General features: G+C 62.9%; 52 protein-coding genes, 2 tRNA genes and 2 pseudogenes (2 of these 56 only partly in view). 25 read left to right on the top strand and 31 right to left on the bottom strand.

Translation table 11 applies throughout. From position 1 onward, the window contains the following. From ACXR2W_RS00800 to ACXR2W_RS00785, 4 genes are all read left to right on the top strand, one after another. Positions 1-609 carry the 3' end of an SHOCT domain-containing protein gene (locus tag ACXR2W_RS00800; protein WP_458815321.1) on the top strand. 609 nt of this gene lie to the left of the window's left edge, so 609 of the gene's 1,218 nt are visible here — the last part of the coding sequence; its start codon lies off the left edge, out of view; its stop codon occupies positions 607-609. 53 nt (positions 610-662) lie between these two features. Then, positions 663-2,069: a TFIIB-type zinc ribbon-containing protein gene (locus ACXR2W_RS00795; RefSeq protein WP_458815319.1), complete on the top strand. Its 1,407-nt coding sequence runs from the start codon at positions 663-665 to the stop codon at positions 2,067-2,069. Between the two features lie 25 nt (positions 2,070-2,094). After that, positions 2,095-2,406 (top strand): hypothetical protein, encoded by a 312-nt coding sequence (locus tag ACXR2W_RS00790; protein ID WP_458815317.1) that lies wholly within the window; start codon positions 2,095-2,097, stop codon positions 2,404-2,406. A gap of 106 nt (positions 2,407-2,512) precedes the next feature. Next, positions 2,513-2,585: transfer RNA gene (locus ACXR2W_RS00785), tRNA-Ala, on the top strand. A 778-nt stretch (positions 2,586-3,363) separates the two neighbouring features. Here ACXR2W_RS00785 and ACXR2W_RS00780 read toward each other — a convergent pair. Then, a pseudogene (locus ACXR2W_RS00780) lies at positions 3,364-3,606 on the bottom strand (recombinase family protein); the annotation flags it as partial. A gap of 229 nt (positions 3,607-3,835) precedes the next feature. Here ACXR2W_RS00780 and ACXR2W_RS00775 point away from each other — a divergent pair. The 9 genes from ACXR2W_RS00775 to ACXR2W_RS00735 all read left to right on the top strand — a co-directional run bounded on the left by ACXR2W_RS00775 (position 3,836) and on the right by ACXR2W_RS00735 (position 8,155). Beyond that, positions 3,836-4,345: an Asp23/Gls24 family envelope stress response protein gene (locus tag ACXR2W_RS00775; protein ID WP_458815315.1), complete on the top strand. Its 510-nt coding sequence runs from the start codon at positions 3,836-3,838 to the stop codon at positions 4,343-4,345. Further along, the gene (locus tag ACXR2W_RS00770; protein WP_458815313.1) at positions 4,342-4,533 is read left to right on the top strand and encodes a DUF2273 domain-containing protein; all 192 of its coding nucleotides are present in this window, start codon (positions 4,342-4,344) and stop codon (positions 4,531-4,533) included. Before ACXR2W_RS00775 ends, ACXR2W_RS00770 begins: the two co-directional genes overlap by 4 nt. Further along, entirely contained in the window at positions 4,530-4,919 is a 390-nt protein-coding gene (locus ACXR2W_RS00765) for an NTP pyrophosphohydrolase (RefSeq protein ID WP_458815311.1), read from the top strand. Before ACXR2W_RS00770 ends, ACXR2W_RS00765 begins: the two co-directional genes overlap by 4 nt. Positions 4,920-4,976: 57 nt before the next feature. Then, positions 4,977-5,507 carry a DUF6286 domain-containing protein gene (locus ACXR2W_RS00760; protein ID WP_458815309.1) on the top strand — a complete coding sequence of 177 codons (531 nt, stop codon included), beginning with the start codon at positions 4,977-4,979 and terminating at the stop codon, positions 5,505-5,507. After that, positions 5,500-6,117 carry a hypothetical protein gene (locus tag ACXR2W_RS00755; RefSeq protein WP_458815307.1) on the top strand — a complete coding sequence of 206 codons (618 nt, stop codon included), beginning with the start codon at positions 5,500-5,502 and terminating at the stop codon, positions 6,115-6,117. The genes ACXR2W_RS00760 and ACXR2W_RS00755 overlap by 8 nt, the downstream gene beginning before the upstream one ends. A 35-nt stretch (positions 6,118-6,152) precedes the next feature. After that, positions 6,153-6,368 carry a hypothetical protein gene (locus ACXR2W_RS00750; protein WP_458815305.1) on the top strand — a complete coding sequence of 72 codons (216 nt, stop codon included), beginning with the start codon at positions 6,153-6,155 and terminating at the stop codon, positions 6,366-6,368. Positions 6,369-6,605: 237 nt separating this feature from the next. Beyond that, entirely contained in the window at positions 6,606-6,782 is a 177-nt protein-coding gene (locus ACXR2W_RS00745) for a CsbD family protein (protein WP_458815303.1), read from the top strand. A 192-nt stretch (positions 6,783-6,974) separates the two neighbouring features. Next, positions 6,975-7,538: an RNA polymerase sigma factor gene (locus ACXR2W_RS00740; RefSeq protein ID WP_458815301.1), complete on the top strand. Its 564-nt coding sequence runs from the start codon at positions 6,975-6,977 to the stop codon at positions 7,536-7,538. Continuing rightward, the gene (locus ACXR2W_RS00735) at positions 7,535-8,155 is read left to right on the top strand and encodes an Asp23/Gls24 family envelope stress response protein (RefSeq protein ID WP_458815299.1); all 621 of its coding nucleotides are present in this window, start codon (positions 7,535-7,537) and stop codon (positions 8,153-8,155) included. The genes ACXR2W_RS00740 and ACXR2W_RS00735 overlap by 4 nt, the downstream gene beginning before the upstream one ends. 423 nt (positions 8,156-8,578) lie before the next feature. On the opposite strand, the gene ACXR2W_RS00730 is transcribed toward ACXR2W_RS00735, so the two are convergent. After that, a complete protein-coding gene (locus ACXR2W_RS00730; protein ID WP_458815297.1) occupies positions 8,579-9,070 on the bottom strand; it encodes a DUF6328 family protein in 492 nt (163 codons plus the stop codon). A gap of 192 nt (positions 9,071-9,262) precedes the next feature. Beyond that, the gene (locus ACXR2W_RS00725) at positions 9,263-9,424 is read right to left on the bottom strand and encodes a hypothetical protein (protein WP_458815295.1); all 162 of its coding nucleotides are present in this window, start codon (positions 9,422-9,424) and stop codon (positions 9,263-9,265) included. A gap of 388 nt (positions 9,425-9,812) precedes the next feature. On the opposite strand from ACXR2W_RS00725, the gene ACXR2W_RS00720 reads away from it, so the two are divergent. Both ACXR2W_RS00720 and ACXR2W_RS00715 read left to right on the top strand, forming a co-directional pair. After that, on the top strand, positions 9,813-10,493 hold the full coding sequence (locus ACXR2W_RS00720) for a response regulator transcription factor (RefSeq protein ID WP_458815293.1): 681 nt from the start codon (positions 9,813-9,815) through the stop codon (positions 10,491-10,493). 230 nt (positions 10,494-10,723) lie between these two features. Then, complete coding sequence (locus ACXR2W_RS00715) at positions 10,724-10,933, top strand: hypothetical protein (RefSeq protein WP_458815291.1); 210 nt, start codon at positions 10,724-10,726, stop codon at positions 10,931-10,933. Positions 10,934-11,269: 336 nt separating this feature from the next. On the opposite strand, the pseudogene ACXR2W_RS00710 reads toward ACXR2W_RS00715, so the two are convergent. From ACXR2W_RS00710 to ACXR2W_RS00700, 3 genes and pseudogenes are all read right to left on the bottom strand, one after another. Further along, a pseudogene (locus tag ACXR2W_RS00710) lies at positions 11,270-11,449 on the bottom strand (type VI secretion protein); the annotation flags it as partial. 97 nt (positions 11,450-11,546) lie between these two features. After that, positions 11,547-12,245 carry a response regulator transcription factor gene (locus tag ACXR2W_RS00705; RefSeq protein WP_458815289.1) on the bottom strand — a complete coding sequence of 233 codons (699 nt, stop codon included), beginning with the start codon at positions 12,243-12,245 and terminating at the stop codon, positions 11,547-11,549. Beyond that, a complete protein-coding gene (locus ACXR2W_RS00700; RefSeq protein WP_458815288.1) occupies positions 12,242-13,573 on the bottom strand; it encodes a sensor histidine kinase in 1,332 nt (443 codons plus the stop codon). Before ACXR2W_RS00700 ends, ACXR2W_RS00705 begins: the two co-directional genes overlap by 4 nt. A 145-nt stretch (positions 13,574-13,718) precedes the next feature. Here ACXR2W_RS00700 and ACXR2W_RS00695 point away from each other — a divergent pair, with 145 nt between their 5' ends. From ACXR2W_RS00695 to ACXR2W_RS00675, 5 genes are all read left to right on the top strand, one after another. Continuing rightward, complete coding sequence (locus ACXR2W_RS00695) at positions 13,719-14,402, top strand: hypothetical protein (protein ID WP_458815287.1); 684 nt, start codon at positions 13,719-13,721, stop codon at positions 14,400-14,402. A 47-nt stretch (positions 14,403-14,449) separates the two neighbouring features. After that, complete coding sequence (locus ACXR2W_RS00690) at positions 14,450-14,950, top strand: DNA glycosylase family protein (protein WP_458815285.1); 501 nt, start codon at positions 14,450-14,452, stop codon at positions 14,948-14,950. A 934-nt stretch (positions 14,951-15,884) separates the two neighbouring features. Then, the gene (locus tag ACXR2W_RS00685; RefSeq protein WP_458815283.1) at positions 15,885-17,366 is read left to right on the top strand and encodes a DUF3375 domain-containing protein; all 1,482 of its coding nucleotides are present in this window, start codon (positions 15,885-15,887) and stop codon (positions 17,364-17,366) included. Beyond that, positions 17,359-18,060 carry a DUF4194 domain-containing protein gene (locus tag ACXR2W_RS00680; RefSeq protein ID WP_458815281.1) on the top strand — a complete coding sequence of 234 codons (702 nt, stop codon included), beginning with the start codon at positions 17,359-17,361 and terminating at the stop codon, positions 18,058-18,060. The genes ACXR2W_RS00685 and ACXR2W_RS00680 overlap by 8 nt, the downstream gene beginning before the upstream one ends. Before the next feature lie 2 nt (positions 18,061-18,062). Beyond that, the gene (locus ACXR2W_RS00675; RefSeq protein WP_458815384.1) at positions 18,063-21,413 is read left to right on the top strand and encodes an ATP-binding protein; all 3,351 of its coding nucleotides are present in this window, start codon (positions 18,063-18,065) and stop codon (positions 21,411-21,413) included. A 60-nt stretch (positions 21,414-21,473) separates the two neighbouring features. Here the strand turns inward: ACXR2W_RS00675 and rsfS are convergent, their stop codons facing one another. The 10 genes from rsfS to ACXR2W_RS00625 form a co-directional block, all read right to left on the bottom strand. Continuing rightward, positions 21,474-21,869 carry a ribosome silencing factor gene (rsfS, locus tag ACXR2W_RS00670; protein ID WP_458815279.1) on the bottom strand — a complete coding sequence of 132 codons (396 nt, stop codon included), beginning with the start codon at positions 21,867-21,869 and terminating at the stop codon, positions 21,474-21,476. 21 nt (positions 21,870-21,890) lie between these two features. Then, positions 21,891-23,363 (bottom strand): hypothetical protein, encoded by a 1,473-nt coding sequence (locus ACXR2W_RS00665; protein WP_458815277.1) that lies wholly within the window; start codon positions 23,361-23,363, stop codon positions 21,891-21,893. Then, positions 23,356-23,958 carry a nicotinate-nucleotide adenylyltransferase gene (gene nadD / locus ACXR2W_RS00660; protein WP_458815275.1) on the bottom strand — a complete coding sequence of 201 codons (603 nt, stop codon included), beginning with the start codon at positions 23,956-23,958 and terminating at the stop codon, positions 23,356-23,358. Before nadD ends, ACXR2W_RS00665 begins: the two co-directional genes overlap by 8 nt. Before the next feature lie 16 nt (positions 23,959-23,974). Next, entirely contained in the window at positions 23,975-24,124 is a 150-nt protein-coding gene (locus ACXR2W_RS00655; protein ID WP_458815273.1) for a hypothetical protein, read from the bottom strand. 123 nt (positions 24,125-24,247) lie between these two features. Then, positions 24,248-25,540 (bottom strand): glutamate-5-semialdehyde dehydrogenase, encoded by a 1,293-nt coding sequence (locus tag ACXR2W_RS00650; protein ID WP_458815271.1) that lies wholly within the window; start codon positions 25,538-25,540, stop codon positions 24,248-24,250. Between the two features lie 59 nt (positions 25,541-25,599). After that, positions 25,600-26,394: a glutamate 5-kinase gene (gene proB, locus ACXR2W_RS00645; protein ID WP_458815269.1), complete on the bottom strand. Its 795-nt coding sequence runs from the start codon at positions 26,392-26,394 to the stop codon at positions 25,600-25,602. Further along, entirely contained in the window at positions 26,391-27,899 is a 1,509-nt protein-coding gene (gene obgE / locus ACXR2W_RS00640) for a GTPase ObgE (protein WP_458815267.1), read from the bottom strand. The genes proB and obgE overlap by 4 nt, the downstream gene beginning before the upstream one ends. Positions 27,900-27,970: 71 nt before the next feature. Continuing rightward, entirely contained in the window at positions 27,971-28,225 is a 255-nt protein-coding gene (gene rpmA / locus ACXR2W_RS00635; RefSeq protein ID WP_017794367.1) for a 50S ribosomal protein L27, read from the bottom strand. A 35-nt stretch (positions 28,226-28,260) separates the two neighbouring features. Then, positions 28,261-28,569 carry a 50S ribosomal protein L21 gene (rplU, locus tag ACXR2W_RS00630; protein ID WP_458815265.1) on the bottom strand — a complete coding sequence of 103 codons (309 nt, stop codon included), beginning with the start codon at positions 28,567-28,569 and terminating at the stop codon, positions 28,261-28,263. Positions 28,570-28,712: 143 nt separating this feature from the next. Beyond that, positions 28,713-31,409 carry an Rne/Rng family ribonuclease gene (locus ACXR2W_RS00625; RefSeq protein ID WP_458815263.1) on the bottom strand — a complete coding sequence of 899 codons (2,697 nt, stop codon included), beginning with the start codon at positions 31,407-31,409 and terminating at the stop codon, positions 28,713-28,715. A gap of 300 nt (positions 31,410-31,709) precedes the next feature. Between ACXR2W_RS00625 and ACXR2W_RS00620 the strand changes: the two genes are divergently transcribed. Beyond that, on the top strand, positions 31,710-32,345 hold the full coding sequence (locus ACXR2W_RS00620; protein WP_458815261.1) for a vitamin K epoxide reductase family protein: 636 nt from the start codon (positions 31,710-31,712) through the stop codon (positions 32,343-32,345). 12 nt (positions 32,346-32,357) lie between these two features. On the opposite strand, the gene coaE is transcribed toward ACXR2W_RS00620, so the two are convergent. The 3 genes from coaE to polA all read right to left on the bottom strand — a co-directional run bounded on the left by coaE (position 32,358) and on the right by polA (position 37,330). Beyond that, the gene (coaE, locus tag ACXR2W_RS00615) at positions 32,358-32,981 is read right to left on the bottom strand and encodes a dephospho-CoA kinase (RefSeq protein ID WP_458815259.1); all 624 of its coding nucleotides are present in this window, start codon (positions 32,979-32,981) and stop codon (positions 32,358-32,360) included. A gap of 101 nt (positions 32,982-33,082) precedes the next feature. Then, the gene (rpsA, locus tag ACXR2W_RS00610) at positions 33,083-34,528 is read right to left on the bottom strand and encodes a 30S ribosomal protein S1 (protein WP_458815257.1); all 1,446 of its coding nucleotides are present in this window, start codon (positions 34,526-34,528) and stop codon (positions 33,083-33,085) included. Between the two features lie 180 nt (positions 34,529-34,708). Beyond that, the gene (polA, locus tag ACXR2W_RS00605; protein ID WP_458815382.1) at positions 34,709-37,330 is read right to left on the bottom strand and encodes a DNA polymerase I; all 2,622 of its coding nucleotides are present in this window, start codon (positions 37,328-37,330) and stop codon (positions 34,709-34,711) included. Between the two features lie 94 nt (positions 37,331-37,424). Between polA and ACXR2W_RS00600 the strand changes: the two genes are divergently transcribed. Then, a complete protein-coding gene (locus ACXR2W_RS00600; RefSeq protein WP_458815255.1) occupies positions 37,425-37,880 on the top strand; it encodes a hotdog fold thioesterase in 456 nt (151 codons plus the stop codon). Between the two features lie 87 nt (positions 37,881-37,967). Here the strand turns inward: ACXR2W_RS00600 and ACXR2W_RS00595 are convergent, their stop codons facing one another. Both ACXR2W_RS00595 and ACXR2W_RS00590 read right to left on the bottom strand, forming a co-directional pair. Then, positions 37,968-38,579 carry an ANTAR domain-containing response regulator gene (locus ACXR2W_RS00595; RefSeq protein ID WP_458816581.1) on the bottom strand — a complete coding sequence of 204 codons (612 nt, stop codon included), beginning with the start codon at positions 38,577-38,579 and terminating at the stop codon, positions 37,968-37,970. A gap of 69 nt (positions 38,580-38,648) precedes the next feature. Then, positions 38,649-39,731 carry an acyltransferase family protein gene (locus ACXR2W_RS00590; protein ID WP_458816578.1) on the bottom strand — a complete coding sequence of 361 codons (1,083 nt, stop codon included), beginning with the start codon at positions 39,729-39,731 and terminating at the stop codon, positions 38,649-38,651. A gap of 185 nt (positions 39,732-39,916) precedes the next feature. On the opposite strand from ACXR2W_RS00590, the gene ACXR2W_RS00585 reads away from it, so the two are divergent. Next, a tRNA-Leu gene (locus ACXR2W_RS00585) sits at positions 39,917-40,001 on the top strand. 155 nt (positions 40,002-40,156) lie between these two features. On the opposite strand, the gene gatB is transcribed toward ACXR2W_RS00585, so the two are convergent. The 9 genes from gatB to ACXR2W_RS00540 form a co-directional block, all read right to left on the bottom strand. Beyond that, entirely contained in the window at positions 40,157-41,671 is a 1,515-nt protein-coding gene (gene gatB / locus ACXR2W_RS00580) for an Asp-tRNA(Asn)/Glu-tRNA(Gln) amidotransferase subunit GatB (protein WP_458816576.1), read from the bottom strand. Beyond that, positions 41,671-43,206: an Asp-tRNA(Asn)/Glu-tRNA(Gln) amidotransferase subunit GatA gene (gatA, locus tag ACXR2W_RS00575; RefSeq protein WP_458816574.1), complete on the bottom strand. Its 1,536-nt coding sequence runs from the start codon at positions 43,204-43,206 to the stop codon at positions 41,671-41,673. Before gatA ends, gatB begins: the two co-directional genes overlap by 1 nt. An 8-nt stretch (positions 43,207-43,214) precedes the next feature. Then, positions 43,215-43,538, bottom strand: a complete 324-nt coding sequence (gene gatC / locus ACXR2W_RS00570) for an Asp-tRNA(Asn)/Glu-tRNA(Gln) amidotransferase subunit GatC (protein WP_458816572.1) — start codon at positions 43,536-43,538, stop codon at positions 43,215-43,217. Between the two features lie 60 nt (positions 43,539-43,598). Continuing rightward, positions 43,599-44,225, bottom strand: a complete 627-nt coding sequence (locus tag ACXR2W_RS00565) for a DNA-3-methyladenine glycosylase I (RefSeq protein ID WP_458816570.1) — start codon at positions 44,223-44,225, stop codon at positions 43,599-43,601. A gap of 97 nt (positions 44,226-44,322) precedes the next feature. Continuing rightward, entirely contained in the window at positions 44,323-46,692 is a 2,370-nt protein-coding gene (gene ligA / locus ACXR2W_RS00560) for an NAD-dependent DNA ligase LigA (RefSeq protein ID WP_458816568.1), read from the bottom strand. A 9-nt stretch (positions 46,693-46,701) separates the two neighbouring features. Then, positions 46,702-47,937, bottom strand: a complete 1,236-nt coding sequence (gene mnmA, locus ACXR2W_RS00555) for a tRNA 2-thiouridine(34) synthase MnmA (RefSeq protein WP_458816566.1) — start codon at positions 47,935-47,937, stop codon at positions 46,702-46,704. Between the two features lie 115 nt (positions 47,938-48,052). Beyond that, a complete protein-coding gene (locus tag ACXR2W_RS00550) occupies positions 48,053-49,237 on the bottom strand; it encodes a cysteine desulfurase family protein (protein ID WP_458816564.1) in 1,185 nt (394 codons plus the stop codon). Then, on the bottom strand, positions 49,238-50,254 hold the full coding sequence (locus tag ACXR2W_RS00545) for a tetratricopeptide repeat protein (RefSeq protein WP_458816562.1): 1,017 nt from the start codon (positions 50,252-50,254) through the stop codon (positions 49,238-49,240). A 24-nt stretch (positions 50,255-50,278) separates the two neighbouring features. Further along, complete coding sequence (locus ACXR2W_RS00540) at positions 50,279-52,150, bottom strand: DUF8094 domain-containing protein (RefSeq protein WP_458816560.1); 1,872 nt, start codon at positions 52,148-52,150, stop codon at positions 50,279-50,281. 229 nt (positions 52,151-52,379) lie between these two features. Between ACXR2W_RS00540 and ACXR2W_RS00535 the strand changes: the two genes are divergently transcribed. Both ACXR2W_RS00535 and ACXR2W_RS00530 read left to right on the top strand, forming a co-directional pair. Then, entirely contained in the window at positions 52,380-55,580 is a 3,201-nt protein-coding gene (locus tag ACXR2W_RS00535) for a hypothetical protein (protein ID WP_458816558.1), read from the top strand. 3 nt (positions 55,581-55,583) lie between these two features. Further along, positions 55,584-56,108, top strand: coding sequence for a ribonuclease H family protein (locus tag ACXR2W_RS00530; protein WP_458816556.1), 525 nt, complete (start codon positions 55,584-55,586; stop codon positions 56,106-56,108). Positions 56,109-56,714: 606 nt separating this feature from the next. Here the strand turns inward: ACXR2W_RS00530 and ACXR2W_RS00525 are convergent. Next, positions 56,715-57,082, bottom strand: partial view of an HNH endonuclease signature motif containing protein gene (locus tag ACXR2W_RS00525; RefSeq protein ID WP_489948818.1) — the final stretch only. Its footprint extends 1,534 nt past the window's final position; 368 of the gene's 1,902 nt are visible here — the last part of the coding sequence; its start codon lies off the right edge, out of view; it ends in the stop codon at positions 56,715-56,717.

Below are 57,082 nucleotides of genomic sequence, written 5' to 3'. Positions count from 1 at the left end.
AACGATGCCGCCGCGCAGCTGTTCAACGAGGTCGTGTCTTCGCTCGCTCCCGCGTTCTCGACGTACACGAACGACCCTGCCAAGGGCAATCGTATGGCCCGCATTCAGAGCGACTCGCTCGGTTTCGCGCAGTCGCTGTCTGCGGCGGTCGAGGCGGGGTACCAGTGGCGCAGCGCACGCGGGCTCGAGATCGTCAGCGTCGCAATTCAAGCGGTCGAGTACGACGAAGATACCCGCAAGCTGCTGAGCGATGTAAAGAAGGCCGACGCTCTCTCTGGCAACCGCGGTGGCGCGTTTCTGCAGCAGTCGGTGGCGCGCGGCTTCGAGGCCGCGGGCGACGGCGGTGGCGGTAACATGGCGATGATGGGCATGGGACTGGGCATGACCGGCCAGGCGTTGAACTTTCAACAGCAGCAGGTGCCACAGCAGCAAGTGCCACAGCAGCAGATGCCCCCGCAGGCGCCGCCCGCAGCGGCGGCAGCACCTGCCGCCGCACCCGCGGCAGAAGATCCGGTCGCCAAGCTCGCCCAGTACAAGCAGATGCTTGACCAGGGCCTCATCACCGCCGAAGATTTTGAGGCGGCCAAGAAGAAGACGCTCGGCTTGTAGCGCGAGCGACTCTGCGCGACTACCTTCAGTACCGCGAGCAACGAGGTGAAGAGATGAACGACACCGCAGGTTGGCCAGGCCCGGCGCCCGAGGCGCCAGTGCCGCCGCAAGCCAATGCGGCGCAGCCGCCCCAAGCCGCCGGGGCGCAGCCGCCACAAGCCGCCGGGGCGCAGCCGCCCCAAGCCGCCGCGCCGCAGCAGCCGCCAGCCCCGTCTGCGGCCCCGCAGCAGCCAGCCCAGCCACCCGAGGCGGCACCACCGGCTGGTCCCGCTGAGCCACCGGCCGGGCCCGCCTATGTCGACACCTCGACCGGCAAGCGCGACGGGCTCGACAAGTGCCCGCGCTGCGGCGCCACCGAGATCTCGCTGCGCGCTCAAACGGGCATGCTCACGTGTCACTTCTGCCGGCACCAGTGGCACGAAGCAAACATCGAAGAGGCGTTTGGGCTTGACTCCCCCATTGGCGAGCTGCGCGGCCGCGTCATCGGTACGGGCGCCCGCGCCATCACCGAAGACGCCGAAGACGTGCTCACGCTCAAGTGCGGTGCGTGCGGTGCCGAGGTGATCGTCAACACGGGTGAAGCGATGCAGTCCCGCTGCCACTGGTGCCGCAACACCCTCTCCGCCACCGAACAACTCCCCAACGGTGCGGTGCCAGATGGTGTGCTGCCGTTTAGCGTCACCCGCGAGCAGGCGATCGAGAACATCTCAAAGTTCGTGAAGAGCCGCAAGTTCTTCGCTCACCCCGCGTTCGTGCGCCAGTTCGAGCCATCGGAGGTCGTGGGCGTCTACCTGCCCTATCTGATCGTTGACGCGAACGCACACGCCGAGCTGAGTGGTCAAGCAGAAATCGAGACCGGGCGACGCACTGTGTCGCGCGGCAGCGACGACGATAGCGTCACAGTCTACGACGCCGACGTTTACAACATGAGCCGCAGCTTTGAGCTACACGTCGACGACCTCGTGCTCGAATCATCGGCCGAGCGCGCAGACATGACCATGTTTCGCAACACCAACAATGTGATCAACGCGATTCAGCCCTTCGATACTGCGGCCACCGTAGCCTACAACGCGAACTATCTGCGCGGCTTCACCTCAGAAAAACGCAACCTCGATATCGACGCGATTGTGCCGCGCGCCGCAGATGCCGCCATGTCGATCGCCCGCGTGCGGGCCGGCGAAACCACGAAGAAGTATGACCGCGGCGTGCGCTGGGACAGCGAGACACTCACGGTGCGCGGCACCCGCTGGGTATCTGTGTACCTACCGGTCTGGCTCTACAGCTACTATCAACCGCGCGGCGAGGCCGGGCAGGGCCTCGTACACTACGTGGCGGTCAACGGCCGCACCGGCGAAACCATGGGTAGCGTGCCCATTCGCCAGGGTCGACTGATTGGCATTTCGGTCGCGATCGGCGTGGTCGGCACGATCCTCGGCGCCATCGCGGGCATCTTCGCGTGATCCATTTGAGAACAGGAGCAAAGCCATGATGATCGACTTTGGAGCCGCTGCGATAACCACGTCGCTGCTCTGGTCGTCCGAAAGTGACGGCGAGGGCCTGTGGCTTCTCGGGCCCGCCGCGGGCATCGGTTTCTACGTGTTCTACTATCTGCGCTACCGCAACACCAACAAGCGGCACGCGTTCGAGCGCGCCACCAAGTCTGAAGTGGTCGGTCTCACCGGCACAGACAAGCTCGTCGGCAATGTCAGAGGTGTCGAAAACTCACGCATAGCCGCCGAAAACCTCTCCGCACCGCGGCTGCGCCTCGGCGCCCACTCCCGCTACATCGAAGAGTGACGCGGCGCGCCCGGGAACCCGCCGCTGCGCGCGCCGATTTGCCCGAAACACCCCGCCCTGGTGTACAGTAAAGGAGTTGTCGCGGGAGCATTCCTTCGACTTCTACGGGTCTGTGGCGCAGTTGGTAGCGCACCTGCATGGCATGCAGGGGGTCAGGGGTTCGAATCCCCTCAGATCCACCCAAGGTGAGAAATTCGAAACTTCTCCCAAATGCACGCCGGTTTCGGCGATGATCGAACCTTCGGTCGTCACCGGATCGGCGTTTTTTCGTTGTGTCGCATAGGTTTTCGCAGTGCTCACTGCGTTGGTCGATTCGTAGCTGATGTTCTCATCTTCGTCGATCACGATCTTCTTGACGACCGCTCTTACCAAAATTTGGCGTGCAGAGGGTTCGCACTTTCGGTAGAGATCACCCAAATCGGTGATGAGATCAGCAAGCTGATCAAGCCCTTCCCGCGCCTCTGCATAGGTTGAGCTGAGGCTATCGAGTCGGCGCTTCACTCCGTCAAGAGTCCGTGTGATTCGGGCCTGCTCGCTCTTCATGAGGTCGAGCGGGATCGCATCAGCGTAGTGAGCTTGAACGAGCTTGAGACGCTCGGCTTCAAGCTTCTCGATTTGACCAACGAGTAGCTTACGTTCGTCGTCGGTGCTTGCTTCGAGCTGGTCAAATACCTTCCCGAGCACTGCACGAGTCTGGGCTGCTTCTTCAGCGCTCAGACCATTTTGCCCAAATGTAGCCTCGACCTCACGTTCGATCCGGTCGATCATTATTGCGGAGCGCGTGCAGCCGTTCTTTTTGCGGCGACCAGAGCAGGTGAAGTATTCGTAGCGTTCGCCTTGCTTGTCTCGTGGGCACTCGATCATGAGCTTCGCGCCGCCTGAGCAATACACGCTGCCTTTGAGGTAGTGATCGTACTTCTGAGGTCGTTCACCGACATTGTTTTTCTCGCTGAGATGCATTTGCGCCCGCAGCCAGGTTTCCTGATCAACGAGTGGGGTATGTGCACCCTCGTAGGTAACGCCTCGGAACACGACGGTGCCCTGGTAGTAGGGGTTGGTGAGAATCTTATGAAGCGCGGTCGTTGACAACGGCTTTGCGGCGCGGACTGGTGTTGGCCGCGAAGTGAGCCCGCGGGTTTCTAACGCCTTCGCGAGGGTGGAGAGAGATGGGGTGTGGTTCGAGCGAGAGATGCTTTCCATCCGTGTCATCCTGCCTGGCTCCAAGGGCAAGGCACCGACTGGCGCCTTGGGGAGCAAAATTCAGTCTGCTTGACTAGCCACTGCCTATGGCATAAAAGCTAGCCACTTTATGTGATTCACGAATTTGTGACGTTTTCATCCTTTACGCCGTCTTATTTGTAGAGCGTCATTCATCGCTCGTTGATGATGCGGTCGCAAGACTGCATCACTGAATGTGGAGGTACTTCCCATGGTTACAGATCAGTCAAACACGACCGGCATTTCTGAAGGTCTCGCGCCGAGCCAGGCAGCAAAGCCTGCCCCGAGTAGTTCTCGGGTCGATCGGGCACCTTCGGAGCGTCGCCCCGAAGCTGAAGGTGTTGCGGCCGGACATACGACTATCGCCGAAGGAGTCGTTGCCAAGATCGCCGGGATCGCTGCTCGCGAAGTTGCGGGCGTGCATGATCTCGGCGGCGGCGGTGCGCGGGTCATGGGTGCAATTCGTGACGTGGTGAACTCGACCGACCTCACACAGGGCGTGAAAGTGGAGGTTGGCGAAACCCAGGCAGCCGCAGACATCACGATCGTCGTGGACTACCCAATGCCAATCCAAGAGGTCGCCGATAACGTGCGTAATGCTGTCACCGACGCGATCACGCACTTGGTTGGTCTGCAGGTAGTCGAAGTGAACATCGAAGTCAACGATGTGCACCTGCCCAGCGATGACCAAGACGATGACACTGAGTCTCGTGTCTCATGAGTGCGACACTAGCTGGAGCGCTAGTCGGTGCAGTTCTAGCGTTCGCAGCATTAATTTTCGGATTCTGGGGGCTGCTCCTGGTGGCACTGCTGATGGGCGTCGGCGCGGTTATTGGCCGGATCATGTCTGGTCAGCTGGATCTTCGAGCTCTCGCCAGAGCGTTCACTGGTAAGCGAACATCCTCATGAGCGCCGCAGCTGTAGCCCATGCACCGGCGCACTCGGCTTCAGATCTACACACCGGAGTCTCGGGCAGTACACACATCCGTGAGCAGGTTATTGAGAAGGTTGTGCGGGAGGCCTCGGCCGCCGCGATCGGCATCGCACGAAGTGACGTCGACGTTGAGGTCGCGGAGTGGGGCGAAGGACTCGCCGTACGCATCACATCAAAACTGCCAATCCCTGCCCTGGACGACACCGAAGCTATCCAAGCAGAAACACCGCTTGTTGAGCGTGTGAGGGCGCTTCAGGCCTCCCTCACGGAGCAGCTCGCCACGTTGACGGGCCGCAAGATTCAGCGGGTGTCGTTCGTGGTGACGGGGGCCATCATTCCTGAACGGAAGCGGGTGAGATAGGTGTCGAAATCGGTGTTACGACGTGTGGTACGTCGCGAGACTCATTCCCCGCGTTCGGTGCTCAACGTCGTCGTTTTGATCATGATCATCGTGGCTGCGGCCTACACAATTGTTGAAATAGTGTTGCACCTATTACGAGTGTCTCCGTTGCTCACTGGGCCAGGAGCGTTCCTGACTTGGTTGACCACACTGTCAGATGCACAACCCAAGCCGGTATTCACGATCGGCGCGGCAGTAGTCGCTGCAATTGGCGTGGTACTCATCTGGCTCGCAGTAAGCCCCGGGCGGCTTGCCAAGCATCAGCTCGGTGTGTCTTCCTGCGCGGTGGTGGCAGATAATGGTGTGATCGCTTCCGCGGTGGCAGAGCATGTCCGTCGTGAGTTCGAACTTCCGAAAGACTCGGTTTTTGTCGGAGTCAGCCATCGAGCAGCAGAAGTCACGATTCGCCCGGAACCCGGACAGATCGTCGAAAAGTCGCTCGTGCGTTCAAGCGTGGCAAGCGAGCTTGACAGTTATGCGGTGACTCCCAAGCTGCGGACACGCGTGCGAGTGCATGCTCGCGGAGAGCAGGAGGTGCGACATGAATAGCACGAATCGCGGGTTGAACCGCATCATCCTGCTCTTTGTGGGGGTCGTGCTCGCGGGCGTGGGTGCTGCTGGAGTAGTAGCTACCGTATGGCCGTTTGCCGGGGAGGTGTGGCAAACCGGGCTGTCATCCGCCACCGAATGGATGCATAATGCTAACCAGCAGACCCGAATCTGGGATGGGGCCACGGTGAGTTGGTTCGTTGTGGGAGTTCTCATCCTACTTGTGCTCATCTCCGCGGTTGCCGTGTTCGTGATTTTGAGGCTTGGCGGAGGCCGAACGAGCATCGTTGTGTGGGACGACTCGGGTGAAGGAAACCAAGGCCCGGTCACGATTGGATCTGGCTTCGTCTCCGACGCGATTACACATTCGCTCGCGAAGCATGCCGAGATTCTCTCGTCCAGAGTGAACGCTTGGCGGGTAAACGGGGTTGATGTGCTCCACGTGAGCGTCACGCCAAGGCAAAACACGTCGCCCAAGGTCGCGGCCTACATGGTCGCGCAACTCGTAACCAGCCTTACAACGCTGACGGGCCGTGAGACTCCAACCCTTGTGTCGATTCACTCAGGCGTCCGTTCAAGGATGGCTGCTGACCAAGCACGAGTGAACTAACCCCGACCCCGGGGGAAAATGACGGGAGTAATGAGATGCGCAAGAACATCCTGATTCTTATGGTGATTGCCACCGCAGCCTACTTCGTAGGCCGCGAGTCAGCGAAGTCACGCGGCAAGAACTACGAAGACCTACGGCATCAACTTGAACGACTCTGGATGAGCCCAGATGCGAAGAAGTCTCGACAGCGTGCCGCAAAACGTGTGCGCAAGTCCATCGAGAAGGCCCAAAAAGCTCTCCTCGGTACCTGAACAGAACACAGAGTTTCTAGACCAAACCAATGAATGCTGCTCTCGTAAATCAAGATGGCGAATAGGGGTATCGGGAAGCAGTAGTCCACGTATCGGGTGTGTAACCTCGCAACATCGTGGACACCAAACCTCACGACTTCATGGACACCGAATCTCACGACTTCGACCCGATAGGTGGACTGGCGCTTCCCGATAGGGCTATTCGCCACAAGAGCCAACGAGAAGGGAAATGACACAATGAGTGCAAAAGACAGGATTAAGGCAGCAACCGAAAAGGCTACCGGTCACGCAAAGGAGGGCGTCGGAAAGGCCACTAACAACGACAAGCTTGTCGCCGAAGGGAAAGCCGACCAGGCTAAAGGCCACTTGAGGGACGCAGCGGAAGACGTGAAGGACACGTTCAAAAAGTCGTAACCCAAAGAAGGGCGGGCCTACATTGCCCGCCCTTCTTCCGGCCCGAGCAGGAAACAAGATTTGGTGCGATTCCCCTTGAAAAACGGCCCGTAACGGATGAAAATAATAGGACCAGCTAGCCAGCGACGAGGACTCTCACACCCTGATGTTTGGTATTCGTGAGGGACAGTTCAAGGGAGAGCGAGAGGGAGCATGGTCAATGAATTCCGTTCTCCACTCGCGCATGTTGATGACCGGATCATTGCCGGGCGCGCGTCCGACGGCGACACCGAGGCGTTTGCAGTGCTCGTGTTTCGGTACGCGCCCATGATGCGTGCCTACGCTCGGCGCATCCTCTCGGGGACAGCCGACGTCGATGATGTTGTGCAAGAAGCATTCATTATTGCTTGGGAACAACTTCCACAGCTAGAAGATCCAAACCGAGTAAAAAGCTGGTTGATGCGAATCACTAGTCGTAAAGCCATCGACCGATTGCGCGCGACCCGATCCCATTCCGACATCACCGAAATTGAAGTGCCCGCGCCAGAACACTCTGCACCAGTCAGCACAGTGGAAACCCGTGCTGAAGTAGCGGCATTGGGTGAGGCACTCCAGCAGCTCCCTGCCGCTCAACGCGAGTGCTGGGTGCTGCGTGAGATTGGAGAACATAGCTACGATGAGATCGCCGAAGAGCTAGGTATCTCCGCCTCCACCGTGCGAGGACTACTTGCTCGGGCGCGGAAGGACATCATTATCCGGATGGAGCAGTGGCGATGAACAAACACCACGGCCCGGACCTGCCGGGAATGGCCTTTGAACCTGAAGACCTCAATGGTCATACCATCGAAGAGCTCTCAGACTATCTCGATGCTGGGCGAAGCCCCGCAGACGATTCGATCGACCAGTCGCCTGGGTGCCAGATCGCGCTCGACGCGCTCCAACGACTTCGTCATCTTACGGTTGAACTCATTGCTGCCGACACAGAAGCAGCGGCTGAGCCTCATGAGGGTTGGGTGCAGGGAATTCTCGCTGGAATAGTGTTGGATGCTCGGGCCGGACACCGCATTCCGATCACGACTTCAGTTCCGGATGCTGATTTGGGGATCACAGAGGGTGCTGTGCGCGGCCTCATTCGTGCGGCAGAGAGCGCGGTGCCCGGGGTTGTGGTTGGCAGGTGCAGATTCGACGGCGACATTACCGCGCCAGGAGCAGCTATCCGCATCCGTGTCGAGGCGAGCGTTCCGTACGGCGACCCAATTCCAGAGCTTGCTGACTTGCTTCGGACAGAAATTACTTCCAGGCTGAAGACCCATACCACTCTCAACGTTGCGGGGATTGATATCACCGTTCACGATATCCAGCAGATTTCAAGCGCAATAGTGGAGGACCGTTGAATACCCCGCGAGAGCGAGACCTCGCCGTAAACCTCGAAACTTTGATCAGAACAGTCCCGGGGGTGACAGCAATGTTTCGCCCGACCAAGATGTCAAAAGCAAGTGAAGTGGGAGCACTCATTCTTGGTCTCAGAAATGACGACGGGCCGCTCGTCTGTTTGGAGCAGACGGATGACGCGCTTTTCCTGGAAATCGCAATCGGTGTGCATGCAAGTGCAGGATCAGTTCACACTGTTTCGCGTGTGCATGCTGAGGTCTGTGCGGTAATTTCAGATCATGTGTCTTGCCCAGTGAAGACCCGGATCACAGTTGTGTACGTAGGCGATTAGCGCCGTTTCATTCGTAGCGACTGAGCAGCACTTTCTCCACTGACCGCGATCCTGCGTGCCGGTGGAGTCAGGCACAGGCAGGATCAACCCCCGGCTAACGGTCGCTTCGAAATCGTCTGTAAAGGGGTAACACAAACCACATCGAAAAAATCAGCAGAGCGATCAGCGTAGAAATGATTGCGGCGGTTAGCGTGCCGAAGAGCATGTCACTTACAAGGAACACCACACTACTCAACGAAATCGCTTGCAAGATCAGTGCAGTCACCATTTGCCGGATCGCGGTCTTGAGAAGTCTCCCTTTGCTGTACGGTTTGCCGCGGAGCTGATGATAAGCGCCTTCGCCCATCAGAAATATGACTGTCAACGCAGTTGACAGAAACGCAACAAAGTACACGTCGGCTTGTGCTTCGCTCAGTTTTGAGAACTTTGATGTGAACGGAAGTCCGAGTAAGAAAGCGAGGAGGACCGTGACGCCGGGAATCACCATTCGGAGTTCAGCGGCGAGTTCCTCAAGTTCGCGATCTAGCGTCTTTCGGTCGCGATCTTGAGGATCTGGTTCATGATGGCTGCTCGTTGACTCGTTCATTCTCTTGGGAAAATCTCATTCACTTTACTGACACTGCGTACTACTACATATTTTCATGCAATTGGGGCTGGTGCTCGTAGAGCGGTTCAGTAAGAAGGGCCATGAGACGTGAATTTCATGTACTTGCCGTCTACGTCAGCATGAACTTGCTGACGTAGACGGCAAGTATCGTGAACCACGTCTGTGATCAACTCAGCTTTGAGGCATGTCCCCGTCGGGTTCTACTTCGGGTTTTGAATCGGGATCGGTCGGAGCGTCGAACTCAGGGTCCCTTTCTTCCCGCCTGGGGTCTTCAGGCTTCTCACGCCCCGTGTTTTCATCTTGGTTCGGCGGGAACGGATTGTTGTTGCTCATGGCATTCTCCATTTCTTGTACTTTTCGTGGCGCTAGGACGTGAAACCCTAGCGGCTTTTCCGCGAACTTATTGCCCTCAAGAGGAAGACGATGATCGCGATGATGGCCAGCACTATTCCTACCCAGAGAAGGAAACTCAAGGATTGAACAAGTCCACCGGTAAATAGAAGTATGACGGCGACTATGGCAATGATGATGGCTAGAATATTCATGGATTTCGCCTTTCGAAGAGCATGGCGTTAGCCGAGCTACCGTGCTGATGTGCGAAGTCACTGCGTGTCACAGTGGCCGATCGGGGCTTCTTCTGCCTCATATTGCTACTGTATGCACGCTTTAGTCGCCGTGATTCACCCTTACGGGTGAACTTCATCGCGTCTAAAATTGAGTCATGCAGCAAATTCGAGTTGCGATTGTCAATGACTATGAGGTTGTCGTTCGCGGTCTAGCGTCCATGTTGCGGGCCTACCAAAACGTGGTTCAAGTCGTGGAAATTGACTTGAATAATCAAGTGCGCGATCCGGTGGACATTACGTTGTTCGACACATTTGCTGCTACGCACAGTGGCTGGCAGCCAGTTCGAGAACTTTCGCTGAACCCACTCGCTGGAAAGATCGCTGTCTTTTCATGGGCAGTTGATCCGACATATATTCAAGCAGCGTTGGCCCACGGAGCCACTAGCTACATCTCGAAGGGCATTCCAGCACGTCAACTTGTTGCAGCACTTGAGGAGATCCATGCTGAAGGTAAGCAGGTTTATGCTGCGGGTGACGGAGCCACAACGTCCCTTGCTGGCGATTGGCCTGGCCGTGAAGAGGGACTGACTCAGCGGGAGGCTGAAGTTCTCGCATTGATCACCCAAGGTCTGTCCAATGTGGAGATCGCCAATCAGGTACATCTTTCAATCAACTCCATCAAGACCCATGTTCGCAGCTGCTATCGACGCATCAACGTGACAAGCCGCACGAATGCTGTTCTTTGGGGTATCGCGCACGGACTGGGTCCGAACCAAGCCAGAATCAAGTATCCGCGACCGGAACTCGACACCGGGGATGCTGAGCCGGGTACGTGAGGGCTGAAAGGTGCACAAATATTGGTTTCTTGTCTTGATTATGTATCAGTCAATACTTTTGTACGTGCCCGACGCACAGACGACCGGTCTACACCGCGAGTTCGAGCAATCGCGCGCATCGAAACTCCGTCGCGATGCAGAGTGATGGCCGCGGCCGCGGCTTCAATTGTGAGCCCCGACGGGCGGCACACGATACCTCGGCGTGTGAGGTGAGACGAAACGGTTGCGCGATGCACACCATAGGTTCGAACGAGGCTGCCGACGGTAGCGCCAGCGAGGTAGTCATCGATGAGGCGATCTACCTCATGCGCACTCAAAATGGGTTGAGGATTCGCAATCCTCCCAACAACTTTCCCGCGAACGTCGCGAATCGGGTCGATATCGCACCGCTGCGATACCCGGTAAACGCCATGTTTCCAGCGGCATATCAACGTTTCTAGGCGTGGGGAAAGGTTTGAGAACTGTCTACGGAGGGACCCCATAGTGGTGAGGTTCAAACCCTCGACAAGAATATCCAGTTTTGTGAAGGTTTGAGCCTCACCCTTTTTCGTCTTTGCCTCTGTTGACTGCGGTCGAGACACGAAGATACGTGACGGCGACTGCACCACCTGAAGGGATCGAAGGGTACGAAAGATCAACATCAGGAGTGTCGCGGTGCACAGCGCGGATGCTGAGCTGACGTTCATCTCTGCTCCGTCGATCGCGGCGGGTGCCGCTTGGGACCCAGTCGCGTAGTCGTGCACGAGCACCCCCGCGAAGGAATCAGTCGTCCGCTACAGGATCGGCACACGGCGCGCAGAACGCTCGCTCATGCGTGAGCCGTAGTCGCCAAGGTTCACTGAGTCAGTGAACTCATCCCGTTCACCGATGAGTGTAGAGAAGCCTTGCAAGTCTCGTGAGTTTGACGCGCCACCGAGCACGATCTTGAAGATGCTGGCATCCAAAATTGTAGAGGCTTGATCGGTTTTGAGATATCTCCAATTCTTCTAGATCAGAAGCACTTTTCTGTTCTCTAATGCTATGTGTCGGCGACCTCACTATGAAAGGTCGAGGTTAGAGCACGGGGCTGGTGCCTGGCGTACCTAGTATTTTGGGCGGTGGATCGCCTGGCTGTACGAGCCCAGATTCGTAGGCGAGCACCGCGATCTGCACGCGATCACGCAAGCCGAGCTTCGTCAGTAATCGAGAGACGTAGGTTTTCACCGTGGCCTCGCTCAAGAAGAGTTCCTTCCCGATGTCAGCGTTCGATAATCCTCGAGCGACCAGCCGTGCCACTTCGATCTCGCGTTCCCCGAGCGACTGCACCTCAGCGGGTAACTCCCCTTCCAGCGGGCGTTTCGCGAACTGCTCGAGCAGGCGCCGGGTCACCGTAGACGAAAGCAGAGTGTGTCCGTGGGCAATCTGCTTCACGGCATGCACAAGATTTTCCGGCGACACATCTTTGAGAAGAAACCCGCTCGCCCCAGCTTTCATCACCCGGTATACGTATTCGTCGAGGTCGAACGTGGTCAGTGCGAGGATACTTGGTCGTGGCTCGGGTCCCGCCGTAATCAGACGGGTCGCTTCGACACCGTCCATTTCGGGCATCCGAATATCCATCAGCACGACGTCCGGTGCCAGTTCGCGCACCATCTGCACGGCGTCAAGGCCATTGCCAGCCTCTCCGACCACGTCGATTTTGGCTTGTTCCAGAATCAGTCGAAACCCGCTGCGTACCAGTTCTTGGTCGTCAACCACGAGTACCCGAATCATGGCGTCTCCATTCGTGCGTTAGTCACTCTCGGGGCTGCAATCAAATGAGTTCCCGGTATGGGGAGTGATGCGGAAACGATAAAGCCTCCTTCGGGTGTTGCTGCGGCCTCGAGTGTGCCACCGTAGAGTGATGCCCGCTCGCGCATGCCGATGAGGCCGTGCCCGCGGCCGCTTCCTTGGCCCCCTCTGCGGTCAAGGCGAGGGGTAGCTGTGCGCTCGGTACTGCCGTCTCTCGAGTTGTTGAGTGACCCGGCAGCGCCATCGTTCGTCACACTGAGATCCACCGTATCATCGCTAAACCGCACGACAACTGTAGCGGTCGATGCACCCGAGTGCTTTCGCACATTGGTGAGCGCTTCTTGCACAATTCGGTAGAGCGTAAGGTCGAGACCGTTAGAAAGATCCTGCACTGCGCCCTCGACCCGCAGCTGAATATTCAGCCCACCACCTTGGGCATCAGCGATCAATGTCGGCAGGCCAGCTATCCCTGGTTGCGGGCGCAGCGACGCATCGGATGCGGAAGAATCATTGTCTTTCTCACCGGCATGCATGTCATCGTCACGTGTGCCACCGTCGCGAGTGTGAGTGTCACGCAGCATCGAGACCAAACGGCGCATTTCGCTCAGTGCCTCAGACCCGGTCGTTCGAATTGCCGCCAGCGCGCGACGAGTGAACTCCGGGTCTTCGGTCACGACCTGCTCAGCCGCCCCAGCTTGCACCGTCATAACACTGACCGCATGGGCCACAATGTCATGCAGTTCGCGGGCGATGCGTGCCCGCTCTTCGGCGAGGGCCGCAATCACGCGAGTTCTGCTTTCGGTCTCTAACTCGATTGCGTGCTGTCGCGATACGGCAGCGCGGCGTTCAGCGGCCCGAACGACCGACCCGATGACCCAAGCCAGAATAACGACGAGCCAATGAAAGAAGATCTCCCCGGCGTCTTGCAATTCGGCGACTAGCAGATCAAAAAAGAGTAAACAAACGGCAGCCGCAGCGGCACCGACGTAGCTGCCACGCCTGCTTGCGTACCTGGCGACCGAGTATGTGGCGACGACGATCGGAACCAGTTGCCCCCAGAACAGGATCAAGATGGGCTGGATAGTAAATGCGATCGGCCAGGTGAGCAGCACAACTAAGGCCGTGGCGAGCGGCCAACGGCTGCGGACTGACAGCATGAGACACAGAATGACAGCGACGACGGTGCTGAGATTTGCGGATCCGTAACCCTGTGCTGACGGCAACGGAACCCAGATCTCTGCGACGGCAACGATGGCCAGGGCAACAGCGAACCCGGCATCGAGCAGAGGACGAAGCAGTCGTCGGTTCATAGTGCAAGCCTAACCAGTACCAGGCTAAACTGCAGCGGCTCAAAGTTGACTCAGTAATCAACTCGAGGCCGATGACAGCCACCCAGTCGTGTATTTACGCTCAACACACGCCGCGAATTCTCGTGGTCTGATTCGAGGGAGCATCATGAATACCACCGCACAACTCCGCCGCACCGGCGTGGCCGCCAGTCTTGTGTGCGCTGCCGCACTGAGCATTCTCTGGGTGGTGCTGCAGCCGCCAATGGGAGATTCGTCAGATTGGTTAGCGACACTGGCTGAGGCGGGTGCGACCGCCGCAGTTTCTGCCTTCGCGTTCACACTCTCCCAGGTGGTGTTCATCATCGCCGCCATGGGGATCGCACACCTCATCGCCGACCGTGCCCCGGTTTTCGCGGCAATTGGTGCCGGGCTTGCCGTGCTCGGCGGGTTTGGGCATGCTGTGACCGGCGGGGCGCAGCTTGTACAAGTGGGCATGGCTGCTGACACCGCGAACCACGATGTGTACAACGGGCTGCTTGCTGGTGGGCTGCCAGGGCCGCTCATGATGATGATGTTGGCCGGTACGATCGGCACTGTGCTCGGGCTGATCATGCTCGGTGTCGGTCTTCTTCGAGCGAAGACGAGCCCGCGCTGGGTGCCATACACATTGTGGGCGTTCGTTCTCGTGGAGTTCATTGGTAGCAATTTCACGGCGTGGGCGAGCCTCGTCTCGGGTCTGTTGTATCTCGCATCCTTTGTTGCGCTGGCGATCACGGTCTGGCGCAGCCCGGTCGCATTGTGGCAGAGCGGTACGATGGCGCAGCAACAGGTTTGGTCGGCGGCACCTTAACCCGCATAGGGTCACGAGGAATTCTGTCTGAACTAAAGTCATAGAGCTTGGCCCATCAATTAGGCCCAGCCGACGACGAGGCGTGCGGCCTGCTCGGGAACGAACGGGTCTTCGCCGGTGAGTTCGGCGAAGCGGCGCAAGCGGTTGTTAGCGTCTCTCTGCACTGTCCGGGCATCGCCAGCGCAGCAGTTGACGGCATCCTCGATGCCGAGTGGTTGTTGAACCTCTCGCGCACGCAAGCATCCGCCGACCTGCAAACCCTCTACGGGATCGGGCCATTCTCAGCCGAACTGATCCTCGTACGCGGCGTCGGGATGGCCGACATATTCCCGACAAACGAACCCCGGCTCGCAAGAGCAATGACAGCGCTTTATGGAACAGGCGACCCCGCTGAGCGCCTACAAATTGCTGAGAAGTGGCGACCGTACCGAAGCTGGGTTGCGCTACTGATCCGAAGATGGCTCGAAGACGAAACAGGAGAAATCGCTAGAGGCGTTCCCGCTGCCACAATCAGCACGCCTGAATTCGCGCGACACAGTATCCAATGAACATACTAAGACTGTGGAGGCGAGAGCCGGAAAGACGCAAAGCGATATGGCGCAACAGCTGTGCCTTGCGCCGCGCACGCACCGTCACTTCTGAAAAGCACTGAATCAAGTGCGTATCGTTCGTCTGCTGCCTCGACACAGATCAAATCAATAGACTTGCTGACCCGCGGTGGAAGCCAGTGGGTTCTGGTCTGGCTGCTCATGGCACCTCCTTCACAGGCGGTGTCACGGTGACCGAACTCATCTCACCCACTACGAGCAGCGACGATACTCCGATACCACCTGATGTGCCGCGAGTACGACGGGTCCTGAAGGGCTGCTTGCACGTCTGATTCGGCTACATGAGGCACAGCTGCCACTTATGCTTCTGCTGATGTGTGCAGAAAACGTTCTATACATGAGTGAATGGCGTCGTGCGTGCGTTATCTGTCCCGTCCGTGTGTATCTCGTGTGACGACACCACGTCGTAGTAGTTGCGCGCGCACGGTATTCGGCTGAAACCCAAGTCTCGTGCCAATTCTTGCGAGCGACTCGCCCGCCTCATATCGGTAGACCATCTGGTCAACTTCAGCCTCGGTGGGAGCACTGCGACGAACCTTGATGCCACGTTCACGCAGAATCGAAGCGAATCTCATGTGACTGATGCTGAGCGGTGCCGCAGCTTCTCGAAGAGTGGCACCATCGAGGTAATGCGCTTCGGCAGCAAGAATCTCAGCTTCGCTCAACCTGATTCGCCGCAGGGCATCGGCACGTGGCCCCGGCTGAAAGCTGGGCTCTCGTCGTCGGATAGACTGGTGAACCCGTTGTATGCGTTTGACCGGCCGGGAAAGTTTCGAAAAGAGTCCCGAAGGGTCCACCATCAACTCCCGGTTGCTCAAGCTTTTGCCCGCAACCGGGAGTTTTTTGTTTCCCTTTCACCAGTGAGGAGTCGCGCGTGCGTGCCCAAGCCGCCTTTCAGCGAGCCACCGCCGCATTCAAGAACCCCACCCTCGATCTGTTGCACGGCCGCTTTGCGCCGTTCGTGGTCGCCGCGCTGTCACTCGTGTTCACGGCCGATCGCGCGGCCGTCGCCGTCGCCGACGCGCACGTCGAGGTCGGCGAGATCATCGACGAACTGCGCACCGCGGGTGTCGCAGAGCAGGGGCCCGGGCTTCCCACCGGCGGCGGCCGCGAGGTCTGCCGCTACTGGGTGCGCGTCGGCTGGATCGTGCCGCAAATCGAAGAGGGCACCGAGGTGTACCGGCTCTCGGCGCAGGCCGTCGGCGCGCTCGAGATCGCTGGCCGCGCCGGCGGCGGGCGGGTCTCGCGCTCGCGCGTGCGCACCCTGCTCGACTCGGTCGATCAGCTCGCACAGCACGCAGAGACCGATCCGGATCTACGCCTTGCGCACCTCGCCGCCCAGCGCGCTGAAATCGAGGCCGAAATGGAGCGCTTGCGCGCGGGCGAGGTCGAGGACGCCGACGACGAGCTGCTGCTCGAAGAAGCCGAGAACGTGCTGCACCTCGCCCGCGAACTGCCCGCCGATTTCTCGCGCGTCGCCGAGTCGATCGGTGCGATGCAGCGCGACGTCGTCGCCGATCTGCGCCGCGATGTGCGCCCGGCCGGCGAAGTGCTGCGCGAGTACCTGCACCGCGGGCAGCACGTGATGCAGGCCACCCCTGAGGGGCGGGCGTTCTCTGGCGCGCTGCGGTTGATCGGTGACCCCGAACACATCGATGAGCTCACCGATCAGGTACACGACCTGCTGGCGAAGCCGTTTGCGCGGCTGCTTGACGCCGCCCAGCGTGAAGAACTCAGTGCCATCGCGAAGCGCGTCGAGCAGGGCGTGCAAGAGGTGCTGACCGCCCAGCGCCGCGCCTCACACGTGATCACCGCCCAGGTGCGCACGCACGACCCCGCCCGCGACCGCGAGGTCGACGACCTGCTGCGCGGTGTCATGTCGGGGCTGCAAACGTGGATGCGCGTGTCGAAACCCGGCGATCGCGTCACCCCCCTCGGCCACTTCCCCACCGCCCACATCGGCCACCTGCGGCAGACGCTCAGCGACCCGCGGCCGCCGCGCGCCCCCGAACCGCTCATCGTCGCCGAGGAAGTCACCGACCAGGTGAGCGTGCACGCTGACGACGCACGCGAATGGGGTGGCCCGGCCTACCCCGAGCTCGAAGCGCACGTCTCGGGCCTCGGCGGCTCATTCGACCTTGCGGGCGCCTTCGACTCGGCGGGCACACGCCGCCCCGTCGATCTGCTCGGGCTGCTCGAGATCGTGCACGAGGGCGGCATGGTCGAGCGCGACGAGATCTCAGTCGTCACCGCCGAACGCCCAGACGGCACCACCCGCAAATTCGCGTTTGTGAGCGTGCAGGCGAGCGCCAGCCCGCAGCACGCCGACCCTCAGGAGGGCACCTTCGATGCTTGAGACCACCACGCCGACCGAAACGCCGTTTGTCGCGCCCGTGTCGATGGAGCATGATCCGGATCAGGTGTTTGCGGGCGACCGCGGCGCGCTCGAACCCGCGGTGCGGCGCGTGCTTGTACGCCTCTTGCAGCGCCGGTTTCTGCTCGCAGATCGTCACAGCGAAGACTGGGCCGTGCTACTCGAGCACCAGCAGGTGATCGAGTCACGCATGCACGACCTGTTTGTGCGACTCGTCGTCGACCCTGCCCGCGGCGTGGCATACAAGCAGCAGGTGCGCTCAGAGGAGCTCGACGTGCCCATCTTGCTGCGCGACGAAGCATACACACGCGCAGAAACCCTCGTGCTCGTGTACCTGCGCACCGTATACCAGCGTGAGTCGGTGGCGGGCGAGGCGTCGGTGCGCGTCGACGTCGAAGAGATCGAGCAGACGGTGCTCACCTACTTCACCGCCGCCGACGGCGACATCGCTCGGCGACAGAAAGCCGTGCGCGCGGCGCTCGCGCGGTTGCGGCAGGAGGGCATCATCGCCGAGGAGTCAGAGGGCCGGTACCTGGTGAGCTCACTCGTTGAAATCGTGCTCAGCGCCGACCGCCTGCGCGAACTGAGCGACTGGCTACGCCAGCAAGCTGAGCAGTCCAGCCAAACACTGCAGCCCGCTGCCACTTCCGATGACCGAGGAGACCTCGCACTGTGACCATGCTCGATACGCTCTTCGGTTTGATCCCCGCCGCCTCTCGCGGCCAGCAGTGGGTTGCCCACGAGTTGCAGCTCGTCAACTGGGGCGGTTACGACGGCGTGCACCGCGTACGTTTCTCGCCCGGCGCGACGCTGTTGTGTGGCGGCTCGGGTTCGGGCAAGTCCACGCTGATGGACGCCTACATTGCGCTCATGATGCCGCACACGACGCCGTTCAACGGCGCATCGAACGGCGGTATCACGGGCCGGCCGCGCGGCGAAGACCAGCGCAATATTCTCTCGTACGGTCGCGGCAAGATCGACGAGTCGCGCACCGAGCAGGGCACGCGAGTGCGCGTCTTGCGCGGCGACAACAGCGATACGTGGACGGCGATCGCGATGACGTGGAGCGATCACGACGGCTCGCAGTTCACCGCTGTGCGTGCCTGGTACATCCCCGCGGGCGCACGCGTCGTCGAAGACACTGTGCGCGTGCGCGCGAGCGTCGACGGCGCGTTTAGCCTGCAAGACCTTGCGCCCGCCGCAGCGCAGCGGCTGACCGATGCACGCGTGCGTGCGACCGGGCTTGAAACGTATGCGACCGATCGTGAGTTCACGGCCAAGTTGCACGCGGTGCTGGGCATCGGTGCGGCGGGCGCAGGCGCGAAAGCGATGAGCCTGCTCGCCCGCATTCAGGCCGGGCAGCAAATCACCACGGTCGACGAACTGTACAAACGCATGGTGCTCGAGGAGCCCGAGACGCTCGCGGCCGCCGACGCCGTAGTCGCCCACTTCGACGAACTCGAGGGCACTCGCGCGCGCATGGTGACCGCTCAGCGCCAGGTGAACGCGCTACGGCCGATCCGGGGTATGCGAGCCCGCATTGACGAGGCAATTGACCGGCTCAGGATCCTCGATGAGGTCGGCCAGCTGAGCGACCCCGAGTCGCTCGCGAGCCTGTGGCGCGCCGATCATCGCCTCGGGCTGCTGCGCAGCGCCGAGGCCGAGCTGCAGCAAGAGAAAGCCGCAGCCGATGCCGCGGTGCGTGAGCAGCAGGCGAGCGCCGCGGCAGCCGAGGCGGAACGCGACGGCCTCGCCGAGGTGCTGCGCGGCGCGGGCGGCGAACGCCTCGAGACCGCCGAGCGTGAGTTGCGCGAGGTTGAACGCAAACTCGCCGCGGTGCAGCAGGCGCGCGTGCGCTTTCAGGCGCTGTGCGACAGCGTGGGCGAGCAAGCGCTCACCCGCGCTTCGTTCGACAAGCTGGTGGGGCGCGCACGCACTGAGCTCGCGCACGGCGAAGAGAAAGCGAGCGCACGCGACTCGTACGCTGAGGCGCGCGCTCGGGCACGAGAGTCCGTGACCCGCGTTGAGCAGCTTGAAGCGGACCTCACCGCGGTGCAGGCCCGCAACGATAACATTCCACCCGCCCTGCACGAGGCTCGCGCCATGCTCGCCGAAGCCGCGGGTATCGCAAGCAGCGAGCTCCCGTTTGTGGGTGAGCTCATTGAGGTGCGCGCCGAGTACGAGCCGTGGCGCGACGCCTTCGGTCTCGCTCTGGGCGGATTCGCCACCACGATTCTGGTCGACGAGCAGCACGTGGCGGGTTTTCGCGCCGCCATCAACGACGTACGCACACGCGTGCGCGTGCGCTACGAGGGTGTTCCCGCAGGTGGGCCCCGCGTGTCACGGTTCGACCCCGTCACGCTGCCCGGCAGGCTCGATTACCGCGACTCACCGTTCACCGGTTGGCTGCAGGGCCGGCTCACCGAGCAGTTTGGGTTCGTGTGCGTCACTGACGCGAGCGAGCTCGGGCGGCACACGCAGGCCCTCACGCTCACGGGTCAGGCGACGCGCGGGCGCCGCGGGTCGCACGGTGGCCCAGGTCAGGGTAGCGTGCTTGGCTTCTCAAACCAGCGCCGGATCGAAGCGCTCACCCACGAGATTTTGTCGGCGCGCGAACAGCAGGCCGAAGCAGTCACCCAGGAACGTGAGGCAGCGCAGGCACTTGACTCGCTCGACGCCCGCCACGCGGCGCTCACGAAAATCGTCGAGGTCGTGTGGGACGACATCGACGAGCCTGCCGTGGAGGCCGAGCGCACGCGCTGGGCTGCCATCATCGCCGATGCCGCCGCCGGTAACGACGAGATCACCGGGCTGCAGCAGCAGATCGCGAGCGCAAAGCGTAAAGTCTCGAAGCTACAGCAGGCCATCGGCCGCGCCCAGGGCGAGCAAGAACGCGTGGGGGCTCAGTGGGCCGAGATCACCGACGAGGTCGACCTCGCTCAGAGCCTCGTTGACGCTGCCGCAGACGCGGATCGCGCGCTCACGAGCGCGCAGGCCGAGTACCTCAGCGATCGCTTCGGCGCTGCTCCCTCGAGCTCAGGCCGGGCCACCGCTGGCCGGGCACTGCTCACCCGCTTCGATGCGACGCTCGACACCGCTGCCAGGCAGCTGCGCGACGATCGCAGCACCGCCCAGCAGGCCCTCGAAGAGCAGCGGCACCAGCTGCGGCGCACGCTCGAGCGGTTCCTCGAACAGTGGCCCAACCCCAACCTGCGGGCTGACCCCGACACGTCGCTCCCCGATTTCGAACGCATCCTCGTCGAGCTCGAAGCGAGCGGGCTCCACGAGCTCGAGGGTGAATGGAAGGACAGCCTGCTGAGTCTGTCGGGCAACGACCTCACGAGCCTCGACTCGGCGCTGGGGCGGGCCCTGCGCGAGATTCGTGACCGGATCGAACCGATCAACCAGATCATGCGAGATCTGCCGTTCTATGACGACGAACACCGGCTGCAGATCACGCCGCGCGAGCACCAGAGCGACGCCCGCAGGCGGTTTCGCCGCGAACTGCGCGACGTACGTGCGCTCATCACCGACGCCGAGAACGAGGGCGAGCGCGAGCGCGCCTACGGCCGTATGGAGCGACTCATCGGGCGGATCCGGCGCAGCTCACCAGACTTCGGCGAGCTCATCGATGTGCGTAATCACGTGCGTGTCAGCGCAGAGAAGGTGCACGCTGTGACGGGCGCTCACGCGGCGCTGTACGATCACATCGGCGAGAAGTCGGGCGGCGAGTCGCAGGAGCTCATCGCGTTTATCGTGGGCGCTGCCCTGCGCTACCAGCTCGGTGACGCGGGCGCCGAGCGACCCCGGTACGCGCCCGTGTTTCTCGATGAAGCCCTCATCAAGGCCGATGCGCACTTTACCAAGCGCGCGATTGGCGCGTGGCGTGGGCTCGGGTTTCAGCTGGTCGTGGGCGCCCCCAACGACAAGTACAGCGCCATCGAGCCGCACGTCGATGTTGAGTACGACATTCTGAAAGACGCCGAGGGACGCTCATGGGCGAAGCCGAAGGTGGGCTTACCCGCCTAGCGCCACGAAAAACGCGCGATGCCCTTGACCGGGCACCGCGCGTTTTTCTTTACTTCAGCGTTACTTCTCGCCGAGCAGGCTTTCGGTCTCAATGACCGGGCAGTCTTGCCAGAGGCGCTCGAGCTGGTAGAAATCACGCTCTTCGCGGTGGAAGACGTGCACGATGATGTCGCCGAAATCGAGCAGCACCCAGCGGCCCGTGCCGCGGCCCTCGCGACGCACCGTGCGAATGCCGGCTGCGTTCATCTCGTCTTCGATCTCGTCTGAGATCGCCTGGACGTTGCGTTCGACGCTGCCCGAGAGCACAAGAAATACGTCGGCGAGACCAAAGTGCTCGGCCACGTCGAGGGCGACCGCCTCTGTCGCGCCCTTTGAGTCGGCTGCGCGCAGAGCGACGCCTAGCGCGTCGCGCACCTGCTGGCTGTGGTTTGGTTCGAGGTTCAGGGTGTTCTCCAATATTGTGCTTAAGAGTGGCGTTTAGCCAAAGAAACCGTTCATGGCGCCCCAGACGCCCACACCGACCACCACAACGAGCAGGCCGCCGCCGGTGACGCCGAGCACAAGCGGAAGTTTACTCTTCTCGCGTGTGGGTTTGGCGACCGCGGGCACACCTGAGACGACGCGTGCGCTCACCGCGTGCCGCGCCGACACGGGAGCCGGGCCGGCCATCGTGCCGTGCTCGTCCTCTGCCACGGCGCCCGTGATGGGATCAATCTCGGCCGACTCGTGGAGCGGCACGTGGCCGCCGGTCTCGCCGAGCGATTTCGGAAGCCGCATGGACCCTGTGACATACAGCTCGCCCGTCGCACCGAGCGGCCCGGTCAGGCCCCCCGTGTCCTCGGGCATGGAGGGCAGGATCAGCGCCGAAGTGCCGTTCGTGGACCCCTCTTGTGCCACGGCACGCGAGATCAGGTCATCAAAGTCGCCCTGCGATTCCTCAGGCTGCGCGGGCATGTTGCGGGTTGCCGGATCGTCAAACACCGAGCGCCATTCTTCGGGCGGGGTGATGTCGGGAAAGGAGTATGACTCTTTCGTCTGCTTGGGCGCCTCAGGCTCCGCTGCGTCTGCTTCGGGAGTCGAGGGACCCTCGGGCTGAGCCGCAGCCGGTTCCGGCTCGACCGCCACAGGCTCAGGCAGGGCCGGCTCGGGCGCGGCGGGAGCGACCGCCTCGGGCTCGGTGGGAGCAACCGCCTCGGGCTCGGCCGCGAGCTTGGGCTCGACCGCAGGCAGGGCCGACTCAGGTTCAGCAGGAGTTTCTGTGGCCACGGGTGCCACAGGGGTCACGGGCTCCGCGGGCGTTTCTGACGCGGCGGGCTCCTTGCCCTTTTTCCAGAACTTTCGCTTCGCTTTGGGCTCAGGAGCAGGCACCGGTGCAGCCTCGCTGCTCGTGTCTGGCTCGGGCTCCGACGCGCCTGCGGTTTCTGCCGCGCGCAGCTCTTCGACGGTGAAGGGCTCGGTGGGCGGCGAAATCAGGGAGTCAAAATCTTGCGCGGGCGACGCCGCGACTGGCACATCCACATCAGAGGCCTCGGGCTCAGCGGCCTCAGCCACTTCAGGCTCCGCAGCCTCGGGTGCTGCAACTTCAGGCTCAGCAGCCTCGGGCTCAACAACTTCAGGCTCAGCAGCCTCGGGCTCAGCAGCCTCGGGCTCAGCAGGTGCTGCCGCCGCCTGCGCGGCTTCACGTGCCGCGAGTGCCTGCTCACGCAGCATACGGATCTCGCGCCTGCTGCGCGGCGTACCGTCGGCATTTACGGGCGAAATCTCGATGTCGTCGGGACCCGATGTAGCCTGCGGAGCGGCGGGGGCCGCGGGCGACTCAGAAACTGCGCCCGCTTCGGCGGCCGCTTTCTCTGCCGACAATTCTGAGAGGTTGAGCGCACCAGTTTCGGCTTGCTCACGCAGCCGTCGTTCTCGACGCGTCAGCGGCGCCTGCTCTTCATTCTCACTCATATTCCGTCGCTCCCTCGGTGTACAGGCCGTACTTGGCGATGTATTGCACGACGCCATCAGGCACCAAGTACCACACCGGGTCACCCCGGCCTACTCGCGCCCGACAATCGGTCGATGATATCGCCAGTGCGGGGACTTCCAACAAGCTTACGTGCTTCCCCGACAGCCCCGACAGTGACAGCTCGTGGCCGGGGCGAGATACCGCAATAAAATGAGCGAGATCCCACAGCCGTTCGACGTCTTTCCAGCTTACGATCTGCTCAACGGCGTCGGCGCCCGAGATAAAGAACATCTCGGCGTCGGGCCACTTTGCGCGCAGGTCGCGCAGGGTGTCTACGGTGTAGGTCGCACCATCGCGGTCGATATCAACGCGACTCACTGTGAACCTGGGGTTCGACGCGGTCGCGATCACCGTCATGAGGTACCGGTGCTCACTCGGTGAAACTTTGTTCTTCTGCCACGGGCGACCGGTGGGCACAAAGACGACCTCGTCGAGGTCGAAGCTCTGTGCCACCTCACTGGCGGCGACGAGGTGTCCGTTATGGATCGGATCAAATGTTCCGCCCATCACCCCTATTCGTCGCCGCGTACTCACCGGTTGCCGTACCTGATTAGTGCTTTACGTGATCGGTGCCGTGGTCACGCGCGTACGCCTCAGCCTTAGCTGAGTGACGGTTAGCAACATCACGGAACGAGAACGTCACGGCGGCAATCACCAGGAACAGCGAAAAGACGATCACGCCGTACATGATTGCGGGCATCGGCAGTTCGTTAAGAACGTGCCCTCCCTCTTCAGCTGCAAGAGCTAGCGTGGCGAGAACAGACATTGAGACCTCTGCATTCATGGCGAATTGGATAATCGAAAATAAGTCTACCGGGTTTGGTTAGCGAATCTGGCCCGCACCGCGCACGAGCCACTTAGTGCTCGTGAGTTCTTGCAGCCCCATGGGGCCGCGCGCGTGGAGTTTCTGCGTGGAGATTCCTACCTCAGCGCCGAACCCGAACTCGCCACCGTCAGTGAAACGCGTCGAGGCATTCACCATCACGACGGCCGAGTCCACCTCGGCGAGGAACCGCTCAGCGTTGCGGTAATCGCCCGTGACGATCGCGTCGGTGTGCCGCGTCGAGTAGCGATCAATGTGCGCGATCGCTTCGTCGATTGAATCGACAATCTTGACGCCCATTTCAAGCGCGTGATGCTCGGTCACCCAGGTGGCTTCGGTCGCAGCTTGGATAGATCCGGATCGAGGCGCAGAAGCTGCCTCGCCGGGCGCGCCGCCCGCGAGCGCGAGAGACCTGGCATCGGCTTCGATGCTCACGCCCGCGTCACGCAGCGACGCGATGATCTGCGGGAGCACGCGACCCGCGGCGCCCCTGTGCACGAGCAGGGTTTCTGCAGCGTTACACACGCTGGGCCGGTGTGTCTTTGCGTTCTTCACGATCGAGACAGCCATCTCAGCGTCTGCGGACTCGTCGACGTAGACGTGCACGAGTCCCGATCCGGTCTCGATGACGGGCACCGTCGACTCCTGCACGACGGTAGAGATGAGGCCTGCGCTACCGCGCGGGATCAATACATCGACGTAGCCGCGTGCGCGCATGAGCCTGGCGGCGCCCTCGCGCCCAAACTCATCGATCGTCTGAATCGCATCGCCCTCGAGGCCGGTGCGTGAAATAGCGGCCTGGATCACGCGCACGAGCACACGGTTCGTGTGTTCGGCCGCGCTCCCTCCGCGCAGCACCGCGCCATTACCGCTCTTCAGCGCGATCGCTGCGATGTCGACCGTGACGTTGGGGCGCGCTTCGTAGATCGCCCCCACAACTCCAAACGGCACACGCACCTGACTAATGGCGACGCCATTTTCGAGCGTGCCGCCGCGCACCACCTGGCCAACCGGATCGGGCAAACCGATGATCTCGCGGACCGCATCACTGAGGGCCGTGATGCGACCGGCATCGAGCCGCAGCCGGTCGAGAAGCCCCTCGCCGATCTGCTGCTCTTCACCCCGAGCGAGGTCGATGAGGTTCGCGGCAACAATTTCATCGATGTGCTCGATCAACGCATCGGCGATCGAAGCGAGCGCGCGATTCTTCGCAGCCGTCGAGACCGTCGCCAGCGACTTCGCGGCGGTACGCGCTCGTTCGAGGGTGGTCACAAACCGATCATCACTTGACATGAGGTCAGCCTATCTCGCGCCCCGTCAACTCTTAAGCGGGCGCGCGTTGGTGTTGAAAATTACGCCCCGGGCGCGTATGCCCCAGGGGCCGCGTCGAACACGGTTCCGTGATCGCCGCCGTCGAGCACTGCGCCGAGCAAACTCGTCTCTGTCAACAGCACTGCGGCGCCAGCCTCGGTGGCGAGCTGGGCGGCCTGCACCTTGGTAGACGCACCGCCCGTACCCCACCCCGACTGGCTCTCACCGATCGTGATGCCGGCGAGGGGATCGCCGTAGGGTACGTGGGCAACACGCTTCGCCCCCACGATGTTCGGGGGTGCCGTGTAGAGTGCGTCGACGTCAGACAGGAGCACCAGCTGATCGGCGCACAAGAGGCGCGCGACCAGGGCCGCGAGCCTATCGTTGTCGCCAAACCGGATCTCGTGGGTTGCGACCGTGTCGTTCTCGTTGATGATCGGCAGGATGCCCAGCTGTAACAGCCGTTCGAGCGAACGCCGAGCGTTACCCCTGTGCGTGGGGTTTTCAAAGTCCTGCGCGGTGAGCAGCACCTGACCTGCGACGATCTCGTGGGTGGTGAGCGCGCGCTGGTAGCGGTTCACCAGGATATTCTGGCCGACGGCGGCAGCCGCTTGTTGCGTCGCGAGGTCGTCGGGCCGCTCATCGAGGTTCAGAAATGGCACACCCGTCGCGATCGCGCCGCTCGACACCAGCATCACTTCGGCGCCGGCCGCGTGCAGCTTCGCGAGCGAAGCCACCAACCGAGGAATGTTGCCGGCGTTGTCACCGCTTACCGACGATGAGCCGACCTTTACGACGACTCTGCGGGCCGCGAGCAGCTTCTCCCCCGTGCTCACTCGTCAGTACCCCACATTCCGGATTCGCGCTCACGCTCCAGCTGTGCACGCGCCTCAGTCTTTGCATCCATGAGGGTTTGGTAGTCGGCGCGGCGCTCCTTGTTGGTGCGTCGCGTTGCCCCACCGTCGATGCGTTCGTCGGTGCCGCGTACACCAACCTGCACCTCGGCGGCACTCGTGAGCGTCGGCTCCCAATCGAAAATAACGCCCTTACCAGGGCCGATGACGACGGTTGAGCCAGCCACTGCACCGGCCTTGACCAGCCCGTCTTCAATGCCGATCTTCTGGAGCCGGTCAGCGAGATAGCCGATGGCCTCATCGTTCGTGAAGTCAGTCTGCTCGACCCAGCGCTCGGGCTTTTCGCCGAGAATACGGTAGATGGTGCCGTAGCTGCCGCCCTCTGTCTTTACGCGGAAGTCGGCACGGTCGACGGGCTTTGGCGTAAGCACGATGCGGGGCTGTGGCGCGACGGTTTCCTCGCGAGACTTCAGCTCGGTCTCGACGAGTGCACCGAGCGCGTACCCAAGTTCACGCAAGCCCTCGTGCGAGGCCGTTGAGATTTCGAATACGCGGTAGCCGCGCGCCTCAAGGTCGGGGCGCACCATCTCGGCGAGATCACGCGCTTCGGGCACATCGATCTTATTGAGCGCGATGAGCTGGGGGCGCTCCAGGAGAGGGATCTGCCCCTCGGGCACTTCGTAGGCGCCGAGTTCTGCCAGAATCACGTCGAGGTCTGAGAGCGGGTCGCGCCCGGGCTCGAGGGTTGCGCAGTCGAGCACGTGCAGCAGCGCGCTGCAGCGTTCGACGTGGCGCAAGAAGTCGAGGCCGAGGCCACGCCCCTCGCTCGCGCCCTCGATGAGACCGGGCACATCGGCGACGGTGTAACGGTACTCGCCCGCCTGAACGACCCCAAGGTTGGGGTGCAGCGTCGTGAACGGGTAGTCGGCAATCTTGGGCTTCGCGGCGCTCATGGCAGCGATCAGGCTCGACTTACCCGCTGAGGGGTAGCCAACGAAGGCGACATCAGCGATTGTCTTGAGCTCGAGGGTAACTTCACCCGCCCAGCCCGCGGTACCGAGCAGTGCGAAGCCGGGGGCCTTGCGCTTTGGGCTTGCGAGGTCCATGTTGCCGAGACCACCGATGCCGCCCCTGGCCGCGACGTACCGCATACCCGGCTCGGTGAAGTCGATCAGAGTCTCCCCCGCCGCATCTTTCACCACGGTGCCGACGGGCACCGGGAGCACGAGTTCGCCGCCGTTTTCGCCCGACCGCCAGTCGCCGGCGCCGTAGCCACCGTTCTTCGCGGCGATGTGGGGGCGGCGGTGGTACTCCAACAGGGTCGTGACCTGCGGGTCTGCGAGCAGCACGATATCGCCGCCGTGCCCGCCCGCTCCGCCGTCAGGCCCGGCCATTGGCTTAAACTTCTCGCGGTGAATCGAGACGCAGCCATTGCCACCGCGCCCCGCTTGCAAAAAGAGCTGGACCCGGTCCACGAACGTTACCATGCTGAAATTCCCTCGCTATATACGGCAAAAGGCGAGCCGAAGCCCGCCTCGCCGTGAGTTGCCTAATGTGGTTAGGCGGCCGTCACGATGTTGACGACCTTGCGGCCGCCCTTCGCACCAAACTCAACCGCGCCCGCAGCGAGTGCGAACAGCGTGTCGTCCTTGCCACGGCCGACGTTCGCGCCGGGGTGGAAGCGCGTGCCACGCTGACGAACGATAATCTCGCCCGCGTTGACTTCCTGTCCGCCGAAGCGCTTCACGCCGAGGCGCTGTGCGTTTGAGTCGCGGCCGTTCTTGCTTGAGCCGACGCCCTTCTTGGATGCCATGAGTCTCTACTCCTTTAGTAGTAGCGCGAAAGCGCTTACTTGATGCCGGTAACCTTGAGGCGCGTCAGGTCCTGACGGTGGCCCTGGCGGCGCTTGTAACCGGTCTTGTTCTTGTAACGCTGGATGATGATCTTCGGACCACGAAGGTCGTTGAGCACCTCAGCGGTGACCGTCACCTTGGCGAGCTCAGCCGCATCGGTCGTCACCTTGTCGCCATCAACGAGCAGAACAGCGGGAAGCTCGAGCTTGCCGTTGTCATCACCCTGAACACGATTCACCGTGATGATCGAGCCAACCTCGACCTTCTCCTGCCGGCCGCTTGCGCGCACTACTGCGTAAACCACTTCACACCCTCTTCTTAAGGTTTGTCATACATACCGAGTCACGACCGTGTCGCGCTCGAAGTCTGTCTACCGCCCAGAAAAGGGTGGCACCAACGGTCAATATTATCCCAGGCCGAAGCCTCAGGTCAAATGCGACGCGCGATTTATTCGCGATCCGCGTCACGTCGCTTGGCGGTCGCATCGAGCGCTTCAGCGAGAGCGAGCTTCGCCGCCTGCGCCGGATCAGTGGCCGCCTCAGGCGCAGCAGACTGCGAAGGTGCTGCTACAGTACCGCCCTGGGTCTGGCCGGTCGAAACCCGTCGACGCGCACGCCCCTGACCCGCGGCTGGCGCGTCGGGTAGCGCCGAGAGCACCGAGTCCAGCAAATTCGCAGCCACAGGTTCGGACTTCACTGGCTCCGATTTAACCGGCTCTGGCCTTGTCGACACTGGCTTCGCCTCGTCCTGCTGCGGCGTGGACTCCTGGGTCGCCTGGCGCGAACGCACACGCCCGGTCACACCGGAGCTGGCCTTGGGCGAATCCGGTGCAGACTTTGCGCCGCTTGCCGCGCCACCATTTTTGCGCGCCGCTGCCGCATCGACGGCGGCGGCGAGCTGCGCTGCAACTGACTCTGCCGTGTCCTCATGCTTGACCGGTAGCGTCGATGCTGCCACCTGCGCGAGCATATTCTTGGCACCGTCGGTAATCGCGTGAGTCTGCGCCTTGGCCTCGGGGTGCTGCTGAGCCTGGTGTGACTGGTGTGACTGGTGTGACTGGTGTGACTGGTGTGACTGGTGCTGCTGATTGCCCCGCCCGCGCTTCGCGTTGCGCGGGTTCCCCTCGCTGCGATGCCTGCTCACGGGATCGTGCTGCACGATCACACCGCGCCCCGCGCAGGTCTCACACGCCTCGCTGAACGATTCGAGTAGCCCGAGACCCAGCTTCTTACGCGTCATCTGCACGAGGCCAAGCGAGGTCACCTCGGCCACCTGATGCTTGGTGCGGTCGCGGCTCAGGCACTCCACGAGACGACGCAACACCAGGTCGCGGTTCGACTCAAGCACCATGTCAATGAAGTCGATCACGATGATGCCGCCAATATCGCGCAGGCGCAGCTGGCGCACGATTTCTTCGGCAGACTCAAGGTTGTTCTTCGTGACGGTCTCTTCGAGGTTGCCCCCCGAGCCCACAAACTTGCCCGTGTTGACATCGATGACCGTCATCGCCTCGGTACGGTCGATCACGAGAGATCCACCCGACGGCAGCCAGACCTTGCGGTCGAGTGCCTTAGCGATCTGCTCGGTCACGCGATACTCATCAAAGATGTCGCGTTCACTCTCGAACTTCTCAACCCGCAGCAGCAGGTCTGGCGCCACCTGACCGAGATAGTTCTCAATCACGGTGTAGGTGTCGTCGCCCGAGATACGCATGCGGTGGAAATCCTCGTTGAAGACGTCACGCACGATCTTGATGAGCACATCGGGTTCAGCGTGCAGCAAGACGGGGCCGCCACCCTTCGCGACGCGCTGCTGGATCGACTCCCACTGGCGTGTCAAACGCTCAACGTCGTGCGTCAGCTGCTCTTCGGTGGCTCCCTCAGCTGCGGTGCGCACAATGACTCCTGCGCCGCCGGGCAGCACCTCCTTGAGGATCTTCTTCAAACGCGCACGCTCTGTGTCGGGCAGCTTGCGTGAAATGCCGTTCATCGCGCCGCCCGGCACGTAGACCAAGAAGCGGCCGGGGAGTGAGATCTGGCTGGTGAGGCGGGCTCCCTTGTGCCCTACCGGATCCTTCGTCACCTGAACGAGCACCTGATCGCCGGGCTTGAGAGCGTTCTCGATCTTGCGAGCTGTGTTGCCACCCTCGAACTCTGACCAGTCAACCTCGCCTGAGTAGAGCACGGCGTTGCGGCCGCGACCAATATCAACGAATGCGGCTTCCATGCTGGGCAGCACGTTCTGCACGCGCCCCAGGTACACGTTACCGATCAACGAGCTCTCGCTCGAGCGTGCGACGTAGTGTTCGACGAGCACCTTATCTTCGAGCACGCCAATCTGCACGCGATCGGCCGTCGTGCGCACGATCATCTCACGGTCGACTGCTTCGCGGCGAGCCAGAAATTCTGATTCGGTGATCACGCTGCGGCGGCGACCCGCGTCGCGGCCATCCCGGCGACGCTGCTTCTTCGCCTCGAGACGGGTTGACCCGCGCACCTTTTGCGGTTCGGTCACGACCGGGGCCTGGCGACGCTCGCGGCGCGGCGCGTCATCATCGATATCGCGGCGGCGCGTGCGACGCGATCCGGATCGCTCGCCATCAGTGTCGTATGAGCCGTGGCCATCACGATCGTGAGGGGCGTGGTCGTCGAGCAGCTCGTCCAGCTGACGGAAGTCGCTCGCGTGGCTGTCACCGCGTGTATCGCGGCGGTAGGTTTCGCTGCGGAACGAGTCACCGCGGAAGGCGTCCCCCCGGTACCCGTCACCCCTGCGGCTGTCGCCGCGACGTGACTCGTGCGAATCTGCACGGTGCGACTCTGCACGGTGCGACTCTGCACGGTGCGCATCGCTGCGGAAGATCTCGCTTCGGCGAGGCCGCGGCGGGATCGGGGGCACATCGGGCGCCAAGAAGATGAGCTTCGTCGTCGCGCGGAAGCGTTCCTCTGGTGTCATCTCGGCCAGTGGCTGCGCCTCTGACTTTGCTTCTGGTTTTGCTTCTGACGAGGACTCTGCGCGAGTCTCGGCCGTAGCCGCTGCCCCTTCTTCGGGTGTTGCACCTTGCGCCGCTTCCAGGGTCGAGCCTGACGTTACGGCGAGCTCGGTACCCTCGGGTACTACGGATTCTTCTGTTGTGTTTTTCACCATTGCTGGTGTCTCCTCTTTCCGGAAGAGATGTGCTCTTCCGGCAACCTTTTCGTGCGGTGGGTGCCGCGAATGTGTTCCCCGCGAGGCGCTGGCGCTCGCGCTCGGTCGCTCTTGGACCGGTGACGGTCGGGAGACCGCCAAAAGACTGTATGTGTTCAACGTATTTTTCACGCCTCACACCGCTTTCATTATGCCACGTGTCGCCTGCGTAGCGCATGATTGTCGCACAGATTAATCTCTCGTGCTTCAAGGCCAGCTTTGCACCAGGTGTGCATCAGCCGCGCGCAGTATGCTCAGGTCATGCACGTTGAATCAAGCCAGGGCACACTGCAGGCCCCTCGTCAGATTGCTCGCCCCTACGCGTTCGCTATCTTCTCGTTGATCGCTGGCGCGATCGGATGGTTTGCTTCGTTCGAGCTGCTGACCGAGTACATCAAGACGCTGCAGCTCACTGATTACGTACCCAACTGCAACGTCAGCATTCTGGTGACGTGCGGCCCCAACATGGATTCGTGGCAGGGTTCGATCTTGGGTTTCAGCAACACCATCATTGGTGTCGCAGCGTTCATGGCCCCCATGTTTGTGGGGGCGGCCCTGCTCGCGGGCGCACGCTTTTCACGCTGGTTCTGGGTGTCCTACCAGGTGGGCTTGCTGCTCGGCATTGTCTTCGTGTTCTGGCTCTTCACGCAGAGCGTGTTTGTGCTCGGCACACTGTGCCCGTGGTGCATGGTCGTCTGGACTGTAACGATTCCCCTGTTTTGGTTTAGCGTGGCGCAACCGTACGCTTCGGGTGAGGTGCCCGTGCCTGCCGCCGCACGATCGTTCTTCACGCAGCTGCGCTCGTGGGCGTGGGTCGCAGTGCTGCTGTGCTTCATCGTCATCGCATTTATCGCTCAGTTGCGTCTCGACTGGCTCGCCGAATTCGCTCGCGCATAACCTTCACATAAGTTACCCCGCCTGTGTTTCTTTCAACACTGCCCAGAGGCGCAGCACCTGGTCGCGCGTCTGCTCGGGGGTCACGCCCGTGTCTATCACCTCGTCTGCGATAGCTCGCCGCGAGGCCTCATCTGCTTGCTGAGCGATCCGCGCACGGGCGGCCGCTTCGCTCATGCCGCGCAGTTCTTGCATGCGCGCGACCCGGGTTTCGACGGGGGCCTCAGCGGTTACAACGAGGTCCCAGGCCCTCTGCCCTGCTGCTGTCTCAGCGAGTAACGGAATCTCGTATACGACGATCGCGGGCTCACCGCCCAAACGCTCGGCGCGTTCGATCTCCTTCAAACGCGCGTTCAAGAGCCGTTGCACCTCGGGGTGCACGATGCCATTTAGGTCGCCTAACGCTTGCTGGTCAGAGAACACAATATTGCCGAGCGCCGCGCGATCCAGCTCGCCCTCAGCTGTGACGACTGCCCTCCCAAAGCGCCCAGCAATCTGGCGGAGGCCGGCCGATCCGGGAGCCACCGCGTCGCGCGCTAGCTGATCCGCGTCGATTCGCAGCGCACCAAGCTTCTCGAGCTGATCGCCGATGGTCGATTTTCCGGCCGCAATTCCGCCAGTAAGCGCGACAAGTAGCATGCGCACACTCTATCGTGTGGTTGAGTGGTGGCCTAAAAGCCAAAGGCCCGGCCCCCGTGATGGGGACCGGGCCTTTAGCGGTTAGCAGCTAGTGCCGAGGATTAGTTGCCCTCGAGCTGTGCCTTGAGTGCTGCAAGCGCGGCGTCGTCGGCGAGTGCACCGGTCGACGACTGGTCGCTCGAGAACGTCGAGGAGGGAGCGGGCGCAGCGGGAGCAGCAGCGGCCTCTGCAGCCATCTGTGCAACCTGCTTCTTGTGGGCTTCCCAACGCTCCTGGGCAGCAGCGTACTCCTGCTCCCACTTCTCGCGCTGGCTCTCGAAGCCTTCCTTCCACTCCTGCGTCTCGGGGTCGAAGCCCTCGGGGTACTTGTACTCACCGTTCTCGTCGTACTCGGTGGTCATACCGTAGAGAGCCGGATCGAACTCGGTGCCCTCGGGGTCGACGCCCTCGTTCGCCTGCTTGAGGCTGAGCGAGATGCGGCGGCGCTCGAGATCGATGTCGATGATCTTGACGAACACGCTCTGGCCCGCGGCCACAACCTGCTCGGCGAGCTCAACGTGCTGGTCCGAGAGCTCAGAGATGTGCACGAGGCCCTCGATGCCGTCTGCAACGCGAACGAACGCGCCGAAGGGAACGAGCTTGGTGACCTGACCCGGTGCGATCTGGCCGATCGCGTGGGTGCGGGCGAATACCTGCCAGGGGTCTTCCTGCGTAGCCTTGAGCGAGAGCGAAACGCGCTCGCGGTCCAGCTCCACCGAAAGCACCTCGACGGTAACTTCCTGGCCAACCTCGACAACGTCAGAGGCGTGCTCGATGTGCTTCCACGAGAGCTCGGAGACGTGCACGAGGCCGTCCACGCCGCCCAGGTCGACGAATGCACCGAAGTTGACGATCGACGAGATGACGCCCTTGCGCACCTGGCCGGGCTTGAGCTCGGCGAGGAACGACGAGCGAGTCGCCGACTGCGTCTCCTCGAGCAGCGCGCGGCGCGAAAGCACCACGTTGTTGCGGTTCTTGTCGAGCTCGAGGATCTTTGCCTCGATCTCCTGACCCAGGTACGGGGTCAGGTCGCGTACGCGACGCAGCTCGATGAGCGATGCGGGGAGGAAGCCACGCAGGCCGATGTCAACGATGAGGCCGCCCTTGACAACCTCGATGACGGTGCCGGTAACGACGCCCTCGGTCTCCTTGATCTTCTCCACGTCGCCCCAAGCACGCTCGTACTGAGCACGCTTCTTGGACAGGATCAGGCGGCCTTCCTTGTCCTCCTTCTGGAGCACGAGCGCCTCAACGGCGTCGCCGACCTGAACAACCTCGTCGGGGTTCACGTCATGCTTGATGGACAGCTCGCGCGAGGGAATGACGCCCTCGGTCTTGAATCCGACGTCGAGGAGCACCTCGTCGCGGTCAATCTTCACAACGGTGCCCTCGATGAGGTCTCCGTCGTTGAAGGACTTAATAGTCAGTTCGACTGCTGCAAGGAAATCTTCGGCCGAGCCGATGTCGTTTACTGCAACCTGCTTGCTAGCAGTCGTTACGTTCGTCATGAAATTGGTCTCCAGATGGACAGGATATTCAGGCGGGTGCGCACCCAGTTTGGGCCGAATCTCGACGCATCGAGACCCGCGAGGCACTCCCACATTGGACTTGGTTGGTCGCCACAAATGTGACACCCCATCATATCTGCATGTTTGCGCCGGAATCAACCCGTGACACGCCCGGCATGACTAGTGCGCGGCCGCGTTCCAGTTGACACCGTGTCCCACCTGCACCTCGAGGGGAACAGCAAGCTCCGCGGCACCCGCCATCTCCTCGCGGACGATCAACTCGAGCGTGTCCCATTCGCCGGCGGCTACCTCGAACATCAACTCATCGTGAATCTGCAGCAGCATGCGCGAACGCATGCCTGCCTCGCGCATACGGCGCTCTACTGAGATCATCGCGCGTTTGATGATGTCGGCCGCCGACCCCTGAATGGGCGCATTGAGCGCGGCCCGCTCGGCGTTCTCACGCAAAATCCTGTTGGGGCTCGTGAGCTCAGGGAAGGGGCGCCTACGACCAAAGATCGTCTCGGTGAAGGTATCGCGCTTGGCCTGTTCCACGACCGAGCGCAGGTAATCACGCACCCCACCAAACCGCTCGAAGTAATCACTCATGAGCTGCTTCGCCTCGGCCGCCGAGATACCCAACTGTTTCGACAGCCCGAAGGCCGAGAGACCGTATGCGAGGCCGTAGCTCATCGCCTTAACCTTCGAGCGCATCTCGTTTGTCACCTCAGCGGGCTCAACACCAAAGATGCGCGAGCCCACGAAGCGGTGCAGGTCTTCGCCCGCGTTAAACGCTTCAATGAGCCCCGCGTCCTGCGACAGATCGGCCATGATGCGCATTTCGATCTGCGAGTAGTCGGCGGTCATGAGCGTATCGAACTCGGGGTCGTGAATGAACGCTTCTCGAATGCGCCTCCCCTCCTCTGAGCGCACCGGAATGTTTTGCAGGTTCGGGTCGGTCGACGACAGGCGGCCAGTACTCGATCCGGTCTGCACGAGCGTCGTGTGAATGCGCCCGTCATCACCCACCGCTTTGATGAGCGTCTCAACCATCTGACGCATCTTGTTCGCTTCACGGTGCGATAGCAGCGCATCAAGGAACGGGTGCGGGTTCTTGAGCTGCAGGTCTGCGAGCGCTGCCGCGTCAGTCGTGTATCCGCTCTTTGTTTTACGCGTCTTCGGCATGTCGAGCTGCTCAAAAAGCACCTCTTGCAGCTGCTTGGGCGAAGACAGGTTCACCTCACGACCGATCGCGTCAAAGGCGCGCTGCTGCAGCTCGGCCACCCGATCCTTGAGCTCAGCCTGGTGAGATTCAAGCAGCGGCAGGTCGATCTCGACGCCGCGGGTTTCAAGCGCCGCGAGAACTGACACCAGCGGGAGCTCGATATCCGTGTAAATCTCGCCTGTGCGCGACTCGAACCGAGACACCGCCACCGCGTGAGCGCGCACCAGGTACCACGCCAGCGCTGCAGCGTCTGCGGTGTTCTCTTCGTCTGGAACAAGCTGGTTGGGGTCACCGGCCGGTACTTCTTCGCCCAAGAACCGCATCACCGCGTCACCGAGGTTCTTCTCTGCTGTCGCAGGGCGCAACAGCCAGGCCGCGAGCAGCAGGTCACCGGCAATGCCCCCCACCTCTGCGCCGGCACGCTGCACTAGCTCAAGCTGCGACTTCGCGTCATAGAACACCTTCGGGGCGTCTGAAGCAAGCCAAGCTTCGAACTGACCGTAATCGCGGCCACCCACGAGCCACTCAAATTTGACCGTCGCTTCCTCGGTTGCAAGGCCCACTTCGAGGCCCGCGAGCCCCTCACGAATCAGCACGGCCGGGCTCGGGTGCTTTGCAAGCCAGTCCCCCAGCTCCTCATCAATGAGGTGCTTGGCCTCGGGGCGTTCGGGCGCGAGTGGCGCAGCTGGCTGCGCCGGATCATGGCTGATCTCAGCCCCGGCGAGCTTCGCCACGCGCTGCAACAGCGTGCGAAACTCGAGCTTCGCAAACACCTCCGACACGGCGTCCATGTCGATGACTCCGCGCATCAGGTCGTCAAGTTGCACCTCGAGCTCGACATCGCGCACGAGACGGTTGAGCCTGCGGTTGCGCACCGCAAGGTGCGCGTGCTCGCGCAGGCTCTCCCCCACCTTGCCGCCGATTTCGTCTTGACGGCGCAGAATCTCGTCGAGCGAGCCAAACTGGTTGATCCACTTCACGGCGGTCTTCTCGCCCACCCGCGGCACCCCCGGCAGGTTATCGCTTGTCTCGCCCACGAGAGCCGCGATTTCGGGGTACTGCTCAGGGCGCACGCCGTAGCGTTCAAACACCTTCTCGCCGTCATACCGAGTGAGCTCGCTGACACCCTGCTTCGACGGGTACAACAGAGTGATGCGCTCGTCGACGAGCTGAATGGTGTCTCGGTCGCCGCTCACGACCAGCACACGGTAGCCTCCGGCTGCGCCACGCGTGGCGAGCGTCGCGAGAATATCGTCGGCTTCGTAGTTTTCCTTTTCAAGCGTGGTGACGCCCATTGCACGGAGCGCCTCTTGGAGAAGCGGGATCTGACCTTTGAACTCAGACGGAGTCTCACCACGCGTGCCCTTGTACTCCGGGTATTCCTCAGTGCGAAACGAGTGACGCGAGATGTCAAAGGCTACCGCGATGGCATCGGGCTTCTCATCGGCGAGAAGCTTGATGAACATCGAGATGAACCCGTGCACCGCGTTCGTGTGCTGCCCGGACTGGGTCTGAAAGTTTTCGGGGCGAAGCGCGTAAAAGGCGCGGAAGGCCAGCGAGTGGCCGTCGATGATCATGAGGGTAGGCTGAGGCGTATTCGACACCTCCCCAGCCTACAAGCCGTCGCCTGCGAGCGCTCGGCCCTGGCGCATTCGAAAGGCTCTTTTTTCGATGTCTGACACTACTTTCACCTCACCTGCGCCGAGTGCCGGGAGCCCGACGCCCGAGGCGGCTCTGGCTTACGTGCGCGAGCGCGGCCTTGGCGCGCTCGCCGAGAAGATGGGCATCGAGATGCGGGAGTTTTCGCCCGAGCGCGCCGTCGCCACAATGCCCGTCGAGGGCAACACTCAGCCAATCATGCTGCTGCACGGCGGCGCCTACGTGGTGCTAGGTGAGACGCTCGGCTCGATGCATGCGAACCTCATGGCACCCGAGGGGCACGTGGGTGTCGGGCTCGACATTAATGCCACGCACACTGGCTCCGCTCGATCCGGCACTGTCACGGGGGTATGCACCCCGATCAAGATCGGGCGATCGGTCGCGGTGCACGAGATCATCGTCAGCGACGAAGCCGGAAACCGGTGCTCGACCATACGCATCACGAATTTCTATAAGCGCGTCAAGTAGTGGCCTTGTGGTCGTACACGTAGAAGCGGCCCCGGGAGACTCTCCCGGGGCCGCTTCTACAGTTCAGTCGATGCTATCGAAAGCCGCTTAGGCGTCTTTCTTCGGGCCGAGCTGATCGATGATCGTCTTCGCGACGTCCTGCATCGTCAGGCGGCGGTCCATCGACGCCTTCTGGATCCAGCGGAACGCCTCGGGCTCCGACAGTCCCATCTTGTCGTTGAGGATCCCCTTGGCGCGGTCAACGAGCTTACGCGTCTCAAAGCGCTCGGCGAGGTCAGAGACCTCGCTCTCGAGCGTTGCGATCTGCTCGAAGCGCGACAGCGCAATCTCGATCGCGGGGATCAGATCGGCCGGCGTAAAGGGCTTTACGACATAGGCGAGCGCGCCAGCCTCGCTTGCACGCTTCACAAGCTCGGCCTGGCTGAACGCGGTCAACAGTACGACGGGCGCGATGTTGTCTTTGTTGATCTGCTCGGCAGCCGAGATGCCGTCAAGCTTGGGCATCTTGACGTCCATTACGACGACGTCGGGGCGCAGCTCTTCAACGAGGCGAACGGCCTCTTCACCGTCACCGGCCTCACCAACTACGTCAAAGCCGTTGTCACGCAGCGTTTCAACGATGTCGAGGCGGATCAGGGATTCATCTTCGGCGACGACAACGCGTCGCGAAGCGCTCGGGGCAGTGCTCTGGTCATTCACTCCACCAGTTTACGACATTGTTACTTTTAATGTTGCTGAATACTCAGACGATTCACCGGGTCGCGACTCTCATGCTTGCGTAGCCAAGCCTTTCGTGCGGGTGAGGCGCTGTCTCAGCAGGCGTTGAATAGGCGCATCGATGATCCGGTTGATGAAGATACTGACAAGGGTCACCGCGATCATAGTTGCGATGAGCAGCATCACACGCATCGAAGTCGCCGCTCCCCGAATCACGTCGCCCAGCAGCACCTGCGAGATAAACACCGTCACAATCGGATGAAACAGATACATGGCATAACTGGCATCGCCGATTTCGAGCAACACGCGTGTCACGAGTCCGTCACGAATGAGCGGTTCGAGTACCAGTGCACACACGAGCAGCAGCACGGCAGGTATCCCGTAGTAGAGCGCGCGCACATCGCTCACCAGGCTGATGATTCCGAGGTCCTGCGCAATGAGCACGCCGAGCGCGAACACCGCACCCATACCAGCAATACCACGCCACGCCCAAGCTGTTGCGCCGTGCGAGGCCCCCAAGGTCTTCACGGGGAGCGCTGACGTAGCGCGCGCGAGCACTCGCCGGTAGACCAGCGCGACACCGAGGCCGGCCAGAAACTCGAGCAGAATCGGGTCTTGGTAGAACCGAAGCGCAGGGCTCGATCCTGGCCATATCACGCCGCTGAACACGAGCAGCACGAGTGCGACACCCACGAGAATCAAGGCGGTGCGGGTGGAGCGCACGCACAAGAGGAGCGTCCCCACGAGCAGATAGAAGAACATCTCGTAGTTGAGCGTCCACCCGATCTGCAAAATGGGCCCCATGCGCTCTGGCATCGCATATGGAATGAAGAGGAGAGACTTAATGAGACCTCCCGCGTCAACCACGGTCGAGTTTGCACGCCAGGGCATGAGCAGCACCGCCGCCGCCCACGTGAGCGTCGCGATCCAATACAGCGGCACCACGCGAATCACTCGACGGCGCAGAAACTGCTTGCGGCTGCCGAACACGACCGTGCCGATAATGAATCCACTGATCACAAAGAAGACGTCGACGCCCCAGGGACCGGTGCCTGGAAGCGCGAAGATGCCCCCCTCAGCCACGGCGTGAAAGTAAACAACAGCGAGGGCCGCGAGAGCACGCAGAAACTGCACACTTCGCACGGTCGACCGTGTTTTAGCCACCGCTCACAACTCCAGTTCGTGTATCTTCCGAGAAACGCTGGCGCGACTCGCCGTACACCCCGCCCAGACAACCGTTTTATATTAGCCCACTCATGTGCGCTAAGGTATTTCTTGGCACCGCACCAGTGCGGTCCGATTACAATTAAAGAACGCACGCCGGATTGGTGGAATTGGCAGACACGGCGCACTCAAAATGCGCTGCCGAAAGGTGTACGGGTTCGAGTCCCGTATCCGGTACCAAAAGACCCGGCCCCGCTTTTGCGGGGCCGGGTCTTTTCGTTTGCACCTGGCGCGATGCGCCCACATTTTGCCCACATCACGCGTCAAACTACGCAGAGCCCGGATCAAATGATCCGGGCCCTGCGTGTTGCGCCGCGCGCTAGTTAGTGCGCTAGTTACTGCGCTGCGCGCTCCAGCACCAGCTCGCGCACGCGCGCTGCGTCGGCCTGGCCGCGCATCGCCTTCATGACAGCTCCGATGACCGCGCCAGCGGCTTGCACCTTGCCGTCGCGGATCTTCTCGAGCACATCGGGCTGCTGCGCGAGCGCCGCATCGATGGCCTCGATCAGGGGGCCGTCGTCTGAGACGATTGCGAGCCCGCGTGCCTCGACGATCTCGCTCGCGGTGCCCTCGCCGTCGATGATGCCGGCGATTACCTGGCGTGCCAGCTTGTCGTTGAGCGTGCCAGCGTCGACGAGCTCGACGACCGAGCCGATCTGCTCGGGCGTAATCAGCTCAGTCGGCTGCGCCTGGCGCTCGTTTGCGATACGCGCGATCTCACCCGTCCACCACTTGCGGGCGGTCTGAGCGGGAACACCCGCGGCCACCGTCGACTCGATCGCCTGGACAAGACCGGCGTTCACGACGTCTTGGAACTCGAGCTGCGAGAACTGCCACTCGGCCTTCAGGCGCCGTGTGCGCAGCGTCGGGTGCTCGGGCAGCGTGCCCCGCAGCTCCTCGACCAGCTCACGCGACGGGGTGAGGGGAGCCAGGTCGGGCTCGGGGAAGTAGCGGTAGTCGTCGGCGTCGCTCTTCGGGCGTCCCGGCGAGGTCTCCCCCGTGTCCTCGTGCCAGTGACGGGTCTCTTGGGTAATCGAGCCGCCATCTTCGAGAATGCGCGCCTGGCGCTGAATCTCGAAGCGCACCGCACGCTCGATCGAGCGCAGCGAGTTCACGTTCTTGGTCTCGGTACGTGTGCCGAGTACGCTCATACCGGCACCCTCGTTACCACGGGGACGCAGTGACACATTTGCGTCGCAGCGAATGTTGCCGCGCTCCATGCGTGCATCAGAAATGCCGAGCGCAACCACCATCTCGCGAATCGTCGCAACGTACGCCGACGCGATTTCTGGGGTATCTGCCTCGCCTCCGAAAATGGGGCGGGTCACGATCTCGACGAGCGGCACACCAGCGCGGTTGTAGTCGACGAGCGAGTACTCGGCGCCCTGAATGCGGCCGGTCGACCCACCCACGTGGTTGAGCTTGCCCGCGTCTTCTTCCATGTGAGCGCGCTCGATGGGCACGTGCACCACACGCCCCGAAGCGAGTTCGATCTCGACCGAACCGTCGTGTGCGATCGGATCGTCGAACTGCGAGATCTGATAGTTCTTCGCCATGTCGGGGTAGAAGTAGTTCTTGCGCGCGAAGCCCGAGACCTCTGCGATCTCGCAGCCGAGTGCGAGGCCCAGGCGGATCGAGTACTTGACCGCCTCATCGTTCACCACGGGCAGTGCACCGGGAAGCCCCAGGCACACGGGCGTCAGGTTCGTGTTCGGCTCGGCCCCAAACGTGTTGGGGGCCGACGAGAACATCTTGGTCTTCGTGTTGAGCTCAACGTGCACCTCGAGCCCGATGACGGGCTCGAACTTCTCGAGGGCCTCTTCGAAGCTCATCAGCTTGGTCTTGGCCATTAGTGCGCTGCCTTTCGTGCCGTGCTACCTGCAAGGGTGGGCGCCTGCGCCCAGAACGGAGTGCCGTCGCGGTCGGCGGTGAGCTGCTCGATTGCGGCGCCCGCCCGGTAGAGCCGCGCGTCTTCAAACGCGGGCGCCATCAGCTGCAGCCCCACGGGCATGCCATCTTCTGCGGCGGTGCCAATTGGCAGGCTGAGGCCGGGGAGCCCCGCGAGGTTCGCTGGAATGGTGGTCGCGTCGTTCAGGTAGTCCTGCATTGGGTCGCCGCCGTGAGTACCGAGCTTCCACGCCGTGGTGGGCGCGGTGGGCGATGCGATCACGTCAACCTGTTCGAACGCAGCAGCAAAGTCGCGCTGAATCAGTGTGCGCACCTTCTGCGCGCTGCCGTAGTAGGCGTCGTAGTAACCGGCAGAAAGGGCGTATGTACCGAGAATGATGCGGCGCTTCACTTCGGCGCCAAAGCCCGCGGCGCGAGTCTGGCTCATGACGTCTTCGACGGTGCCGCCGCCCTGGGGGTTGACGCGCATGCCAAACCGCACGGAGTCGTACTTCGCGAGGTTACTCGAGGCTTCGGCGGGCAAAATCAGGTAGTAGGCTGCCACCGCGTACTCGAAGTGCGGGGCGTCGATCTCGACGATCTCGGCGCCCGCGGCGGTCAGCTGCGCGAGCGTTTCTTCGAAACGCGCCTTCACGCCCGGCTGCACGCCATCAAGCATCAGCTGCTTGACGACGCCCACGCGCAGGCCCTTCAGCGTCGCCGGATCGGCGCCGCCCCGGGCGGCCGCAGCCATTGACGGCCATGCAAAGTCCAGCGACGTCGAGTCGTGACGGTCGTGCCCGGCGATCACATCGTGCAGCAGCGCGGTGTCGAGCACGGTACGCGCGCAGGGGCCGATCTGGTCGAGCGATGAGGCAAGCGCGATCGCACCGTAACGGCTTACACCGCCGTAGGTGGGCTTTGCGCCCACTGTGCCGGTGAGCGCGGCGGGCTGCCGGATCGAGCCACCGGTGTCGCTGCCGAGCGCGAGCGGCGACTGGAATGCCGCCACAGCAGCGGCCGAGCCGCCACCCGAACCACCGGGCACGAGCTCGGTGTTCCAGGGGTTGCGCGTGGGGCCGTAGGCCGAGTTTTCGGTGGCAGAGCCCATGGCGAACTCGTCCATGTTGGTCTTGCCGATCGACACGAGACCGGCCGCGCGAGCCTTAGCGACCGCGGTCGCGTCAAACGGCGAGCGGTAACCTTCGAGAATCTTCGACCCCGAGGTCGAGGGCATGTCGGTCGTGACGAGCACATCCTTCACCGCGAGCGGCACGCCCGCGAGCTCGCCTAGGGACTCCCCTGCTGCACGACGCTCATCGATGGCACGTGCCGCGGCGAGCGAAGCGTCTTCATTCGTCGCGAGAAACGCGTTCAACTCGCCGTCCACGGCGGTGATCTGCGCGAGGTGAGCGCGCGTCGCCTCTTCAGACGAAACCTCACCAGAGGCGATCTTGCCCGCCAGCTCTGCGGCGGTCAAGGTAATCAATTCACTCATGGCTCTCCCTACTGCTCTTCGCCCAGAATCGAGGAGACCCGGAACATGCCGTCGGTCTGCTCGGGCGCGTTGGCGAGCGCCTCTTCACGGGTCAGCTGGTCGGTGATCTCGTCTGCGCGAGTCACGTTGTTCAGCGGAATGGGGTGGCTGGTGGCGGGAACGTCTGCTCCGGCCACCTCGCTCACCTTTGCGATATTCGTGAGGATCGAACCGAGGTCACTCGAAAGTGAGGCGACCTCGGAGTCAGAAAGGGCGATCCGGGCGAGGCCTGCGAGATGCTGTACGGCCTCGGCCGTGATCTCGCTGCTCGCGCCCGCTGGCGTTTCAGGCATGCTGCTCCATCGTTACGTCGGAACTGAAAGGGTTCTGTGAACCCCACCATCCTACTGCTGTCAGCTTTGTGGGGGCCGAACCGCCAGAGTTCTTGAACCGTCACGCTCCCACAACCCCGAACAGCCTCGACGGTGGCTCGAGATGAGATGGGCGTCGACGATGCCGAGGGCAGCCATCAACGCGTACGCGGTGGTCGGGCCGACGAATTTGAATCCCTGCTGTTTCAGTCTTTGGGCGAGCGCCGCGGACTCGGGCGAGTGCGATGGCACCTGCGATTCGGTGATCGGCGCGGGCGATCGCTCGGGCATCGCCGACCATACAAGCTCTGCGAGTGTCGTACCGCGCTCGTGCAGCCTCAGCACCGCCTGTGCGTTCGAGACGGTGGCATCGATTTTGCGCCGGTTTCGTACGATTCCGGGGTTCTCCATCAACTCGGCCACTTCTGCCTCGCCAAATTGACTCACGATCTCGGGCTCAAACCCTTGAAACGCCGCGCGAAACGCGTCGCGTTTGCGCAGAATGATGAGCCACGACAGGCCCGACTGAAACGCTTCGAGACTGAGCCGCTCGAACACACCAGCTTCGCTTGACACGGGCACGCCCCACTCGGTGTCGTAGTACTCAGTGAGCAGCGGGTCGGTCGTCGCCCATCCCGCCCGATTCGGTGTCTGCGTCGCCTCGGTCATGTCAGTGCTCCCCTTCACACCTCACCGCTGTTCCAGTCCCCCTAGGGTAACCAGAAAGAACGACATGTGGTGTCTGAAGTGTCAATCTGTGGATAAGTTACTCACCCGCGAGCGTGAGTGCGCCGGGCCCCTGGGTGACGAGCACGGCAAACTGGGCGGCGTCGAGCACGGGGATTCCCAGCTCCTCGGCCTTCGCGAGTTTTGATCCGGCCCCTGGCCCCGCCGCGACATAGTCAGTTTTCTTCGAAACCCCCGAGGCGGCTTTGCCGCCCGCTTGGATGATCGCTTCTTTAGCGCCGTCGCGCGTAAAGCCCTCGAGCGTGCCCGTTGCGACGATCGTGAGCCCCTCGAGTACACCACCCTCGGGTAGTTGTGCCCCCGGCCCGGGGTGCCCCGGCGTCGCCCACTGCACTCCCGCGGCCGCCCAGCGATCAACGATTTCGACGTGCCAATCGACCTCAAACCAGGCCTGCATCGACTCGGCAATGATGCCGCCGACGCCTTCGACCTCGGCGAGCTCGTCGACCGACGCCGCCCGAATAGCTGCAAGCGAGCCAAACCAGTCAGCAAGGGCTCGCGCCGCGACCGGGCCTACGTGGCGAATATTGAGCGACACGAGCAGCCGCCAGAGCGGTTTCGTCTTCGCTTTCTCGAGCTCGGCGAGCAGCGTGAACGCGTCCTTGGCTGGTTGCAGCTCACGGTGGTTCTTCTTGATGCCGGCTGCGCGGCGGTCTGCCGCGGTCGCGTCTTCCCAACCGGGCGGGTAGGTCGCGGGCCCGAGTTTCTGAAACGGAGTACGCCGCGCAAAGTCGCCCGTCGCCTCGTCGATGCGGGGTTCACCCGTCTCTGTGTCGCGCACAATCACCACGATGGGCACGAGCTCATCGATGGTCAGATCGAACAGGCCAGCTTCGGTTTGCAGCGGCGCTTTCTCGGGCACCTCTGGCCCGGTGAGCGCGGCGGCCGTAATCTCGCCGAGCACCTCAACGTCGAGCGCACCGCGCGAACCAATGTGTTCGACCCTGCCGCGCACTTGCGCTGGGCAGGCTCGCGCGTTCGGGCAGCGCAGATCGATATCGCCCTCTTTCATGGCGCGCAGCGTATGCCCGCACTCGGGGCACCCTTCAGGCATGCGCCACTCAGTTTCAGAGCCGTCCCGCAACTCGATTACGGCCCCGAGCACCTCGGGAATCACGTCACCCGCTTTGCGCAGCACGACCGTGTCTCCAATGAGCACGCCCTTCGCTTTCACCACCTGCTGGTTGTGCAGCGTGGCCTGGCTCACGGTAGATCCCGCGACCTTCACTGGTGCCATCACCGCGTATGGTGTGGCCCTACCTGTGCGCCCCACCCCCACCCGAATCTCGAGCAGCTTCGTGTGCACTTCTTCGGGCGGATACTTGTACGCGATCGCCCAGCGCGGTGCGCGGCTCGTCTCACCGAGCTCAGCGTGCAGAGCCAGTTCATCTACCTTCACCACGATGCCGTCGATCTCGTGCTCAACATCGTGGCGGTGCTCTCCACGATCGGCGATAAACGCCTCCACCTCGGCCATGTCTTCGAACACGCGCGAGTGCGGCGACACGGGCAGGCCCCATTCGCCCAGCAGCCGGTAGGCGTCAGATTGATTGGCAAACTGCGGGTGCGACCACGCACCAATCCCGTGCACGTAGAGCGCGAGGCGCCCGAGACGCTCGCGCATAAGGGTAAGCTCGGCTTCGCTTTTGTTGTCTGAGCGCTGACGCAGGCTGCCCGCTGCCGTGTTGCGCGCGTTAGCAAATTCGGGGTACTTCACCGGGATCTGCTCGGCTGTGCGCCCCCGGGCCCGCAAGCCTTCGGCGTACTCTGCCTGCAGCTCGTGCTGCCGTGTGTTGAGCCACGCGAAGTCTTGACCGCGCAAAAACACCTCCCCGCGCGCTTCAAAGAACGAGGGGATCCCCTCCCCCGTAAGCACGCGCGGGATCGCCGGAATCATGTCGATGTTCTCGGTGATGTCTTCGCCCACCCGACCATCACCGCGCGTAGTCGCGGTCTCGAGCACCCCGTCGCGGTAGGCCAGGTTTATCGCCAGGCCGTCAATCTTCAGTTCGCTGAGCCAGCGCACCCGACGTCCTGCGGCGGCGCGAGTCTTTTCGGCCCACTCGTGAAACTCACCCAGCGAGAACACGTTGTCGAGGCTGAGCATGCGCTCGGCATGCTCGTGCTCAGGAAACCCGGCAGACACGATCTGCGCTCCGACATCGCGCGTCGGGCTGTCTTGGCCCGCGAGCTCGGGGAACGCGTGCTCGATCGCTTCGAGTCGGTGAAACAGAACGTCGTACTCGGCATCTGACACGAGGCCGTACCCCTGCGAGTAGTAGGCGACGCGCAGCCGCTCTATCTCGACCGAAAGCTGTTCGGCTTCGACGCGCGCGGCGGCAAAGTCGAGGGTGTCAACGGCGGGCAATTGCGGGGAGTTGTTCGTCACCCCTCAATTCTAGAAGTGCACAGGCTGTGCGTCACCCACCGAACGCTCAGTGGGCTGCGCGTCACGCACCACTCCTGTTTCGATATTTGACGCCGCTTCGTCGGCTGGCACCGCGCGGTCGATCGTGAACTGCCCGAGCACGCGTGTGCCAATGTAGACAACCGCGGTCTGCCCCGGGGCGACCCCGATGAGCGGCTCGGCATGTTCGAGGTCGATGTCGACAACAATCTCGTGAGAAGCGCCCGCGCGATGCTGTTCGGTGCGCTCAGATTCAATGATGGGGGCGAGACGCGCGAACGCGGGCACGGGGTCGGCGTGGGCGCGAATCTGCACCTCGCACTTAAACGTCTCGGTCACATCAAAGCCGGGCTCCCCGGCCCAGCTATAGCGCCCGCCCGCGATGCGCGAAATGGCGAGGCTCTCCTTGGGACCGACCACTACCTGGTTTGAGACGGGCCGAATCGAGAGCACAAAACGCGGTTTACCGTCGGGGGCGGGGCGCCCAATCGCAAGCCCCCGCCGCTGGCCCACCGTGTACCCGTGAGCACCATCATGCTGCCCGACGATCTCGCCCGCGGCGTCGACGATGTCACCTGGAGTGCGCTCGACGTGGTCTGAAAGCCAACCGCGAGTGTCACCGTCGGGAATGAAACAGATGTCGTGGCTGTCGGGCTTCTGGGCCACCTGCAGCCCGCGCTCGGCTGCCTCAGCCCGAATCAACTGCTTTGATGGCGTATCCCCGAGCGGAAAGTAGCAGTGCGCGAGCTGTTTCTCGGTGAGCACGCCCAGGACGTACGACTGATCCTTTGCCCATGCGCTCGCGCGATGCAGCTGCGGGCCGCTGGGCCCGGCTTCGAGTGTGGCATAGTGGCCCGTCGCCACCGCGTCAAAGCCGAGCGCGATGGCCTTGTCAAGCAGCGCTTCGAACTTAATCTTCTCGTTGCATCGCATGCACGGGTTGGGTGTACGCCCCGCGGCGTACTCGGCAATAAAGTCGTCAACAACGTCTTCCTTAAACCGCTCGCTCAGGTCCCACACGTAGAAGGGAATCTCGAGCAGGTTCGCGGCGCGCCGTGCATCCATCGCGTCCTCGACCGTGCAACAGCCGCGGGATCCGGTACGGATCGTGCCCGGCATGCGACTGAGCGCAAGGTGCACTCCGACCACTTCGTGCCCCGCTTCGACGGCACGTGCCGCCGCCACTGCGGAGTCAACGCCGCCGCTCATCGCCGCCAAGATTTTCATCAGAACAGTCTACTCGCCCGGCTGCTGTGTAAGTACCCGACGCGTGTGCGCTAACTGCGCAGGCACGACTCTGCGATGGCCGCGCTCACGTAAGCTGCGCTCACGAAAGCACCGCCTACGAAAGCCCCGCGACACGCGCCCGGTCGATCGCGGCCGGCAGCGCGGCAAGGAGCGCGTCAACCTCGGCGTCGCTCGTGCCGGGGCCCAACGTAAACCGCAGGGCACCTGCGGCTTCAGCCTCTGGCACACCCATCGCGAGCAGCACGTGTGAGATCTCGTGCACTCCCGCCTGGCACGCTGACCCCACCGAAACAGACACGCCTGCCGCGTCGAGCAAGAACACGAGCGAGTCCCCCTGACAGCCCGCAAAGGTGAAGTGGGCGTTGCCCGCGACCCGCCCCTCTCCCTCGGGCCCACGCATCACGGCGTCGGGAGCGACCGCTCTCACGCCCGCCACGAGCCTGTCGCGCAGCAAACGGGTGCGCGCGACGCGGCCCAGGCGCGGCGTGCCGTCGTCCTCGACCGCAAGGTCGAGCGCGGCCGCGAACGCGACGGCGCCGGCCACATCCTGTGATCCGGATCGCGCCCGCTGCTGCGTGCCTCCGTGTAACAGCGGGTCGGCCGCGGTGCGGCGCCCCAGCACGAGGGCGCCAACGCCCACCGGGCCCCCGATCTTGTGAGCCGAAACACTGAGCGCCGCCGCGCCCGTCTCAGCAAAGCCGATGCGTTCTTGCCCGAGGGCCGCGACAGCGTCAACGTGCACCGGCACGCTGTAGCGCGCGGCCACCCGGCACAGCTCAGCTACCGGCTGCACCGTGCCCACCTCGTTATTGACCCACATGAGGGTGGCGAGCGCGATCTGGTCTGGCCCGACGCGTTCAATCACGGACGCGAGAGTTTCGGGCGTTATACGCCCGGCCCCATCGATCGGCACTTCCACCAGACTCGCGCCCTGAGTCGCTTCGAGCCACTGGGCTGCTTCGAACGTCGCATGGTGCTCGCCCGCGGCGACGAGCACCGCAGGGCCTGATCCGGATCGACGACGCGCCCAGTACATGCCTTTGATCGCGAGGTTAATGGCCTCGGTGCCGCCGCCAGTGAGGATGGTCTCGGCGCGGTCGCAGCCCAGTGCCGCCGCGATACGATCGCGCGCGGTCTCGAGCATTTCGCTCGCGTGCTGGCCGTGCTGGTGCGTGGAGGCGGGGTTACCCACCACGGTGAGTGCGTCGAGATACGCTTCACGCACCTCGGCCGGCATGGGCGAGGTGGCAGCGTGATCGAGATAGGCGCGCGCGTTCATCTAGTAGAGCAGGTTTGCGAGCTGCCCGCGCGCCGCAATGACGCGCTGGTCTGCGACTCCAACCACTTCAAAGAGTTCGAGGAGACGCTCACGAATCTGAGCCTGGCCGTCTGCATCTTGACCGGCAAACATGTCTAGTAGCCGCAGAAAGCCATCCTCGATGTGCCCGCCCGACACGTCGAGATCTGCGACGCGCAGCTGCGCTTCGACGTCGTTCGGGTGCTGACCCGCCGCCGTGCGAATCTCGTCAATGGTGTACCCCTGGAGCCGATGCAGAAGCTTCACTTGCACGAGTGCGGCGCGTGCTTCGGCGTCTGCGGGCGCCTTCTTCAGCACGGTCTCCCACTCGGCGATAGCCGTCGCGAAGTCACCGTTCTCGCCCGCTTCGACCGCAGCACGGTGCGCCTCAGGAATCTGCGGTTCTGCGGGCGGCGCCGGTTCTGCTCCCGGCACCGACTGCTGTGTGTCGGGCGCGCTCACGCGACCGGTAACGCCCTGCTGCGCCGATAGCTGCAGCAGCTGCCCAAACACCTCGCGCACCTGTGCCTCGGGCATAGCCCCCTGGAACAGCGGCACGGGGCGCCCGCCCACGAGAGCCACGACGGTAGGAATGCTCTGGGCTTGAAACGCCTGCGCGATGCCGGGGTTGGCGTCTACGTCGACCTTGGCGAGCAGCAACTGCCCACCAAATTCGAGTGCCAGCTTCTCGAGAATGGGTCCCAGCGTCTTGCACGGCTGGCACCACTCGGCCCACAGATCGATCACCACGGGCACGACGGCAGAGAGCTGCGCCACCTGCTCAAACGTGGCATCGGTGACATCGAGCACCAGTGACGGCACATCGACCGTCTGGCCCTGCGATGAGGCCCCGCCCTGCTGAGGCGCAGACCCGTCACCGTTCGCCGCCGCCTGAGACTGGGCCTGCGCCTGGGCCTGGGCCTGGGCTTGGTGCCGTGCTGCGAGATGGCTGAGGTCGACGCCACCGCCGGGAATGCGCTCGGGCATCGGGTTACTCATCGTGTGATCCTCCAGTTTGTGTAGTTAGTTCGTGGCGCCGACGAGTTCACTCGTCACGCCCAGCAGCTGAATCTTGGTGTTCGACGTGTCGGTTTTACTCGGCACAAAGAAGAGCAGCTGGTGCGCCACCTGCTGCACCAGTCGGTCTTGTTCACCTGAGAGGCCCGACAGCGCGGTCACTGCGTCCTTCGCCTGCGGCTTGTAGCGACCGCCGGCAGAATCAACGATCTGCTGCTCAAGCACCGTAGTGGCGACGAGCGCCCCGCCTGCTCCGGTCGACAGTGCGGTGATGCGCTCGTCGCCCTGCGATGCGGTCGCGCTGAACTGCATCGTCTGTCCCTTTGCGTCTGACTCGGCCTGCGCTTTCGCGGCGCGTGTCTTGCCGTAGTTCTCGAGCAGGGTGTCATTGGTGAGGTCGAACAGCTCTGCCTCGCTCGTCTCGGTGCCGTCTTGCAGCATCGCGGCGTAGGCGTCACCGACCTTGCCCGGCGCGAGCACGAGCGTTTCAATGTCATCAGCGAGCACGGCAGTGCCGTCCTCAGCCGGTGCCGCCTGCGGCATCGAGATGCCACCGCGCAGGGCAATGTCGCGTGACACCAAGAAATTGCTGTGCGGGCTCTCCTGGCGCAAAATCAACGCGAGCGAGGGCGAAGCATCTTCGGAACCATCGCCCGCCTTAGATTCAACCGTCACAAACACTGTGCGCGGCCACCCCTCAGTGCTCTGCACGAGACGGTACTCGAGCTCCTGGTCAGTGATGATCGGGGGAATCACTTCGTACCCCGGCATGGCCGCCCGAATCGTGTAGTTTGCCGCGCGCTGCGCGAGAGCATCACCGGTAAATCGGCTTTCGAGAAGCTCAGCGTCAAGCGCTTCATCTGCCGCCGTCGCATCGGCCGACACACTCTTCACGATCCGCTGCATCTGAGCATCAGTCACGGGCACGGGCGCAACCCCCGAGTCTGGCTGCTCGGCTGGCTGCTCGGCCACAGGCTGCTCATCAAACTGGGGCCAGTAACTCGCTGAACACCCCGATAGGCCGAGCGCCAGTGTGACACCCACCGCGGGCAGCAGAGCACTTCGCCGCGCAATGGCGGTGCGCGCGCTCGTGCCGGATCCGGCGCTCCGCTCTGTTTGCTCGCCCGCAGGCGGAGCGACCGCTTGCACGTCGGGCGTGGCGTCCTTGCCCCGGCGGGTGAATGAGTTGCGCAGGCCCTGCAGCGGGCCCCTGCGGCCGCGGCGCGGCCCGAGCCCGCGGCGATCGTGATCGATCGCGAGCAAATACAGTACGCCGCCCACGAGCGCGAAGAGCGCACCCGCCGCAAGCAGCGGGCCTGCCCACGGCGTATTGCGGTCTTGTGCCCACACGAGCGCAACATCTGCGGGCACCGGATCGACGCCGTTGGACGCGATGATGACCGACTCGTCTGCGTCTAGAGCGACCGGAACCCGTAGTACGTCCGTCTCGTTCGACGCGCCAGCCGCTTCGAGCGAACGCTCCTCAAGCCACAGGTCAGAGCCGTGCGGGTCGAGCGCTTCGACAGCCTCTTCGCCCGCCGCTTCGTCAACGATTGCCGGGGCCATGAGCGCAGTCTGAAGAGTCTTCGAGGCTTCTGCGACGGTGAGTTCAGCGTGAGAGAAGGGCTCCACCCATCCCTGCACGTCACGCGTCGCGCCGGTGGCCACAAACGCCGTCTCGCCACTCACCACCACGTTCGCTTGACCGGGCACCTTTGCAAGCTCGGCGCCGTCAATCACGGCGTATCCCGTGTCTGACTGCGTGTCGATCGGAAAACGGATTTCGGCGGGGCCCGCCAAGAAAGTGCGCTGGCCGATTCCGAGCAGCAGCAGCAGCCCAGAGGCCACCAGGGCCACAATTGCAAGCACGTGTCGCACGAGATGCTCCTCGCCTCAGAAAATTCGGTACCGTCCAACGCTACCCGAGCTTTCCGAGATTCCCATGCGGCGCGGCCGGATTAGCGCAGACCGGGCACAATCCCGCCGCGACGCACAGCGTCTCATTCTCGGACATTGGGAGTGTCATTCCAGTATCATGATGCGGGTACATGCCCGCTCGACGGCCACCCACACGGGGTGCAACCGTTTTTAGGTATTCGGAGGCCCCGTGTCCGACTCTTCCCAACAGTTCACTCCTGCGTTTCGCGGTTACAATCGCGACGAGGTCGATGAGCGGATCGGGTCGCTAACTGGCCACATCTCTACCCTGCAGTCACACCTTGACTCACTGCAGCACGCGCACCAGCAGGCGGCCGCTGTAGGGCAAGAGCAGCGCGAGCTTATCGCCGACCTGCAAGATCAGGTGGCCGAGCTGGGTGCCACCGGATACTCAGGGTTGGGCCTGCGCGTCGAGAAGAGCCTGCAGGTTGCAGAGGATCACGCGCAGCGACTCATGGCGCAGGCTGATCTCGACGCGGAGAAGTTGCGCCGCTCTTCGGAGGACGAAGCTTCTCGCGTACTCGCATCGGCGCAGGAGCGCGCAGACGAACTCTTGCTCGCAGCCGCAGAACAGGCGGAGACCCTGCTTGCGGGCGCGCGCACTGACCTGGCCGAGCAGACCGCACACGCCAACTCAGAGCGCGAGCAGCTTCGCGTAGAAGCGGACCGCCACGCTGAACTTACCCGGAGCTCTGCCACCCGAGAGGCTACCGCCGAGCGCGAAACAGCGCACCGTGAGGCGGAAGCAGAACTTGCGGCCGCTCGCGCAGCGGCCGCCGAGCTGCTCGGCACCGCACAGTCGGCAGCCAATGAGTTGCGTGAAGAAACTGAACGCCGTGCCGACTCGTTTACGCGTGAACGCGCCGAGAGCGAGCGCGAGGCTGAGCTTGAGCGCGCGCGTCTCACACAGGAGGCGGAGCGTGCCCGCGCCGAGTTTGCGGCGAAGCGTCAGCGGGAAGAGGCCGAGCTCGAGGAGCGTTACACCGAGCGCTCGCGCGAGCTTGAGGCGCGCGCAGACAGCGAACGTCGCGAGCTCACCAGCGAAATGGAAGCGCTGCGCGCGCTCATTGCGCAGGAGCGCACCGATCACGAAGCAGAGATCGCACTTGAGCGGTCGGCGCAGCGCGACCGCCTTAAGACCGAGCTCGCAGCGCACGATGCCCGGATCGCGCAGGAGCTCACTGCACAGTCGGCAGCCCTGATCCGGGAGGCAGACGCGGCGCACGCCGAGGCTGCGACACTTGCACAGCAGGCCGAACGCGAGCGTGAGCGCGCGAATGCACATGCCGCCGAAGAAATTGAACGCCTCGCGTCCGAGCACAGCGCGCGCCTCACGGCCGAGCGTGACCGCCAGCACACCGAGCTCACGGCCGAGCGTAAAACACACGATGAGACCCTGAGCCTCGAGCGCGAAGAGCACGAAGCTACCATCGTGGCTGAACGTACGGCACACGAAGCGGCGATCACCCGCGAGCGCGAGGCACACGAGACTGCTATCGATGCAGAGCTTACGACCCACCGCAATACGGTGCAGCGCGAGCGTTCTGACCACGATGCACAGCTCGCGACCGAGCTTGCGCAGCACGTCGAGACCATTGCGTCCGAACGCGAAGCACACGATACGCTCATGGCGGCCGAGCGCGACGCGCACGAGGCGTCGATCGCGCAGGAGCGCACCGATCACGAGGATCGGATTCGCAGCCAGATCGTCGCGCACGAGGCGCGCCTCGGCAATGAGCTCGAAGCTCACCATGCCAAGATCGCTTCGGAGCGCGGTGCACACGACGCGCGCATCAGCGCTGAGCGTGAGGCGCACGACTCGACGCTTTCTGCAGAGCGCGAGGCGCACGACTCGACCCTTGTCTCTGAGCGCGAGGCGCACGACAAGATTTTGAGCGCCGAGCGCGCCGAGCAAGAGGCCACCCTCGAGGCGACGGCGAAAGACCAGCAGGCGAAGCTCGCCACCGAGCTCGCTGACCACGTCGCGCAGCTGCTGCGGGAACGCACCGAACACGACTCAGCGATCTCGACTGAGGCTGCAGAGCACACGGCTCGCCTTGAAAGCGAGCGCGAGACACAGCAGGTCGAGCTGACGGTGGCGCGCGAAGCTCACGACGCGGCAATCGCGTCAGAGTCAGCGCAGCTTCGTACGACACTCGCCGACGAGCGTTCAACCCATGATGCTCAGCTCGCGCAGGAGCGAGACGCCCAACGTGAGCTGCTGGGCACCGAGCGGGAGACGCACGACTCGAAGCTTGGCGAAGAACTCGCCGCGCACCAGGATCGCCTGATTCGCGAGTCTGAGGCGTTGCGCTCGAACCTCGCCGCAGAAAAGACAGCACAAGAGGACGAACTTGCGGCACTGCGCGCCCAGCAGGAGCGCGCCCTCGCTACCGAACTTGCGGCGCACACAGCTCGCATTGATGACGAGACTGTCGTGCACGACGAGCGAATCGCCGCACAACTCGACGCGCACACTCGTCGCATTGATGATGAGCGTGAGGCTGCTGCCGCGCATAACCTGGCCGAGCGAGAGGCCGCTGCGGCATCCATCGCCGTAGAGCAAGAATCATCGCAGCTGCAGCTTGACCTCGAACGCACTAAGCTGGCCGCCGATCTGGCTCGGGAGCGCGAGGATCACGAGCGCGAAATCGCCACGTCGCGCGCGCAGCACGACGAGACGCTGCGCATCGAGCGTGAGCAGCAGTCAGACGCACTTGCACGCGAGGTGGCGGCGAAGCGCGCGGCCGTGACAGAAGAGACCGACCTGTTGCGTACCGATACGGTGGCTGAACTCGCGGCGTACCGCGAGGGCGAAGAGCGTGACCTGGCTACACTGCGTGCGAGCGCAGAGGACGATTCGCGTGCGTTGCGCGAGCAGATTGACGCCGATACCCTCGCATTCTCGACCTCGTCTGCGCAGCAGCGCGATGAGCTCGAGCAAGACCTCGCTGCAAGGCAGCGTGCGGCCCAGGAGGCGTCGAGCCGCGAGATCGCGGCCGCAACCGCTGAGCTGGCTGAGCTGCAAGACCAGCTTGACACCGCTCGCGCTGAGTACGATCGCGTCACCACCGAAGCAGCGCATGACGCTCGCGCTACACGCGCTCAGGCCGAGACTGATGCTGCGGCCATCGTGCTCGAGGCCGAGCGCCGTGCTCAGGTCACGTTCCACGCAGCCGAGGAGCGCGCCACCAAGGTGCTCGCGGCAGCCGAGGATCGCATGACGCAGCTGAAGGTGGAGCGTGGTGCTGTCGCACGATACTTCGAGAGCCTGGGCGAGGTCATCACTAACGCGCAGAAGATGAGCACGGTTGCGGGCCGTCTGGTTGAGGCGCCCGTCGCTGAATCTATCGAAGATCAGGAGTCTTAATCCATGAGCATTATTGCTGCAGCCGACGGCTCGGCGCTCGGTAACCCCGGCCCCGCGGGCTGGGCCTGGGTGATCGACGCGAATCAGTGGCGCGCGGGCGGCTGGCCCCGCGCCACCAACAACCAGGGCGAGCTCATGGCGGTGCTAGACCTTCTGCATGCTACGGCTAGTCGAGCGAGCGAGCCTCTCATCGTGCTCTGTGACAGTCAGTACGTGATCAACTCGGTGACCCAGTGGATGCCTGGGTGGAAGCGTCGCGGCTGGCGCAAGGCCGACGGTAAGCCCGTGCTCAACCGTGAGCTGCTCGAGCAGATCGATGCCGCCATGGTGGGCCGCTCGGTGCTGTTTCAATGGGTCAAGGGGCACGCTGGTCACCCCCTGAATGAGGCCGCCGACGATCGCGCGCGGGCCGCGGCGACAGCGTTTCAGGCCGGTCTCGCTCCGGATCACGGGCCGGGTCTTGCTGGCGCGGCTCCTTCGCTTACGGTGAGCGTTGATGCAGCGGAGGCCCCGCCTACGCTGTTCTAACGGCAGTTCTCTCGACTGTACTAGCGCTTATGCTGCCGACTTCGCGTCTGGGGCGGAGCTCTGAATCCTTCTGAGTTGACCGGCTGAAGCGAATTTCACGGCATACGGTATCAAAAGTGTTGAATTCATACGGTCTTTAGCTGCAAACGTGGTCACTAACGCACAGCGTTCTGCACCCACGTGGCCTTGTCGACTGACGTGTATGAGATCGAGTGAGATGTATGCTTTCGTGGCCGTGAGTCGCCACGATGATATACATCTCACTCGATCTCATACATTGGAGTCGCTCTGGTGTCTGGAATGCCGCCCGCCGGCGCTGCAGGGCGAAATCATGGGGGCGAGCGGGCAGCGATGACTTGGCATACAGCTGCACAGGCTCAGGCGCAGATGCCGAGCTCAGTGGCTTCGTGTGACCGCGCGCATAGTCATACCGAGTGGGTCTAGGTCTGCGCGCTAATGATTGGCCGAGGACGATTGGCCGAGGTGACAACATTTAGGTGGTCACTAATTCGGTCAACTCAGGTACTAGCGCTTGTGCTGCCGACTTCGTGTCTGGGGCGGAGCTCTGAATCCTCCTGTGGACACACTCGTCCCAGGAGGATTCTTTTACCCCGTTCGCGGCCTGCGCTGCTGCCCCGGCACCGCCCGCCCCGCCACATGCTCCATCGCCACCGCCCACACCGACCTGGCCGGCCGCCACACCATACCGGGATCCCACCACCTCGGCCCCCGCACCTCGGGCAGCCCCGCCACCATACGCACATGCCAGCCACCCGCCTCCACACTGCGGTGATGCCACCAACACAACAGCACGCCATTCTCCGTCGTCGTCTTACCACCTGCCGCCCACCCCGTCACATGATGCACCTCACACCACGCCCCCGGCACCGTGCACCCGGGAATCACACAACCCCCATCACGCGCCGTGATCGCCCGCCGCTGCACCGCCGTAAACAAGCGGGCCGGGCTCTCCA

This window comes from Leucobacter faecis, from assembly GCF_054456695.2.
Note: the sequence above shows the minus strand (reverse complement) of the source record. Positions and strands in the feature narration are given on the sequence as shown.

Bases quoted from the DNA above. Each gene is read 5' to 3' on its own strand.
- ACXR2W_RS00795 (WP_458815319.1), top strand. From the start codon at position 663: ATGAACGACACCGCAGGTTGGCCAGGCCCGGCGCCCGAGGCGCCAGTG.
- ACXR2W_RS00790 (WP_458815317.1), top strand. From the start codon at position 2,095: ATGATGATCGACTTTGGAGCCGCTGCGATAACCACGTCGCTGCTCTGG.
- ACXR2W_RS00775 (WP_458815315.1), top strand. From the start codon at position 3,836: ATGGTTACAGATCAGTCAAACACGACCGGCATTTCTGAAGGTCTCGCG.
- ACXR2W_RS00770 (WP_458815313.1), top strand. From the start codon at position 4,342: ATGAGTGCGACACTAGCTGGAGCGCTAGTCGGTGCAGTTCTAGCGTTC.
- ACXR2W_RS00765 (WP_458815311.1), top strand. From the start codon at position 4,530: ATGAGCGCCGCAGCTGTAGCCCATGCACCGGCGCACTCGGCTTCAGAT.
- ACXR2W_RS00755 (WP_458815307.1), top strand. From the start codon at position 5,500: ATGAATAGCACGAATCGCGGGTTGAACCGCATCATCCTGCTCTTTGTG.
- ACXR2W_RS00750 (WP_458815305.1), top strand. From the start codon at position 6,153: ATGCGCAAGAACATCCTGATTCTTATGGTGATTGCCACCGCAGCCTAC.
- ACXR2W_RS00745 (WP_458815303.1), top strand. From the start codon at position 6,606: ATGAGTGCAAAAGACAGGATTAAGGCAGCAACCGAAAAGGCTACCGGT.
- ACXR2W_RS00740 (WP_458815301.1), top strand. From the start codon at position 6,975: ATGGTCAATGAATTCCGTTCTCCACTCGCGCATGTTGATGACCGGATC.
- ACXR2W_RS00735 (WP_458815299.1), top strand. From the start codon at position 7,535: ATGAACAAACACCACGGCCCGGACCTGCCGGGAATGGCCTTTGAACCT.
- ACXR2W_RS00730 (WP_458815297.1), bottom strand. From the start codon at position 9,070: ATGAACGAGTCAACGAGCAGCCATCATGAACCAGATCCTCAAGATCGC.
- ACXR2W_RS00725 (WP_458815295.1), bottom strand. From the start codon at position 9,424: ATGAGCAACAACAATCCGTTCCCGCCGAACCAAGATGAAAACACGGGG.
- ACXR2W_RS00720 (WP_458815293.1), top strand. From the start codon at position 9,813: ATGCAGCAAATTCGAGTTGCGATTGTCAATGACTATGAGGTTGTCGTT.
- ACXR2W_RS00715 (WP_458815291.1), top strand. From the start codon at position 10,724: ATGCACACCATAGGTTCGAACGAGGCTGCCGACGGTAGCGCCAGCGAG.
- ACXR2W_RS00705 (WP_458815289.1), bottom strand. From the start codon at position 12,245: ATGATTCGGGTACTCGTGGTTGACGACCAAGAACTGGTACGCAGCGGG.
- ACXR2W_RS00700 (WP_458815288.1), bottom strand. From the start codon at position 13,573: ATGAACCGACGACTGCTTCGTCCTCTGCTCGATGCCGGGTTCGCTGTT.
- ACXR2W_RS00695 (WP_458815287.1), top strand. From the start codon at position 13,719: ATGAATACCACCGCACAACTCCGCCGCACCGGCGTGGCCGCCAGTCTT.
- ACXR2W_RS00680 (WP_458815281.1), top strand. From the start codon at position 17,359: ATGCTTGAGACCACCACGCCGACCGAAACGCCGTTTGTCGCGCCCGTG.
- ACXR2W_RS00675 (WP_458815384.1), top strand. From the start codon at position 18,063: ATGCTCGATACGCTCTTCGGTTTGATCCCCGCCGCCTCTCGCGGCCAG.
- ACXR2W_RS00665 (WP_458815277.1), bottom strand. From the start codon at position 23,363: ATGAGTGAGAATGAAGAGCAGGCGCCGCTGACGCGTCGAGAACGACGG.
- ACXR2W_RS00655 (WP_458815273.1), bottom strand. From the start codon at position 24,124: ATGCCCGCAATCATGTACGGCGTGATCGTCTTTTCGCTGTTCCTGGTG.
- ACXR2W_RS00650 (WP_458815271.1), bottom strand. From the start codon at position 25,540: ATGTCAAGTGATGATCGGTTTGTGACCACCCTCGAACGAGCGCGTACC.
- obgE (WP_458815267.1), bottom strand. From the start codon at position 27,899: ATGGTAACGTTCGTGGACCGGGTCCAGCTCTTTTTGCAAGCGGGGCGC.
- rpmA (WP_017794367.1), bottom strand. From the start codon at position 28,225: ATGGCATCCAAGAAGGGCGTCGGCTCAAGCAAGAACGGCCGCGACTCA.
- ACXR2W_RS00625 (WP_458815263.1), bottom strand. From the start codon at position 31,409: ATGGTGAAAAACACAACAGAAGAATCCGTAGTACCCGAGGGTACCGAG.
- ACXR2W_RS00620 (WP_458815261.1), top strand. From the start codon at position 31,710: ATGCACGTTGAATCAAGCCAGGGCACACTGCAGGCCCCTCGTCAGATT.
- coaE (WP_458815259.1), bottom strand. From the start codon at position 32,981: ATGCTACTTGTCGCGCTTACTGGCGGAATTGCGGCCGGAAAATCGACC.
- rpsA (WP_458815257.1), bottom strand. From the start codon at position 34,528: ATGACGAACGTAACGACTGCTAGCAAGCAGGTTGCAGTAAACGACATC.
- polA (WP_458815382.1), bottom strand. From the start codon at position 37,330: ATGATCATCGACGGCCACTCGCTGGCCTTCCGCGCCTTTTACGCGCTT.
- ACXR2W_RS00600 (WP_458815255.1), top strand. From the start codon at position 37,425: ATGTCTGACACTACTTTCACCTCACCTGCGCCGAGTGCCGGGAGCCCG.
- gatB (WP_458816576.1), bottom strand. From the start codon at position 41,671: ATGGCCAAGACCAAGCTGATGAGCTTCGAAGAGGCCCTCGAGAAGTTC.
- gatA (WP_458816574.1), bottom strand. From the start codon at position 43,206: ATGAGTGAATTGATTACCTTGACCGCCGCAGAGCTGGCGGGCAAGATC.
- gatC (WP_458816572.1), bottom strand. From the start codon at position 43,538: ATGCCTGAAACGCCAGCGGGCGCGAGCAGCGAGATCACGGCCGAGGCC.
- ACXR2W_RS00565 (WP_458816570.1), bottom strand. From the start codon at position 44,225: ATGACCGAGGCGACGCAGACACCGAATCGGGCGGGATGGGCGACGACC.
- mnmA (WP_458816566.1), bottom strand. From the start codon at position 47,937: ATGAAAATCTTGGCGGCGATGAGCGGCGGCGTTGACTCCGCAGTGGCG.
- ACXR2W_RS00550 (WP_458816564.1), bottom strand. From the start codon at position 49,237: ATGAACGCGCGCGCCTATCTCGATCACGCTGCCACCTCGCCCATGCCG.
- ACXR2W_RS00545 (WP_458816562.1), bottom strand. From the start codon at position 50,254: ATGAGTAACCCGATGCCCGAGCGCATTCCCGGCGGTGGCGTCGACCTC.
- ACXR2W_RS00530 (WP_458816556.1), top strand. From the start codon at position 55,584: ATGAGCATTATTGCTGCAGCCGACGGCTCGGCGCTCGGTAACCCCGGC.